General features: G+C 65.7%; 58 protein-coding genes (2 of these 58 cut by a window edge). 36 read left to right on the top strand and 22 right to left on the bottom strand.

Going from position 1 to position 56,101, the window contains the following annotated elements; translation table 11 throughout:
* Positions 1-41: the 3' end of a glyoxylate carboligase gene (gene gcl, locus B9C43_RS27810; protein ID WP_235038876.1), read on the top strand. 1,657 nt of this gene lie to the left of the window's left edge; 41 of the gene's 1,698 nt are visible here — the last part of the coding sequence; its start codon lies off the left edge, out of view; its stop codon occupies positions 39-41.
* Here gcl and B9C43_RS27815 read toward each other — a convergent pair.
* Positions 38-544 carry a methyltransferase family protein gene (locus B9C43_RS27815; RefSeq protein WP_084430375.1) on the bottom strand — a complete coding sequence of 169 codons (507 nt, stop codon included), beginning with the start codon at positions 542-544 and terminating at the stop codon, positions 38-40. The two genes, gcl and B9C43_RS27815, sit on opposite strands and share 4 nt — an antisense overlap.
* A gap of 79 nt (positions 545-623) precedes the next feature.
* Between B9C43_RS27815 and B9C43_RS27820 the strand changes: the two genes are divergently transcribed.
* Positions 624-971: a hypothetical protein gene (locus B9C43_RS27820; protein ID WP_051896619.1), complete on the top strand. Its 348-nt coding sequence runs from the start codon at positions 624-626 to the stop codon at positions 969-971.
* A 167-nt stretch (positions 972-1,138) separates the two neighbouring features.
* On the opposite strand, the gene B9C43_RS27825 is transcribed toward B9C43_RS27820, so the two are convergent.
* On the bottom strand, positions 1,139-1,492 hold the full coding sequence (locus B9C43_RS27825) for a YciI family protein (protein WP_084429969.1): 354 nt from the start codon (positions 1,490-1,492) through the stop codon (positions 1,139-1,141).
* An 81-nt stretch (positions 1,493-1,573) separates the two neighbouring features.
* Positions 1,574-2,458: a DMT family transporter gene (locus tag B9C43_RS27830; protein WP_084429970.1), complete on the bottom strand. Its 885-nt coding sequence runs from the start codon at positions 2,456-2,458 to the stop codon at positions 1,574-1,576.
* Between the two features lie 260 nt (positions 2,459-2,718).
* Here B9C43_RS27830 and B9C43_RS27835 point away from each other — a divergent pair, with 260 nt between their 5' ends.
* The 11 genes from B9C43_RS27835 to B9C43_RS27885 are packed head-to-tail and all read left to right on the top strand — an operon-like array spanning position 2,719 to position 11,089.
* Positions 2,719-3,090 (top strand): NADH-quinone oxidoreductase subunit A, encoded by a 372-nt coding sequence (locus B9C43_RS27835; protein WP_084429971.1) that lies wholly within the window; start codon positions 2,719-2,721, stop codon positions 3,088-3,090.
* Positions 3,081-3,599 (top strand): NADH-quinone oxidoreductase subunit B, encoded by a 519-nt coding sequence (locus B9C43_RS27840; protein ID WP_312024885.1) that lies wholly within the window; start codon positions 3,081-3,083, stop codon positions 3,597-3,599. The genes B9C43_RS27835 and B9C43_RS27840 overlap by 10 nt, the downstream gene beginning before the upstream one ends.
* Positions 3,596-4,075 carry an NADH-quinone oxidoreductase subunit C gene (locus B9C43_RS27845; RefSeq protein ID WP_084429972.1) on the top strand — a complete coding sequence of 160 codons (480 nt, stop codon included), beginning with the start codon at positions 3,596-3,598 and terminating at the stop codon, positions 4,073-4,075. The genes B9C43_RS27840 and B9C43_RS27845 overlap by 4 nt, the downstream gene beginning before the upstream one ends.
* A complete protein-coding gene (locus B9C43_RS27850) occupies positions 4,072-5,031 on the top strand; it encodes a complex I subunit 1/NuoH family protein (RefSeq protein WP_084429973.1) in 960 nt (319 codons plus the stop codon). The genes B9C43_RS27845 and B9C43_RS27850 overlap by 4 nt, the downstream gene beginning before the upstream one ends.
* Positions 5,028-5,486, top strand: coding sequence for a NuoI/complex I 23 kDa subunit family protein (locus B9C43_RS27855; protein ID WP_200825717.1), 459 nt, complete (start codon positions 5,028-5,030; stop codon positions 5,484-5,486). The genes B9C43_RS27850 and B9C43_RS27855 overlap by 4 nt, the downstream gene beginning before the upstream one ends.
* Positions 5,483-6,007, top strand: a complete 525-nt coding sequence (locus tag B9C43_RS27860; RefSeq protein WP_033387721.1) for an NADH-quinone oxidoreductase subunit J family protein — start codon at positions 5,483-5,485, stop codon at positions 6,005-6,007. Before B9C43_RS27855 ends, B9C43_RS27860 begins: the two co-directional genes overlap by 4 nt.
* On the top strand, positions 6,007-6,321 hold the full coding sequence (gene nuoK / locus B9C43_RS27865) for an NADH-quinone oxidoreductase subunit NuoK (protein WP_033387720.1): 315 nt from the start codon (positions 6,007-6,009) through the stop codon (positions 6,319-6,321). The genes B9C43_RS27860 and nuoK overlap by 1 nt, the downstream gene beginning before the upstream one ends.
* Positions 6,318-8,000: an NADH-quinone oxidoreductase subunit 5 family protein gene (locus B9C43_RS27870; RefSeq protein ID WP_084429974.1), complete on the top strand. Its 1,683-nt coding sequence runs from the start codon at positions 6,318-6,320 to the stop codon at positions 7,998-8,000. The genes nuoK and B9C43_RS27870 overlap by 4 nt, the downstream gene beginning before the upstream one ends.
* Positions 7,997-9,463 (top strand): complex I subunit 4 family protein, encoded by a 1,467-nt coding sequence (locus B9C43_RS27875; protein ID WP_084429975.1) that lies wholly within the window; start codon positions 7,997-7,999, stop codon positions 9,461-9,463. Before B9C43_RS27870 ends, B9C43_RS27875 begins: the two co-directional genes overlap by 4 nt.
* Positions 9,463-10,887, top strand: a complete 1,425-nt coding sequence (locus B9C43_RS27880; protein WP_084429976.1) for an NADH-quinone oxidoreductase subunit N — start codon at positions 9,463-9,465, stop codon at positions 10,885-10,887. The genes B9C43_RS27875 and B9C43_RS27880 overlap by 1 nt, the downstream gene beginning before the upstream one ends.
* Before the next feature lies 1 nt (position 10,888).
* Positions 10,889-11,089 (top strand): hypothetical protein, encoded by a 201-nt coding sequence (locus B9C43_RS27885; RefSeq protein WP_033387712.1) that lies wholly within the window; start codon positions 10,889-10,891, stop codon positions 11,087-11,089.
* Here B9C43_RS27885 and B9C43_RS27890 read toward each other — a convergent pair.
* The 7 genes from B9C43_RS27890 to B9C43_RS27920 form a co-directional block, all read right to left on the bottom strand.
* A complete protein-coding gene (locus tag B9C43_RS27890; RefSeq protein ID WP_160096735.1) occupies positions 11,086-12,435 on the bottom strand; it encodes a S8 family peptidase in 1,350 nt (449 codons plus the stop codon). The genes B9C43_RS27885 and B9C43_RS27890 overlap by 4 nt on opposite strands.
* 265 nt (positions 12,436-12,700) lie before the next feature.
* A complete protein-coding gene (locus tag B9C43_RS27895; protein WP_033387709.1) occupies positions 12,701-13,849 on the bottom strand; it encodes an NADH-quinone oxidoreductase subunit D in 1,149 nt (382 codons plus the stop codon).
* Positions 13,846-14,754, bottom strand: coding sequence for an SAM-dependent methyltransferase (locus B9C43_RS27900; RefSeq protein ID WP_200825718.1), 909 nt, complete (start codon positions 14,752-14,754; stop codon positions 13,846-13,848). The genes B9C43_RS27895 and B9C43_RS27900 overlap by 4 nt, the downstream gene beginning before the upstream one ends.
* A gap of 31 nt (positions 14,755-14,785) precedes the next feature.
* On the bottom strand, positions 14,786-16,093 hold the full coding sequence (locus tag B9C43_RS27905; protein ID WP_084429979.1) for an ABC transporter permease: 1,308 nt from the start codon (positions 16,091-16,093) through the stop codon (positions 14,786-14,788).
* Between the two features lie 93 nt (positions 16,094-16,186).
* Positions 16,187-16,894, bottom strand: a complete 708-nt coding sequence (locus B9C43_RS27910) for an ABC transporter ATP-binding protein (protein ID WP_033387706.1) — start codon at positions 16,892-16,894, stop codon at positions 16,187-16,189.
* A complete protein-coding gene (locus tag B9C43_RS27915; RefSeq protein ID WP_033387705.1) occupies positions 16,891-17,439 on the bottom strand; it encodes a PadR family transcriptional regulator in 549 nt (182 codons plus the stop codon). The genes B9C43_RS27910 and B9C43_RS27915 overlap by 4 nt, the downstream gene beginning before the upstream one ends.
* A gap of 19 nt (positions 17,440-17,458) precedes the next feature.
* A complete protein-coding gene (locus B9C43_RS27920) occupies positions 17,459-18,541 on the bottom strand; it encodes a M20 family metallopeptidase (protein ID WP_084429980.1) in 1,083 nt (360 codons plus the stop codon).
* Positions 18,542-18,566: 25 nt separating this feature from the next.
* Between B9C43_RS27920 and B9C43_RS27925 the strand changes: the two genes are divergently transcribed.
* The 5 genes from B9C43_RS27925 (at position 18,567) to B9C43_RS27945 (ending at position 23,374) form a co-directional block, all read left to right on the top strand.
* Positions 18,567-19,343, top strand: a complete 777-nt coding sequence (locus tag B9C43_RS27925; RefSeq protein ID WP_051896615.1) for an SAM-dependent methyltransferase — start codon at positions 18,567-18,569, stop codon at positions 19,341-19,343.
* A gap of 53 nt (positions 19,344-19,396) precedes the next feature.
* Complete coding sequence (locus B9C43_RS27930) at positions 19,397-19,564, top strand: ClpX C4-type zinc finger protein (protein WP_084429981.1); 168 nt, start codon at positions 19,397-19,399, stop codon at positions 19,562-19,564.
* An 86-nt stretch (positions 19,565-19,650) separates the two neighbouring features.
* Positions 19,651-20,229, top strand: coding sequence for a (2Fe-2S)-binding protein (locus B9C43_RS27935; protein ID WP_084430377.1), 579 nt, complete (start codon positions 19,651-19,653; stop codon positions 20,227-20,229).
* A complete protein-coding gene (locus B9C43_RS27940; RefSeq protein ID WP_084429982.1) occupies positions 20,229-21,206 on the top strand; it encodes an FAD binding domain-containing protein in 978 nt (325 codons plus the stop codon). Before B9C43_RS27935 ends, B9C43_RS27940 begins: the two co-directional genes overlap by 1 nt.
* Complete coding sequence (locus B9C43_RS27945) at positions 21,203-23,374, top strand: xanthine dehydrogenase family protein molybdopterin-binding subunit (RefSeq protein WP_084429983.1); 2,172 nt, start codon at positions 21,203-21,205, stop codon at positions 23,372-23,374. Before B9C43_RS27940 ends, B9C43_RS27945 begins: the two co-directional genes overlap by 4 nt.
* 8 nt (positions 23,375-23,382) lie before the next feature.
* On the opposite strand, the gene B9C43_RS27950 is transcribed toward B9C43_RS27945, so the two are convergent.
* The 4 genes from B9C43_RS27950 to B9C43_RS58680 form a co-directional block, all read right to left on the bottom strand.
* Positions 23,383-24,705 carry a nickel/cobalt transporter gene (locus B9C43_RS27950; RefSeq protein WP_084429984.1) on the bottom strand — a complete coding sequence of 441 codons (1,323 nt, stop codon included), beginning with the start codon at positions 24,703-24,705 and terminating at the stop codon, positions 23,383-23,385.
* Complete coding sequence (locus tag B9C43_RS27955; protein ID WP_143446641.1) at positions 24,702-25,865, bottom strand: tetratricopeptide repeat protein; 1,164 nt, start codon at positions 25,863-25,865, stop codon at positions 24,702-24,704. The genes B9C43_RS27950 and B9C43_RS27955 overlap by 4 nt, the downstream gene beginning before the upstream one ends.
* Positions 25,862-27,424, bottom strand: coding sequence for a DUF4331 domain-containing protein (locus B9C43_RS27960; RefSeq protein ID WP_033387677.1), 1,563 nt, complete (start codon positions 27,422-27,424; stop codon positions 25,862-25,864). Before B9C43_RS27960 ends, B9C43_RS27955 begins: the two co-directional genes overlap by 4 nt.
* A gap of 90 nt (positions 27,425-27,514) precedes the next feature.
* Complete coding sequence (locus B9C43_RS58680; protein ID WP_235038877.1) at positions 27,515-28,468, bottom strand: hypothetical protein; 954 nt, start codon at positions 28,466-28,468, stop codon at positions 27,515-27,517.
* Positions 28,469-28,548: 80 nt separating this feature from the next.
* Between B9C43_RS58680 and B9C43_RS27975 the strand changes: the two genes are divergently transcribed.
* The 3 genes from B9C43_RS27975 to B9C43_RS27985 are packed head-to-tail and all read left to right on the top strand — an operon-like array spanning position 28,549 to position 31,752.
* Complete coding sequence (locus B9C43_RS27975) at positions 28,549-29,355, top strand: hypothetical protein (protein WP_235038878.1); 807 nt, start codon at positions 28,549-28,551, stop codon at positions 29,353-29,355.
* Complete coding sequence (locus B9C43_RS27980) at positions 29,352-31,121, top strand: serine/threonine-protein kinase (RefSeq protein ID WP_084429986.1); 1,770 nt, start codon at positions 29,352-29,354, stop codon at positions 31,119-31,121. Before B9C43_RS27975 ends, B9C43_RS27980 begins: the two co-directional genes overlap by 4 nt.
* On the top strand, positions 31,054-31,752 hold the full coding sequence (locus B9C43_RS27985) for a hypothetical protein (RefSeq protein WP_033387676.1): 699 nt from the start codon (positions 31,054-31,056) through the stop codon (positions 31,750-31,752). Before B9C43_RS27980 ends, B9C43_RS27985 begins: the two co-directional genes overlap by 68 nt.
* A 150-nt stretch (positions 31,753-31,902) precedes the next feature.
* Here the strand turns inward: B9C43_RS27985 and B9C43_RS27990 are convergent, their stop codons facing one another.
* Together B9C43_RS27990 and B9C43_RS27995 are read right to left on the bottom strand one after the other, a co-directional pair.
* Positions 31,903-33,129, bottom strand: coding sequence for an enolase C-terminal domain-like protein (locus B9C43_RS27990; protein ID WP_084429988.1), 1,227 nt, complete (start codon positions 33,127-33,129; stop codon positions 31,903-31,905).
* On the bottom strand, positions 33,129-34,235 hold the full coding sequence (locus B9C43_RS27995) for a LacI family DNA-binding transcriptional regulator (protein ID WP_084429989.1): 1,107 nt from the start codon (positions 34,233-34,235) through the stop codon (positions 33,129-33,131). The genes B9C43_RS27990 and B9C43_RS27995 overlap by 1 nt, the downstream gene beginning before the upstream one ends.
* Positions 34,236-34,292: 57 nt before the next feature.
* Here B9C43_RS27995 and B9C43_RS28000 point away from each other — a divergent pair, with 57 nt between their 5' ends.
* From B9C43_RS28000 to B9C43_RS28020, 5 genes are read left to right on the top strand one after another with little or no spacing between them, the layout of a single operon-like run.
* Complete coding sequence (locus B9C43_RS28000; RefSeq protein WP_084429990.1) at positions 34,293-35,678, top strand: ABC transporter substrate-binding protein; 1,386 nt, start codon at positions 34,293-34,295, stop codon at positions 35,676-35,678.
* Positions 35,669-36,583: a carbohydrate ABC transporter permease gene (locus tag B9C43_RS28005; RefSeq protein WP_033387673.1), complete on the top strand. Its 915-nt coding sequence runs from the start codon at positions 35,669-35,671 to the stop codon at positions 36,581-36,583. The genes B9C43_RS28000 and B9C43_RS28005 overlap by 10 nt, the downstream gene beginning before the upstream one ends.
* Entirely contained in the window at positions 36,580-37,392 is an 813-nt protein-coding gene (locus tag B9C43_RS28010) for a carbohydrate ABC transporter permease (protein WP_084429991.1), read from the top strand. Before B9C43_RS28005 ends, B9C43_RS28010 begins: the two co-directional genes overlap by 4 nt.
* Positions 37,389-38,258 carry an NAD-dependent epimerase/dehydratase family protein gene (locus tag B9C43_RS28015; RefSeq protein ID WP_084429992.1) on the top strand — a complete coding sequence of 290 codons (870 nt, stop codon included), beginning with the start codon at positions 37,389-37,391 and terminating at the stop codon, positions 38,256-38,258. The genes B9C43_RS28010 and B9C43_RS28015 overlap by 4 nt, the downstream gene beginning before the upstream one ends.
* On the top strand, positions 38,228-39,307 hold the full coding sequence (locus B9C43_RS28020) for a Gfo/Idh/MocA family protein (protein ID WP_084429993.1): 1,080 nt from the start codon (positions 38,228-38,230) through the stop codon (positions 39,305-39,307). Before B9C43_RS28015 ends, B9C43_RS28020 begins: the two co-directional genes overlap by 31 nt.
* Here the strand turns inward: B9C43_RS28020 and B9C43_RS28025 are convergent.
* A complete protein-coding gene (locus tag B9C43_RS28025) occupies positions 39,258-40,211 on the bottom strand; it encodes a sensor histidine kinase (protein WP_084429994.1) in 954 nt (317 codons plus the stop codon). The two genes, B9C43_RS28020 and B9C43_RS28025, sit on opposite strands and share 50 nt — an antisense overlap.
* A gap of 123 nt (positions 40,212-40,334) precedes the next feature.
* Here B9C43_RS28025 and B9C43_RS28030 point away from each other — a divergent pair, with 123 nt between their 5' ends.
* Entirely contained in the window at positions 40,335-40,934 is a 600-nt protein-coding gene (locus B9C43_RS28030) for a GNAT family N-acetyltransferase (protein WP_033387670.1), read from the top strand.
* Positions 40,935-41,115: 181 nt separating this feature from the next.
* Here B9C43_RS28030 and B9C43_RS28035 read toward each other — a convergent pair whose 3' ends face one another.
* From B9C43_RS28035 to B9C43_RS28045, 3 genes are all read right to left on the bottom strand, one after another.
* A complete protein-coding gene (locus B9C43_RS28035; protein WP_084429995.1) occupies positions 41,116-42,273 on the bottom strand; it encodes an NAD-dependent formate dehydrogenase in 1,158 nt (385 codons plus the stop codon).
* 68 nt (positions 42,274-42,341) lie between these two features.
* The gene (locus B9C43_RS28040; RefSeq protein WP_033387667.1) at positions 42,342-43,253 is read right to left on the bottom strand and encodes a LysR family transcriptional regulator; all 912 of its coding nucleotides are present in this window, start codon (positions 43,251-43,253) and stop codon (positions 42,342-42,344) included.
* Positions 43,254-43,279: 26 nt separating this feature from the next.
* Positions 43,280-44,254, bottom strand: coding sequence for a 2-dehydropantoate 2-reductase (locus tag B9C43_RS28045; RefSeq protein WP_084429996.1), 975 nt, complete (start codon positions 44,252-44,254; stop codon positions 43,280-43,282).
* 109 nt (positions 44,255-44,363) lie between these two features.
* Between B9C43_RS28045 and B9C43_RS28050 the strand changes: the two genes are divergently transcribed.
* The 8 genes from B9C43_RS28050 (at position 44,364) to B9C43_RS28085 (ending at position 54,694) form a co-directional block, all read left to right on the top strand.
* Positions 44,364-46,052 (top strand): SelB domain-containing protein, encoded by a 1,689-nt coding sequence (locus tag B9C43_RS28050; protein WP_033387665.1) that lies wholly within the window; start codon positions 44,364-44,366, stop codon positions 46,050-46,052.
* Positions 46,049-46,318: a DUF6457 domain-containing protein gene (locus tag B9C43_RS28055; RefSeq protein ID WP_084429997.1), complete on the top strand. Its 270-nt coding sequence runs from the start codon at positions 46,049-46,051 to the stop codon at positions 46,316-46,318. Before B9C43_RS28050 ends, B9C43_RS28055 begins: the two co-directional genes overlap by 4 nt.
* A gap of 78 nt (positions 46,319-46,396) precedes the next feature.
* The gene (locus B9C43_RS28060; protein WP_084429998.1) at positions 46,397-48,130 is read left to right on the top strand and encodes a thiamine pyrophosphate-binding protein; all 1,734 of its coding nucleotides are present in this window, start codon (positions 46,397-46,399) and stop codon (positions 48,128-48,130) included.
* A 16-nt stretch (positions 48,131-48,146) separates the two neighbouring features.
* Entirely contained in the window at positions 48,147-49,376 is a 1,230-nt protein-coding gene (gene frc / locus B9C43_RS28065) for a formyl-CoA transferase (RefSeq protein WP_084429999.1), read from the top strand.
* A gap of 4 nt (positions 49,377-49,380) precedes the next feature.
* Positions 49,381-51,513, top strand: a complete 2,133-nt coding sequence (locus B9C43_RS28070) for an acetate--CoA ligase family protein (RefSeq protein WP_084430000.1) — start codon at positions 49,381-49,383, stop codon at positions 51,511-51,513.
* A gap of 147 nt (positions 51,514-51,660) precedes the next feature.
* Positions 51,661-53,151, top strand: coding sequence for an Nramp family divalent metal transporter (locus B9C43_RS28075; RefSeq protein WP_033387661.1), 1,491 nt, complete (start codon positions 51,661-51,663; stop codon positions 53,149-53,151).
* Complete coding sequence (locus B9C43_RS28080; protein ID WP_033387660.1) at positions 53,151-53,711, top strand: hypothetical protein; 561 nt, start codon at positions 53,151-53,153, stop codon at positions 53,709-53,711. The genes B9C43_RS28075 and B9C43_RS28080 overlap by 1 nt, the downstream gene beginning before the upstream one ends.
* The gene (locus B9C43_RS28085) at positions 53,708-54,694 is read left to right on the top strand and encodes a TerC family protein (RefSeq protein WP_084430001.1); all 987 of its coding nucleotides are present in this window, start codon (positions 53,708-53,710) and stop codon (positions 54,692-54,694) included. Before B9C43_RS28080 ends, B9C43_RS28085 begins: the two co-directional genes overlap by 4 nt.
* Positions 54,695-54,732: 38 nt before the next feature.
* On the opposite strand, the gene B9C43_RS28090 is transcribed toward B9C43_RS28085, so the two are convergent.
* On the bottom strand, positions 54,733-54,918 hold the full coding sequence (locus tag B9C43_RS28090) for a hypothetical protein (RefSeq protein WP_084430002.1): 186 nt from the start codon (positions 54,916-54,918) through the stop codon (positions 54,733-54,735).
* 381 nt (positions 54,919-55,299) lie between these two features.
* Here B9C43_RS28090 and B9C43_RS28095 point away from each other — a divergent pair, with 381 nt between their 5' ends.
* Positions 55,300-55,737, top strand: coding sequence for a GbsR/MarR family transcriptional regulator (locus tag B9C43_RS28095; RefSeq protein ID WP_084430003.1), 438 nt, complete (start codon positions 55,300-55,302; stop codon positions 55,735-55,737).
* Here the strand turns inward: B9C43_RS28095 and B9C43_RS28100 are convergent.
* Positions 55,734-56,101, bottom strand: the final stretch of a protein-coding gene (locus B9C43_RS28100) for an MFS transporter (protein WP_327223334.1). It continues 670 nt past the right edge of the window; 368 of the gene's 1,038 nt are visible here — the last part of the coding sequence; the start codon falls outside the window, past its right edge; it ends in the stop codon at positions 55,734-55,736. The genes B9C43_RS28095 and B9C43_RS28100 overlap by 4 nt on opposite strands.

The following is a 56,101-nucleotide window of genomic DNA, read 5'->3' on the forward strand; positions in this document are numbered from 1 at the left end:
TGTCCATCGCGAACGTTCGCGAGTTCGAACCGTTGCCTTAAGCGGACTTGGGTGGCTGCCACGGTCGGATCCGGGGCAGCCACCCGGGCACGGCAGCTTTGTACACTTCGTACTGACTGCCGAAGCTGCGTCGCAGCGCGGGTTCCTCATGCCAACGGACCATCGCGTAGAACGCCGCGCTGACAAGCACCGCGTACACGGGCAGGATCCACTGGCCAAGGATCAACGCCTGGCCGATGATCGTGCTCAGCACCGCGAGGTACATCGGGTTGCGCACGTATCGGTAAAACCCTCCCACCACAAGCTTTTGCGGTGGTGCGACCGGCGCTGGGGTGCCGAACCCCTCGGCGACGAAACGGGCGAACGCCGAGATCAGCACGGCAACGGCGGCGACGAACACCACCCAGCCGATCACGCGCAGCGGCAACCAAATCGGTTCAGCATCCCATCTGGTGAGCAACCACGGGATGAGGCCGGCGACGATGCCCGGTGCGAGAACGAAGAAGCCGGCTGAACCTGCGGCGGCCACGACTCGGTTGCGCACGACGTAATTGTGCGACGCCTGAACGATTCTACGATCGAGTAGATCGCCGGTTTCACCCGGATAGCCTACGATTTCCCCCATGCGCCTGATAGCCGACGCGACAAAGAAGTCCGGGCTCATCTGGATCACCCGGCCGGGCGACACCCGCCCCGTCCCGACATGGCATCACTGGCACAACGATGCGGCATACGTCCTTGTGGATTTGTCCGACGTGGATTCTGTTCCGGTGATCGTCCGCGACAAGGCGACCGGGGCTCGCGCCCTCACATGGGACGCGACCGTGACCCGAGTGCTGCCGGGCACCGATGAGTGGGACACAGTTGTCCCCGAGATCCACGCGGCCCGCTTGAACTCGGCACCGATCGATGCGAACACCCCGCTGTTCCGGCTGGCCCCAGCCGCCGTGTCCACCACTGCAGCACCATGAAATGCGCGTTCCGGCACCCCGAGTTCGCGCTTGCCCTAGCGGGGTCGGGGAATTTCACCGTGCCGGAATGGTGGACACGCGGTGCTGGAAAGGTGGACACGCGTGAAGAAAGCCCGCCGGGTCTCGGGGTCCGGCGGGCTTGGCTTCGTCTTCCGGGCTTCAGGCGATCAGGCGAAGTCCTCTTCCTCGAAGACCTTGCGGACCTCGACCTCGCCCTCCTGGAACGGGATCCGGCGGGCCCACTCGACGGCTTCCTCACGGGACGACACCTGGATGATCCAGTAGCCGGCGACGAGTTCCTTGGCCTCGGCGAACGGGCCGTCGACGACCGTTGTCCTGCCGCCGGGGCCGTAGTGCACGCGGAAGCCCTCTGAGCTGTCCCGCAGGCCGTTCCCGTCGAGCATGACGCCTGCCTTGACGAGCTCCTCGTTGAACTTGCCCATCTCCGCCAGCTCCTCAGGGGAGGGCACGGCGCCGGACTCGGCCTCGGGGCTGGACTTGACGATCATCATGTAGCGCATCTCGTACTCCCTGTCGTTGTCTGTCTGACACTGACGCGTCGATCGACCGGACGCCACATCGACAAGAAGTTCCAAGATTTTTTACACCGAGACGAGTTCCCTGGTCGGAGGCGGTGTCGGGGCCGCGGGGGCGTGCTGGTGCGGGTGCAGGCGGGTCAGCACGACGACACCGGCGATGGTGACCACACATGCGGCGAGCACGCCGACATTGGCCAGCAACGAGGTGGGCAGCTGCTCGTTCAGCACGATCACGCCGATCAGCGATCCGGTGATCGGGTCGGCGACCAGCAGGGTGGCGTAACTCAGGGCGAACCGGCCGGTGCGGTACGCGTTCTGCTGGAACAGCAGGCCGAGCGCGCAAAACACGACGGCAAGGCCGATGACCCAGAAGACTGACGCGGACATGTCGTTGAGGGCTGAGCTGCCGCCGACGCGTGTGAGGGCCGCGAACACGCCGTACGCCACGCCGGAGCCGATGGCGAGGAAAAGGGCGTTGACGGCGCCGGTGCTACGGCGAGCCATGACCGCGGCGCCGAGGATGATGGCCAGGGTCGCGCCGCACAGCACCGCCGCTGAGCCACCGTCGAGGGTTGGCCGCGCGGACTCGTGCGGGAGCAGCAGAAGCAGGCTGACCAGCCCGGCGCTCACCGCGAACGTGCCGAACATCTCCTTGGCGCGCACGCGCCTGCGGTCGATGGCCGCGGCAATCAGTACCGCGATCGGCAGGCCGCTCATCCCGAGCGGCTGCACGATGGTCAGCGGACCGTTCGACAGCGCGATGATGTGCATGATCGCGCCGCACAGTGTGGTCGCTGAGCCGAGCACCCATTTCGGCCTGCGGACCAACTGGCCCAGCAACCGCAGGAATCCGAGGCTCTTGCAGTGCACCGCCGCGTTCTGCTGCAAGGCAGCACCCAGTGCGACGAGCGGGGCTCCGGCTACGGCCGCCACGAGCCAGAACGTCACCTGTCGGTCTCCGAAAGCGTGACGGCGCGTGAGGCCACAACTAGAGATCGGTTCGAGATCGAATCGAAATGCACTTGCGCACCCTAATGGGTGACCCCTAAGGGACATGTGAGGTGGTGCCCCTCAGGGCTATCACCAGTAAAGAGGCCTATGCCAATCCGGCATACCCAGCCTGCGGGCTTCCGGTGGACGAAAGGGCGATCAACCCACCATGATGTGATCTAACACACAGTGCGGCAGGCCCTCGCGGAGGTGACCACGTGCACGGCTATTTCGGAGCATACGGACTGGTCGCGTTGCTCCTGGTAGTCGGCGCTGTGTTCGTGACAGTGGCGTTGACCGCGAACCGCGTCCTGCGGCCCGCCCGGCCCACGCCCCAGAAACTGCTGACGTACGAATGCGGCGTCGACCCGGTCGGTGGTGGCTGGGCGCAGTCGTACGTGCGCTACTACGTCTTCACGTTCCTTTATGTGGTGTTCGCCGTGGACGCCGTCTTCCTGTTCCCGTGGGCCACCGTTTTCGCGGCTCCCGGCTTCGGCGTCGCCACGCTCGTCGAGATGTTCGTCTTCCTCGGCTTCCTGGCCGTCGGAATCCTGTACGCCTGGCGTAAGGGGGTCCTCGCGTGGGCTTGACCGACCTCGGAATGATCAACCAAGTCCCGAAGCCGATGCGGTTCATCCTCAACTGGGGCCGCCGCTACTCCCTCTGGGTGTTCAACTTCGGGCTGGCGTGCTGCGCGATCGAGTTCATCGCGACCTCGATGAGCAGGCACGACTTCATCCGGCTCGGCGTGATCCCGTTCGCGCCGAGCCCGCGGCAGGCCGATCTGATGGTCGTCTCCGGCACGGTCACCGACAAGATGGCCCCGGCGGTCCAGCGGCTCTACGAGCAGATGCCCGAGCCCAAGTACGTGATCTCGTTCGGCGCCTGCTCGAACTGCGGCGGGCCGTATTGGGATTCGTACTGCGTCACCAAAGGCGTCGACCAGCTCATCCCGGTCGACGTCTACGTGCCCGGTTGCCCGCCGCGCCCGGAAGCCCTGCTGCACGGGATCATGAAATTGCAGGCCAAGATCGGCGACGAACAGTGGGCCGAGCGCGGATCGCCCCAATATCCCACCTTCGAGCGGGTGGACGGATGAACCAGGACGTCGCCCCGGACGATTGGATCGCCGCGCTCACCGAAGCGCGGGACTCCCGGCAGTGTGACTTCTTCGACTTCCTCACGGCCGTCGACGAGTTGGACGACGGCATCCGGATCGTCGCGCACGTCTACTCCACGACAACCAGACAGCATCAGCTGATCCGCACCCTGCTGCCACCGGACGCACTGAGGCTGCCGACCGCGACGATCGTCTACAAGGGAGCGAACTGGCACGAGCGGGAAACCTGCGAGATGTTCGGCGTGCACTTCGAAGGGCACCCGAACCTGATCCCCTTGCTGTTGCCGGACGGCTTCGAAGGCAACCCGCTGCGCAAGGACTTCGTGCTGGCCAGCCGCGTTGCCAAACAGTGGCCGGGTGAGGTCGACCCTGGCCAGTCGCTCACCGAGCTGAAGAAGCCCAAACGGCGCCGCAACCTGCCGCCTGGCGTGCCCGAGAACTGGGTGCAGCCATGACATTCCTGGAGATCGTGCTCCGGCTCGCGTTCGTGGTCGCGGCCTTCCTGCTGCTGCCGCTGCTGGTCGGCCAGCTGGAACACAAAGCCATGGCGCACATGCAAGCCAGGCTCGGGCCGATGCACGCGGGCGGTTTTCACGGGTGGGCGCAGCTGATCGCCGACGGCGTGAAGTTCGTCCAAAAAGAACACGTTGTGCCGACACAGGCCGACAGAACAGTGTTCTCACTCGCTCCCGCTGTGGCTTTGCTGCCGTACCTGATTGTCCTGGTCGTCGTGCCGGTCGGGCCCGGGCTGGTCGCGCTCGACCTCGACATCGGGTTGTTCTTCGTGCTCGCCGTGATGAGCGTGAGCGTGCTCGGATCGGTGATGGCCGGGTGGTCGAGCGGCAACAAGTACGCGCTGCTCGGCGGACTGCGCAGCGCGGCCCAGCTGATGGCGTACGAGCTGCCGCTAGTCCTTGCGGCATCGTCGGTCGCGATGGCCGCGGGCACGCTTTCGTTGTCCGGGATCGTCGAGGCGTGGTCACCGTGGTGGCTTGCCTGGCAGGCCCCGGCTTTGCTGATCTTCTTCGTCGCCGGGCTGGCCGAGCTGCACCGGCCGCCGTTCGACATGCCGGTGGCCGACTCGGAGATCGTGCTCGGCCCGTACACCGAATACACCGGTTTGCGGTTCGCGCTGTTCCTGCTCGCCGAGTACGCCGGGATCGTCGTGCTCTGCGCACTGACCACGGTGTTGTTCCTCGGCGGATGGCGTGGACCGTTCGCCGACGAGGAGCTGGGCCCGGTCTGGTTCCTGATCAAGCTGTTCGTCCTGGCCTTCGTGGTGATCTGGCTGCGGGTCAGCAACCCGAGGCTGCGGGCCGACCAGTTGCAGAAGCTGGCGTGGCAGGTGCTCGTCCCGCTGAGCCTCGCCCAGCTCGCCCTGACCGGCGTGGTGAAGGTGGTGGCGATGTGAAAGGGCTCCTGAAAGGCCTCGCGGTCACGCTGCGGACCATGACGCGCCGATCGGTCACGCGGCAGTACCCCGAGGTCAAACCCGAACTGCCGGCGCGCAGCCGGGGCGTGATCGGGCTGATGGCGGAGAACTGCACGTCCTGCATGCTCTGTGCGCGCGAATGCCCGGACTGGTGCATCTACATCGAATCGCACAAGGAGACGTTGCCCGCGCAGGTCGAAGGCGGCCGGGAACGCAGCCGCAACGTGCTCGACCGGTTCGCGATCGACTTCTCACTCTGCATGTACTGCGGGATCTGCATCGAGGTGTGCCCGTTCGACGCGCTGTTCTGGTCGCCGGAGTTCGAGTACGCCGAGCACCGGATCGGGTCGCTGACGCACGAGATGGACCTGCTGGGCAAGTGGATGGAGACGGTGCCGCCGCCTGACGAGATCGAGCCCGGGGAGCGGACATGACCGCGGCGGAGATCGTGTTCGCGCTGCTGGGAATCGTCGCTATGGGGTCCGCGGTCCTGGTGGTGACGACGAAGCAGATCGTCCGGGCGGCGCTGTACCTCGTGGTGAGTTTCGGCGCGATCGCCGCGTGCTTTCTCGTTCTCACAGCGGAACTGGTCGCGTGGGTGCAGGTGTTGATCTACGTCGGCGCGGTCGTGGTGTTGCTGCTGTTCGGGATCATGCTGACTCGTGCGCCGATCGGTCCTTCGTCCGACTTGGACAGCCGGAACAAGCCCGCGGCGATCGTGGTCGCGGTGGCCACAGCCGGGGTGCTGGTCACGGTTCTGGTCAGCGGTTTCGGGGACGCCTACGTCAATGTGGGGGAGCAGACGTCGGGATCGGCGAGCAGCATCGGGGCGGGGATCTTCCGGTACTGGGTGCTGCCGTTCGAGGTGCTGTCCGTGCTTCTGCTCGCCGCGCTGGTCGGTGCGATCGTGTTGTCGCGAACGGACATCGGGCCGCCGAAGGACGGTGACGCCTAATGCACGTCCTGTACCCGGCTGTGTTGTCGGCGCTGCTGTTCTCGATCGGTGTTTACGGCGTGCTGGCGCGGCGTAACGCGATCCTGGTGCTGATGTCGGTCGAGCTGATGCTCAACGCCGTCAACCTCAACCTGGTCGCGTTCGACGTCTGGCTGGCCGACAAGCTGGGTTCGGGACAGATCCTGACGCTGTTCGTGATCGTCATCGCGGCCGCGGAGGTCGGCCTCGGCCTGGCGATCGTGCTGCAGGTCTTCCGTAACCGCGCGACGATCTCGGTCGACTCGTTGACCGAACTGGCCGAGGACAAGCAATGACCGCACCCCTGGCCATAGTGGGCACTGCGCTCGGCGCGGTGGGCGCGATCATCCTGGCTCTGGTTGAGCCTTTCGAGACGCACGCGACCCTGACACCGACCGGGACCATTCCGATCACACTGGGCCTGCGGGTCGACGAGCTGTCGTCGACCGTGGCCGTGATGGTCACCCTGGTCGCGCTGGCCATCCAGGTCTATTCGGTCGGCTACATGAAGCACGACGTGCGATATCCGACGTTCGCGACGCTGGTCGGGCTGTTCACGCTGGCGATGCTCACCGTGGTGCTCTCCGCCGACCTGCTCGTGCTGTACGTCGGCTGGGAGATCATGGGTGTCTGCTCCTACTTCCTGATCGGGCACCACTGGGAGAAACCGACGGCGTCGGCCGCCGCGATCAAGTCGTTCCTGATGACCCGGTTCGGTGACGTCGGGTTCCTGTTCGGGATCTTCGTACTGGGCGCCGCGGCCGGGTCGTTCCGGATCACGGACGTGCTCGCGGCGGTGCCGACCATGTCGTCAGGCACGTTGCTGACCGGGTCGCTGCTGTTGCTGGTCGGCGTCGTGGGCAAGGCGGCTCAGTTCCCGCTGCACAGCTGGCTACCGGACGCGATGGCAGGCCCGGCGCCCGTCAGCGCCCTGATTCACGCGGCAACGATGGTGGCAGCTGGTGCGTACGTGGTCGCGCTGTTGTATCCGGTTTTTCTAGCCGCGCCGCTGGCGCTGGACATCCTCGCGGTGATCGCGGTCATCTCCATGCTCGGTGCGGCGCTGGCCGCGCTGGCCACCGATGACCTCAAGCGGGTGCTGGCGTACTCCACGATCAGCCAGCTCAGCGTGATGTTCGCGGCCTTGGCGGTCGGCGGGCGGACGCAGGCGATCGCGCACCTGTTGTCCCACGCGGCTTTCAAGGCTCTGCTGTTCCTGTGTGCCGGTGCGGTGATCATCGCTGTGGGCAGCAACCTGATGTCGGAAATGGGTGGGCTTCGCCGCCGGATGCCCTTGTCTTTCCTCACCATGACGGTCGGCTTCGCAGCGTTGGCCGGAATTCCGCCGACTGCCGGGTTCTTCAGCAAAGATGCCGTGGTCGCGGCGGCCGAGCACGCGCCGAACTGGTTCGTGTTCGTCGGATTGCTGCTGACAGTCGGGTTGACTGCGGCCTACACGACCCGGGCGTGGCTGCGGACGTTCTTCGGAGCGGACCGTGACGTCCGCGAGGCGTCGAAGATCATGACCATTCCGCTGACACTGCTGGCTTTGGTGGCGCTGCTGCTTGGGTTCGTCGGCCTGTGGTTCCAGGAGCTCCGGCCCGAGGTGGTGAGCGCGGTCCTGTCGTTGGTGCTGGCCGCCGTCGGTGCGCTTGGGGTGTTCATGATCTGGCGGCGTGACCCTGCCAAGGACCCCGCGGACGCGCTCGGCCGGTTGCGCGGCGTGTTCGGCTCCGCTTTCGGCACCGATTCGTTGTACGAGCGAACAGTTGCCCGGGGAGTCATGCGCGTGGCCAACGAGGTCGTGCGAGTGGACGATTCCGTAGTCGGGCGGTCAGTTCGAGGCACCGGGCTTGGGGCACGTGCGCTGGGTGGGCTGATTCGGCGTACGCAGAACGGAAATCCCCAGTTCTACGTCACGGCTGTGCTTGCCGGGGTTGTGGTGATAGCGGTCGGGGTGGTGATTCTGCAATGAATGTGCTGTTGCTCGCTGTCCCACTGGCCGGTTGCCTTGCCGTACTGGGAATGCGCCGTTCGGCCGTGCTCGTCGGTATGCTGGTCACCGGGATCACGTTCGCCATTTCCGTGGCCATCGCGTTCGCGGTCGACTACGCGCGGCCAGGCATGCAGCTGGTGACGGACCTGCCATGGATCCCGCCGCTCGGACTCCGGTTCCACCTCGGCGTCGACGGCGTGTCCGTGCCACTGGTTGTGCTCACGGCGTTGTTGTGCTTCCTGAGCATGGTCTATGTGGCGCGCAAGGATGGCGAGCCGGAACGCGCGCATTCGTTCGTGTCGCTGCTTTTGCTGACCGAAGTCGGCATGCTGGGCACCTTCGTAGCGCTGGATCTGTTGCTGTTCTTCGTGTTCTTCGAAGTCGTGCTCATTCCGATGTACGCGTTGATCGCGGGTTGGGGTGGCGCAGGGCGAGGCCCGGCGGCTCGGCAGTTCATCTTGTACACATTGCTCGGTTCCGGTGTGCTGCTGGTCGGCCTGCTCGTGATCTACGGTCACACGTCCACTTTGAACATGGTCGAGCTGGCGGCCGGTGACGGCGCGGGCATGAGCCGCGCGGTCCAGGTGATCGCGTTCGTTCTGGTCGCGGGCGGCCTCGCGGTGAAGGTGCCGATGTGGCCGCTGCACACGTGGTTGCCGGACGCGCACAGTGAAGCACCGACGGTCGGTTCTGTGCTGCTGGCCGGAGTTCTGCTCAAGATGGGGACGTACGGCCTGATCCGGATCGCGGTACCGGTGTTGCCAGAGGGAGCACTGGCCGTGGCTCCGTTCTTGGGGGCGTTCGGCGTGATCGGGATCGTGTACGCGGCGCTGGCGTGTCTGGCTCAGCGGAACCTCAAGCGGCTGATCGCGTTCTCGAGCGTCGGGCACATGGGGTTCGTGCTGCTCGGGATCTCCACGCTGACACCGGCGGGCATGAACGCGGCGCTGTTCGCCAACATCGCGCACGGCCTGATCACCGGCCTGCTGTTCTTCCTGGTCGGCGGAATGGCGGAACGATTCGGCAGCACGGACATGGACAAGATCGGCGGCGGCACACTGGCCGTGGCACCCCGGCTGAGCGTCCTGTTGATCATCGCGGCGGTGGCCAGCTTCGGGCTGCCCGGCCTGGCGGGATTCTGGGGCGAGATGCTCGCCATGCTGGCCGCGTTCGACCCGGCGCCCGGCCTGAACCGCAGCCTGTACCTGGTCTTCATGGTCGTCGCGGGAATCGGGGCGGTGCTGACCGCGGCCTATTTCCTGGTGATGCTGCGCAAGGTCGCCCAGGGCACGCCGTCGCGGCAGGGGATTCTCGATGTGGGCCGGGCGGAGTGGGCGGCGTGGATGCCGCTGGTGGTGCTGGTGTTCGTGGTCGGGCTCTGGCCGGGCCTGGTGCTCGGGCCGACCGCTGAGGCCGTCGGGTTCTACCTGGGAGGCCTGTGATGGTGCAAAGCGTCGACTACTTGGCGATCGCGCCGCCATTGATCCTGGCTCTGTGCGGCCTCGCGGCACTGTTCCTGCGCTATGCGGCTTTCGTGGGACTGGTCCTGGCCGGTGCGTTCGAGGTCGTGCTGCTGACCGGCGATCCACGTCGGACGTTCTGTGTGGACAGTTCGTGCTCCTTTGTGGTCGATGATTTCACGCTGCTGTTCCAGACCGTGATGCTGATCGCGGGTCTCGTGGTGGTGTTGATGGCCCAGGTGGAGGTCCGGGACACCCGGTTGCCATCCGGCGAGTTCCACTTCCTGATCCTGGCAGCGATGTCCGGTGCGTTGACTCTGGCGGCGGGCCGGGACCTGGTGACGTTGCTGGTGTCACTGGAGGTTGTGTCGCTGCCTCTGTTCGCACTGGTGGCTTTGCGGCGCTACGACGGCCGGTCGTCCGAGGCCGGGGTGAAGATGTTCCTGGTGTCGGTGGTGTCGACCGCGGTGATGCTGTTCGGTATCAGCCTGGTGTACGGAGCCACGGGGTCGCTGTTCCTCGACCGGATCGGGGCGGTTCTGGCCACACCGTCCCCGTTGGAGTCCGTCGCTGCGGTTGGCATCGTGCTTGTGCTGGTCGGGTTCGGGTTCAAGGTGTCCGCGGTGCCGTTCCACTTCTGGGCACCGGACACGTACCAGGGCTCGCCGGTCGCGGTGGCCGCGTTCTTGTCCGTGATCTCCAAAGCCGCGGGGTTCGCCGGCCTGGCGTTGGTCCTGACTATCGCTTTTGGACCGTTCGCTGCCGTGTGGGGCCCGTTGGTCGCTGTGCTCGCGGCGGTGTCGATGACCGTGGGCAACCTTGTCGCGTTGCGCCAGAAGACCGCGATGCGGTTGTTGGCGTGGTCCTCGATCGCCCAGGCCGGGTACATGCTCGCACCGCTGGGCGCGGCCGGTGGCGGTGCGCCCTTGAATGAGCTGGTCGCGGCCACGATCGGCTATGTCGCCATCTACGCGGTGATGAACATCGGCGTGTTCGCGGTGATTTCGGTCGTCGGATGGATCGGCGAGCACGGCGGGGGAGCGCTGGACGATTACCGCGGCCTCGCCAGGACACATCCGCTGACGGCCGTCGCCTTGGCGTTCTTCCTTGCGTGCCTTGCCGGTCTGCCACCGGGCCTCGCCGGTCTGTTCGCCAAGATCGTGGTCTTCCAAGGCACGATCCTCGGCGGCTACGGCTGGCTGGCGGTGATCATGGCCGTGAACACCGTGATCGGCCTCTTCTATTACCTCGCCTGGGCCACCCGGCTGTTCGCGCCTTTGCCGCAGGGCGCCACGTTCGGCCGCATCACCCGCCCGGTCGGCGCCGCCATCGGCGTTGCCGCGGTGGGAACCGTGCTGGTGTCCTTCGCCCCGCAGCTCGTCCTCGGCATTTCCCTCGGAGGCTGACATGCAGGCAACCGTGGCGACGTTTTCGCCCGAAACCCGCAGCGGCACAGTCCTGCTAGACGACGGCCGTCAGCTTTCCTTTGACGCCTCAGCCTTCGACCGCAGCGGTCTGCGAATGCTCCGGCTCGGCCAACGGATAGTCATGCGTGTGGTTGATGGCCGGGTCGAGGCCATCAACCACATCGCACTTCCCCTGGATTAGGCGGCGGCTACGCTCGCACGTGCGTCAAGCAAGCCGATGCCGCATCCGCCGACGCAGCTGCCGGGCATGGCCCGAGCCCGGAGTGCGGCCTGTACCTGTGCAGGTGTCAGTTGAGGCAGGCCTGCGGCGAGCTTCTTGTTCTGCATCAGCGCGACAACGCCCGCGACGTGCGGGGTGGCCATGCTGGTGCCCTGGTAGAAGGCGTACGACTGGGCGCCGGGCACAGTCGCGCCTGTGTTCAGAGTGGACAGAACGCCGTTGGCTGCCGCGGGTGCGGTCTCGCCGCCCGGAGCGGTGATTTCCACCGTCGCACCGAAGTTGGAGTACACGGCGCGGTTGCCCTGTCGGTCGCTCGCGGCCACTGTGATCACGCCCGCGCAGTTGGCCGGGGTGGCGGTGGAGGCGTCGAGGTTGCTGTTACCCGCCGCCACCACGACAGCGGAACCACGGTTGCGGGCGCCGTTGATCGCGGCCTGGAGGGCTGCCGGGCATGCGCCCGAGCCACCGAGGCTCAGGTTCAGCACACGTGCCGGGTTCGGGTTGGCGGGCACGCCAGCCACCGCGCCGCCAGACGCCCACGTGATGCCGTCGATGATGTCGGCGAACGTGCCGCCACAACGACCAAGCACACGCACCGGAACGATCTGCGCGCCCGGGGCGACGCCGGAGACGCCAACGGCGTTGTTCCGGACGGCGGCCACGGTTCCCGACACGTGGGTGCCGTGCCAGCTGCTGTTGCGGGCCGGAGTACCGACGCCACATTCGCCCGCTGCCTGCCAGTCGCCCTGGTCCTGGGCGTTGGCGTCACGGCCGTTGCCGTCACGTGCGGCGGCAGCGTTGGTGATCATGTCGTAGCCGCCGATGTAGCGGGAGTTCAGTTCAGTGTGGTTGGTGCGGCCGGTGTCGATGACCGCGACACGCACACCGGCTCCGGTCAGACCGGTGTCCCACGCGGTGTTCACCCGTGCGCCCGCAGTCGCTTCGAAGTAGTGCCACTGCTGCGGATACATCGGGTCGTTGGGGGTGAGGTCGGCGTACATCCTTCCGTTGACCTCGGCGTACTCGACGTCGCCACGTGCCTTCAGCGAGGCCAGCAACGCGTTGGTGGCTTTGGCATCGAGCGCCTTGTTCGGTGAAACCAGAACAGCGCCAACCGAAACCTCGCCGACGACCCGCAGGTTCGCCGCGGCTAAGGCGTCCGATCTGGCTGCGGCACCGTCACGGAACTTGACGATGATCTCGGTGTCCGACAGCGGGGCCGCGTTCGCCGGCGCCGTGAGTGTCAGCAGGGTCATTGCCGCGCCAAGGCCTGCGACAGCCAGGCGGCGGGTCAATCCACTCGTCATGGTCTCCCATCCCTTGCCAGTGGAGACGTTTCGTTGTCGTCTCCCGGCAAAGAGGACTGACCCGATCTTTGCCAGATACAAATCTGGCAAACGTAAACTTGGCCGCTGCTCACCGAAATGGCAGATCGAGTTGTGCCGTGGCATGGGCTGTTGTGGACAGAACGGATCACGCGAGCGGCGGCCGGTTAGCTCGTCCGGACTAGTGCTGCCGTCCGGCGCCGGGTCGCCCGATCGGACCCTTGACGCGATCCGGTTGGCACGCCTGCTACTTGTCGATGTCGCCGACCACAAAGAACATCGAGCCGAGGATCGCGATCATGTCGGCCAGCAGCGCACCCCGCATCAGCTCCGGAATCGCCTGCACGTTGTTGAACGAGGCCGAGCGCAGCTTCATCCGCCACGGTGTTTTCTCACCACGGGACACCAGGTAATACCCGTTGACGCCCAACGGGTTCTCGGTCCACGCGTACGTATCTCCCGCGGGCGCCTTGAGGATCTTGGGTGTCCGCACGTTGATCGGGCCCGGCGGCAACTGCGACAGCCGGTCCGCGCACGCATCGGCAAGGTCCAACGAGGTGTAGATCTGGTCGGCCAGACACTCGAACCGGGCAAGACAGTCGCCCTCGGTCCGGGTGACAACCGGAACGTCCAATTCGTCATACGCGAGATAAGGCTCGTCCCTGCGCAGATCGAAATCCAGTCCGCTGGCCCGCGCGATCGGCCCGGAAACGCCGTACGCGGCAGCGTCCTGCCGGGACAGCACGCCGATTCCCTTTGTCCTGGCGTGGAAGATCTCGTTGTCCCGGATGAGCCGCTCGATCTCCCGCGCGCCACGGCGGACGTCGGCGATGGCCTGGCGCACCCGGTCGAGCCAACCGAGCGGCAGGTCCTCCTTCAGCCCGCCCACCCGGTTGAACATGTAGTGCATCCGTCCACCGGAGACCTCCTCCATCACCGCCTGGAGGGTCTCGCGCTCGCGGAACGCGTAGAAGATCGGTGTGATGGCACCGAGTTCGATCGGGTACGAACCAACGAACATCAAGTGGTTCAGTACCCGGTTGAGCTCGGCCAGCAGCATCCGCGCCCACACCGCGCGCACGGGCGGCTCGATACCGGTCATCCGTTCGACGGCCAGCACGACGCCGAGTTCGTTGGCGAACGCGGACAACCAGTCGTGCCGGTTGGCCAGCACGATGATCTGCCGGTAGTCACGAACCTCGAACAGCTTCTCGGCGCCGCGGTGCATGTATCCGATGATCGGTTCGACCTCGGAGATCTGCTCACCGTCCAGGGTGAGCCGCAGCCGCAGGACACCGTGGGTCGCCGGGTGCTGTGGCCCGATGTTCAGCACCATGTCCTCGCCGCCGAGGTGCGTGGCGCCCGAGCCGATCGCGACAGTGCGTTCCGTGCTCATAGCCCGATCTTCGCACTCAACGGGTACACAAGCCATCCAAACGAACCGAGTCCGTCGCGGCCGATCAACTCGGCTTCCTCGCCCGCCTGCTGCAGTTCACGCAGATACCGCGGCGGATCGGTCCTGGCGAGCTCGATGGGAGGCCGTTTGCCCAGAATTCCCAAGGCCCGCAACGCATCTCGCTGCGTGGTCAGCACCGTCTCCGGCACCGCGGCGGCACACGAATCGAGCGCCACGTGCGCGGTGATGTCACACGAACCGTCCGGCACAGGGACCACCTGACGGCCACCTCGATAGCCGGTCAGGGAGCCGTGGAACGGCCGGCTGTCGAGGGTGTGCCCGTAGTCCGCGGCCACCACCACGCCTCGGCGGACACGTTTGACCAGGTCGGCCCATGCTTCGTCGCGAGGACGGCCGATTTCGGCGCGCTGACCGACCTCGGTGAGCGGCCACCAGCGCTCCATCCAGGCCAGATCGGCCTCCGCAGGCCGGTCCCCGAGGCGTTCGGTGCCATCGCGGGTCACCTCGACCAGGCGCGGCCCGTCCGGCGCCAGTTCGACCAGGTCGACCGGGATGTTGTCGAGCCACTCGTTGGCGATCACCAAGCCGGTGATCTCCGCGGGGATCTCGGCCACCCAATCGATCCGGCCGGGGAGTTCCGCAGGTCGAGGCGCCTTTTCCACGGCGATCAGCCGGGCGTCGGTGTCCAGGTGGGCGAGCAGGCTGCCGTCACCGGCGCCGACGTCGACGACCTCGGGCGCGTCGGGCATCAGGCTCAGCAAAGCCGCCGCGAACCTCGGTGACGCGTGCACCGAAGTGCGGAAGTGGCGTGCGGGTTGTCCTGCGTGCCGGTAGAAACCGTCCTTGGCGTACAGCGCCAGTTCAGTCGCTGTACGCCAGGACATCCACATGGCCCCTCAGCCTAGGCCCGTGCGGTCAGAGCCGCCGCTCGATCGGCAACCGAGACCGGGTGAACAGGCCCGCGCCGAGCATCGCGATCACCGGTACCGCCAGCACAGCGATGATGACGTTCACCCACGGCACCACGATCGGATAAGGCTCGGGCGTTGGCCACGTACTGGCCAAGCCCTGGTTGTACGCACTGAGCACGGCGACCGCGGCACCGACGCCCAGGATGGCGCCCAGAACGGACCCCAGCCCCGCGATCAGGCCGGACTGGCTCAACGCTAGTTTCCGCCGTACCCCAGGCGAGGCGCCCACTGCGGCGAGCGTGTTGACGTCGGTGCGCCTGTCTGTTGCCGCGAGACCGGTCGCGATCGCCGATGCGCCAATGGTGATCACACCGGCGGCGATGGCGAGCAGGGTCATGGTCGTATTGGGGGCCGAATTCTTCTGGACGTAAGGCTGGATCGTCTGCCCCAACGCGGCACGCAACCGGTCGGCTTCCTCATCCGTCGGCATCCGAGTTGTCGTGGCCAGCACACCCAGCTGTTTGGTCTGCAGACCCAACGAGGTCGCCGTTTGCTGGGTCATCAGAACGAAGGGCACCCGTCCCGGGTTGGGTGTGGTGAACGCGGCCGCCGCGACCTCCTTCTCATGGCTGTCCGGACCGGCGAAGCCGAGCCTGATCCGGCCGTCGGCGACCAAAGTGGGGTCGTCGGCGACGACTTTCCCAGCGCGTAGCGCGGCACTGGCCGCGGGCACGTCACCGGCTGGAATGCCCCAGACCGCTTGGACGGCGTCTGGCTGGACCACGTAGACCTGGTTGCCGCCAGAACGCAGGCCGAAGTAGGTCGCATGTCGTCGCGTATTGACGCAACGCGGATCGGCAAGGGCGGCTCGCTGTTCGTGCTCGGGCACGATGCTGCTGTTCTGTCCGTATGGACACACCTGCTCCGGAGTCTGTTTCGGGTATACGAAGCAGGCGGGACCACAGGTGGGCTCGTCGACTTCATACTCCTTGTTGACCGGCAACATGGACTGCATCGTGGCCACTGCCGTTTCGTCCACAACGCCGTCAGACCCGATGGGCGACAGGAACACATCGCCAGGCGCCATCGATGACAGCGTCTGCTCGTACGCTTTCTCAGATCCGGTGATCACGCCGATGGCCAAAGTACCGATGACCGCTGCCATCACCGCCGAGATCGCCGGAGCGGCAGACGTGCGGTTACGGGCCGTGTCCCGCAGGACGATCCGTGCCGTGACCGGCAGCCACCGACTGGCCGTGGCCACCACACCGACCACTGCGGGCGTGCAGATGATCATTCCGGCCGTGGCCACGACGAGTCCAAAGAGGATGAGCGCAACCTCCGCTGTGGTTGGCTTTGTGGCATGAGCGCGACACTGTGTTGGATGATTCGCTCGCAAGCTCGCTCATGCCAGCAGCCCTTCCGGAGCACTCAACGGTCCGGCCGTATCGACCACGACACCGTCGCGCAGGAAGACCACCCGGTCGGCCCACGCCGCATGCCGCGCGTCGTGGGTCACCACGATCCCGGCGGCTCCCGCATCCACTTTGGACCTCAGCAGCTTGAGCACGGTCTCACCGGTCTGTGAGTCCAACGCGCCGGTCGGCTCGTCGGCCAGGACAAGGCGTCGGTCGCCGATCAGCGCGCGGGCAATGGCGACACGCTGCTGCTGACCGCCGGAAAGCTCGTCAGGGAACCGGTTCGCGTGGTCAGCGAGTTCTACTTCGGACAGTGCGGCGATCGCGAGCTTGCGTGCGTGCCGTGCGCCGGTGCCGTCGAGTTCCAGGGGGAGCGCCACGTTCTCAGCCGCGGTCAGGCCTGCCACCAGGTTCAGATCCTGGAACACGTAACCGACTCGGCGACGGCGGACCGCGGCGAGTTCCCGTTTGCTGCAATCACCCAGTACGACACCGGCGACTGCGACCTCGCCACTGGTCGGGCTGTCCAACCCGCCGGCCAGGTTCAGCAGCGTGGACTTGCCGGATCCGGACGGACCCATCACCGCGACGAGTTCCGCCGCTTTGACTGTCAGCGTCACGCCCCGCAACGCGTGCACAGCGGTGTCACCGTGGCCGTGAGTGCGGTGTACGTCCCGCAGTTCGAGGATGGTCACCGCGCCGTCTCTTCCTGTTCGGCGTGGGCAGGCAGTGGTTTCGGCGTGTGACTGGCCAGCATCGCCTCGCAATGGTCGAGCCAGCGGATCTCCGCCTCGGACTGGAAGATCATCGACTCGAGCACGAGCCGCCATGCCAAATCGGCGTCCGACAAGGACTTCAGCCGTGTGTACTCCTGCAAGGCCCGCATGGTGGCAGTTCGCTGCGCCTGTGTGACGGCCTCGGCGTCAACGCCCGGCGTGGTGACAGCAAGCGCTAGCTTGATCGCCAGCTCGTCGCGCGGCCGGTCCGACCGGCTGATCGGGGTGGCGAACCAGGTCTTGAGGTCCGTACGCCCGGCATCGGTGATCTCGTACGGGCGCTGCCCGCTCTCGTTCTCGTCCAACGCGCGAACAAGCTCGTCGCGCTCGAGCCGGGAGAGCGTGGTGTAGACCTGCCCGATGTTCAGCGCGCCACCTGTGGACTCCTCGAACGCGGCGCGGAGTTGATACCCGTACATCGGGCCGCGCTCCAGCAATGCGAGCAGGCCGTATTTGACTGACATAGATACCGAGTATGCATACTCAGTATGTACGCGACAAGAGGAACTCGCGAAGTGCCTGGTAGTAGGGCCCGATGGTGGTGACGTCGACGTACTCCTGCGGACCGTGCAGGCCGTCGCCGCCGATCCCGAAGATCACCGCGTCGATGCCGTGCTGGTAGTAGAACCGGCCGTCGGCGGCGCCGTGTTTGACCAGGAAGTCCCCGTCGAAGCCCTGGTTGCGCGCGGCTTGCTGGAGTTCGAGGACTTCGGCCCGTGCCCGGTCGGCCTTGTGCGGCGGATCGGCGAAGACGACGGACGCGGTCACCCCAGGCACGCAGAAGCTCTGCAGGTACTCGGTGATCTCCTCGTCGGTCCGGCCGTTGATGGCGGTGTCCTCGGGCGGGAACCGGATGTCCAGCCGTGCCTCCGCGTCGGCCGGAACTTGATTGCGCGCGATGTTGCCGGTCTCGATCCGTGCGACATTGACAGTGGTCTGCCAGGCCTCCGCCGCGGGCACGGGGTACCTCGTGAGCAGGTTGTCGATACTGCGGGTGAGCTTGAGCAGGGCGTTGTCGCCGTTCCACGGGTACGCGCTGTGCCCGGTCTGGCCGATGGCACGCAGGTTCGCGCCAAGAATGCCTTTGGACTCGGTGACCAGACGCAGCCCGCTCTGTTCACCGATGATCACGAAATCACCGGCAACCCCCTGGTCGAGCTGATACTTGGTGCCGTCCCGCCCACCAATCTCCTCGTCGGTGACCAGCTGCAGCGCGATCGGCAATTCGGCCCCGAGCTCGCGGAACACCAAGGCCTCGGTGAGAGCGGCGACCTTCATGTCGTGCGCGCCCCTCGCGTACAGCCGATTTCCCTCCAGCCTCGGCACGAACTGGTCCGCGCGACCAGGGACCACATCGAGGTGACCGTTGAGGATCACCGGAAACCGTCGCCGCTCGGCACCCGCGTACAGCAGGGCGCTCGGTTTGCCGTTGGACTCGAACCGTTCCACGGTGAAGCCCGGTCCCACGAAGTCGAGCACGAACTCCAACGCCCGGTGCAACTCTTCGGGCCGGTCCGCGGTCGACGGAATCGCAAGCAACCGCATGGCGGGCACGAGAAGATCCATCAACCCAGGCTAGTGTCGAGTCGCCATGGACACGAACGGCGCGAGCATTACGCGTGTACACAACGCCATGCTCGGCGGCAGCGAGAACTTCGCGGCCGACCGTGCAGTTCGCGACCGCTTGCTCGCGATCGACCCAGCCTTCCCCGACGCCGCCCGCGACGCGAGGGCGTTTCTCCGTCGAGCCGTTCGGTACGTGACGTGGCAGGCGGGCATCACACAACTGCTGGACTGCGGGCTGCGCCTCCCGATCACCGACAACAGTCACGCCGTGGCACCACCGGAGACCTCTGTTGTCTACGCGTCCGTGGATCCTGTGGTGCTGGGCCGTGCTCGGGAAGGCCTGGCGAGCAACGCACACGTGGCCGACGTCAACATGAGCCACGCGGAACGAGTGCTGACTGACCCGGTTGTCGGCAGGTACCTGGACTTCAGCAAGCCGATGGGCCTGTTGCACGTATTGACTCTGCACCACGTGCCGGACCACGACGACCCTTGGCTGACGATGCGCCGGTACGTCGACGCCCTCGCCCCGGGGTCTTACGTCGTCCTTGCCCACATGCTGGATCCCGGCCCCGGGCACGAACTGGCAAGCACGATCGCCCGTGTGGGTGTGGCCTACCGCGACGGAATAGGCACCGGCTGGCCCCGCAGCGCGGAACGAATCCTCGACCTCATGCCCGGCCTGGTCTTGCTGGGGCCCGGCCTCGTCCCGGTTGGCGACTGGCGCCCGGACTCCCCGCGCGTTGGCCAGCCAGGTCCGATGCAACGCCTGTTCGTGGGCGCTGTCGCGCGCAAGCCGTAGCTTCAACAACTTGCCTGACTGACTCACCCTGGTCGCAGGTCTAGTCTGGGCGCATGACTACGAAGACGAAGCTGGCGTGCAGCTTTTGCGGGCAGTCGCAGGACAAGGTGGCCCAGCTGGTCGCCGGGCCGGGCGTCTACATCTGCAGTGGCTGCGTCGAGTTGGCCAGTCAGGTGATCGCTGAGGCCAAACGGCAGGACGAGGCGGGCGAAGAAGGCTGACTTTCGGCTCCTGCTGGTGCGTTGCTGGCCCGGTTATGCTGCGTGAACCGCCGCCACCGGACTGCCGCAACACCACAGGAGGTTCGATGGACACCAGCGATGGCTGGTCTAGGCGGCATTTCTTCGGGCGCGCCGCCGCTGCGACGGCTGGCGTAGCCCTTGTCGGGCAAACGGCCGTGCCGCAAGCGGCCGCGGACGACGGCTTGGTCGCGGTTTCCTGCTTCATCAACGGGAAGCCCGAGACGCTGCGGATCGATCCCCGTATCACGTTGTTGGACGCGCTGCGGGAACGGTTGAACCTGACCGGCACCAAGAAGGGGTGCGATCGCGGTCAGTGCGGAGCATGCACTGTGCACGTGGACGGTCGGCGTGTTGTGTCCTGTTTGACCCTTGCGGCGACGTTGCGGGGCAAGCGGATCACCACCATCGAAGGGCTGGCACGGGGCGACGAGCTGCATCCGGTGCAGAAGGCCTTCGTCGACTGCGATGGTTTCCAGTGCGGGTTCTGCACTTCCGGCCAGATCATGTCCGCGACCGCGGTCATCAAGGAAGGGCACGCCAAAACCGACGACGAGATCAAGGAAGCCATGTCCGGCAACATCTGCCGGTGCGGTGCTTATCCGAACATCGTCGCCGCCATCAAGCAGGCCAGGGGTGAGGCCTGATGCACGGCTTCTCCTTCGCCGCCCCGGCGACCACCACTGAAGCACTCAGCGAAGCAAGCGACCGGTCGGCGTTCCTGGCAGGCGGGACGACACTGGTCGACCTGATGAAACTGGACGTGATGACTCCGGCCAAGGTCATCGACATCAACGACCTCCCGATGCGCGGGATACAGCGCGGCCGGGACGGGATCACCATCGGTGCCTTGGAACGGATGACCGATGTCGCCCTGAGCCGCGATGTCGCCAACCTGTACCCGGTGGTCTCGCAGGCGTTGTTCGCCAGCGCGTCGGGGCAGCTGCGCAATATGGCCAGCATCGGCGGGAACCTGCTGCAGCGCACCCGATGCGACTACTTCCGTGACGTGACCACACCGTGCAACAAGCGGCTGCCAGGCAGCGGGTGTCCCGCGCAGACTGGGGAGAACCGTGGGCACGCGATCCTCGGGACCAGCGCTGCCTGTGTCGCCACGCATGCGAGTGATCTAGCCGTCGCACTCGTCGCGATGGACGCGAAAGTCCGGCTGCAGAGCAAAGAAGGCGAGCGGCTCGTCGCACTGACCGACTTCTACCGGCTTCCTGGGGACACGCCGTCGGTCGAGAACGTTCTCAAACCAGGCGAATTGATCACCCAGATCCACCTGCCCCGGCTGAGCTGGGCAAGAATGTCCGCATATGTGAAAGTCCGGGACCGCTCGTCGTACGAGTTCGCGCTCGCCTCGGCCGCCGTCGCCCTGGATCTGCGGGGCGACAAGGTGCTCGACGCCCGGATCGCGGTCGGCGGAGTCGGTACGAAACCGTGGCGGCTGCCGCAAGTCGAAGAGGCGCTGAAAGGCAAGACTGCCACCGAGGAGACTTTCACGGCCGCCGCCGCGAAGGCTGCGGAGGGCGCCAGGCCGTTGAGCCACAACGAGTTCAAAGTCGTTCTCGTCCAACGAACGATCGTGCGTGCGCTGATGTCGGTGCGAGGTGTGCGATGAGCGTTGTGGGACAACCCGTTGACCGGGTCGACGGCCCGTTGAAGGTCACCGGCAACGCGCTGTACGTCGCCGACAACAAGGTTGATCGCCTGGCGTACGGATACCTCGTCACGAGCACCATCGCGCTGGGCACGATCACCAGCATGCACACCGAAGAGGCGGTGAAAGCACCCGGCGTGCTCGCGGTGTACAGCCCGGACAACCCGCTGAAGCTGTTCGCGTACACCCAGAACCAGAACGACGAGAACAAACCTCCTTTGCAGGACAAGGAGATCCGTTACCACGGCCAAGTGATCGCCTTGGTGGTGGCGGAGACCTTCGAACAGGCGCGGGACGCTGCCTCGCTGATCAAGACCACCTACGCCGCCAAGCAACCCACCGCCGAGTTCGATCCCGCCAAAGCCACGCCACCGCTGAGCGGGACACCGGAGGTCAACATCCTCGCTCCTGGCGTGCCGTCGATCGACGCGGCACTCGCCGCCAGCGAAGTGACGGTCACGGCGACGTACACGACGCCGGTGAACCACCACATCGCGATGGAGCCACACGCCACCCTGGCCAGCTGGACCGGCGATCACCTGACGATCTACACCGTCAGCCAAGGCGTGCGGCTGGTCACGGCCCGGCTCGCGACGACGCTCGGCGTCGACCAGGCCAAGATCTACGTGCACAACCCGCACGTGGGTGGCGGCTTCGGCAACAAGTGGGGCAACTGGGCGCAGGTGCCGATCACCGCTGCCGCGGCGCGGGCATTAGGGCGTCCAATCAAGACAGTGCTCACCCGGGAACAGACCTTCACCGTGGTCGGGCATCGGCCCGCGTCGTCACAAACGGTGTCGCTGGGCGCGAAACGCGATGGCACGCTCACCGCGATCAAGCACGTCGGCATCTCGTCGCTGTCCCCGGCGAGCAACTTCTACGAGCAGGTCGCGAACACCTCGCTGGCGATGTACGCCAGCCCGAACATCCACGTCTCCCGCAAGATCGTCCGGCTGGACGTCCCACCGACCACGATCATGCGCGCGCCAGGGGAATCCAACGGATCCTTCGCGCTGGAAAGCGCGCTGGACGAACTGGCCGAAAAACTGGGGATGGACCCGCTGGAAATCCGGCGGAAGAACGACTCGCCGGTAGCGCCCAACAACGGCAGGCGGTGGTCGAGCAAGCACCTCGACGAGTGCTACCGAATCGGCGCGGAGAAGTTCGGGTGGTCACGTCGTAACCCGGTGCCGAAGTCGGTCGTCGATGGTGACTGGTACGTCGGCATGGGCGTCGGCACAGCGACCTATTCGGCGGGCAGGGGAGAGGCGTCCATCAAGGTCCGCTTCCAGGCCGACGGCACAGTCAAGGTGTCCGGCACGGCCGCTGACCTCGGCACCGGACAGTCCACTGTGTTCTCGATCATCGCGGCGGACAAGCTCGGCATCCCGGTCACCAAGGTGATCCCCGAGTTGGGCGACTCGACGTCACCGGCGGCGGCCAACGCGGGTGGCTCATCGTCCACTTCGACCAACGGCCCGGCCGTGCAAGTCGCCACCGACGCGGCCATCCAAGCCCTGGTGAAGTTCGCGGCCGAGACGCCTGGATCACCATTCCATGGCAAGGAAACCCGGTATGCGGACGGGTGGTTGGTCACTGAAGGCCGGTCGATGACTTTCGGTGCGCTGCTGACCGAATTGGACGTTCCGGCCGTGGAAGCGACCGCGACTTCGCCCCGGGTCAACGATCCGGTCCACGCCTTCCGGTCCTTCGGGGCGACCTTCGCCGAAGTCCGGGTGAACCGCTGGACCGGCGAGCCGAGAGTGTCCCGGATGCTGTGTGTGGTGGACGCGGGCACGATCATCAACGAGAAGACCGCGCGCAGCCAGATAGTCGGCGGTCTGATCATGGGCATGGGCCACGCCTTGCTGGAAGACACCCGGCTGGAAGCGTCCGGCCGGTTCGCCAACACCAACATGGCGTCCTATCTGGTGCCGGTGAACGCGGACGTGCCGCCGATCGACGTGCACTTCCTGAACTACCCCGACACCAAACTCAGTGCTCTCGGCGCCCGAGGCATCGGCGAGTTCAGCATCGTGGGCGCCGCGGGCGCGATCGCCGGGGCGATCCACAACGCCACCGGCAAACGCATCCGCGAACTGCCCGTCACCCTCGACAAACTGCTCTGACTGCACGTTCATCCGGCAATCGCCCGCACAGTCAGGCCACTGCCGACCACAAGAACCATCGTGGAGGTGAGCACCGGGACGAACCGGGTGTAGCGCTGCATCCGGTTCGACAGCCCGTCCATCCGGTCACGCAGCTTCACCAGGAGCAGCCCGGCGGCGGTCAACGTCCCGGCCATGCCCAAGCCGTACGCGAGAACCAGCAGGACACCGAACCACGTCCGTCCTAACGCGATCGCACCGAGCAGGACGACCAACGCGGACGGGCTGGGCACCAGCCCGCCTGCCACACCCATCCCCACCAGCCCGGCCTTGCTGAAGTGCCCGTGGCCGTGGCCATGCCCGTGCCCGTGCCCGTGGCCGTGGCCCTGGTGCCGCTTAAGAGCGGACCGGAACAGCACCACACCGATGCCGGTGATCAACAATCCGCTCGCGATACCCAGCCACTGCAGGACGGTCTCACCGGCGAGCGCGCTGGAGACGCTGATGAGCAGGCCCAGAACGAGCACGCCCGCGGTGTGGGTCAACGTCACGGTGGCGCCCACCAGAACGGCATCCCGAGGCGTTCCCTTGCGACCGACCAGGTACGCCGCGATTACCGTCTTGCCGTGCCCAGGCAGGGCGGCATGGGACGCCCCGAGCACGAGCGCGAGCAGGACTGCGAGGACACCGAGCCACGGCGTGAGATCCGTGGTACCGACAATGTCGTTGAAGGCGGCAGCGAGCCCGAAGGAACTCTCCGGCGCTGCGATGGACCCGGCTGGAGCCGACCCCGCACCCGGCTCCGCCATGAGCTCCACGCTCCGCATATCCAGCGGTGACGACAGCAGGTCCTCCGGATAGCTGCGCAGTTCGTCGCTGATGCTCTGCGCAGGCACGTCAGAATCGACGCGAACACCGGTCCCGGCCGCGGTGATCTCATGCCAGCCGACCCGATCGGCACGATACGAGTCAGTGAACGCCAGTCGCACCGGCCCGCGGATCTCCGCAGGCGCGGTCAGATCACACGTGAGCCGGGTCGTGGCCAGGTCGGCCTGGCCCTTGGGGAACTCGAGCCGCGCTGAACGGACTGAGAACGCCAGCCGCTGAGAGTCCACAGTGGCTCGTACCGCACCCACGAGATCCTGACACTGACGGTCCGCGTCGCCGAGCTTCTCCTGGAGTGTGGGAATCTCCGCGAAGTCCACAACCGACTTCAGATCGACCCGGTCCGGGTGCAGGTGCAGGCCGTGATAGTGGTTGACGCTGAAATTGCCGAGCGGATGAGCCGACGCCGTTCCGCTCGGCCACAACAGGACCAGGCCGAGGACCACGACCACCAAGCGCTTGATCATCGAATCGCTCCGAGAATGGCGTTCCGGTGTTCGAGTACGGTCGCATCGCGCCAGCCCAACGCGACCGCCTTGTCCGAGTAGGACAGTGCGTCAGCGTGACGTCCGTTGAGATGCAGCGCCCACGCCATCGCGTCGGCGACGAAGACACTCTGCCGCTTCGCCCATTCGGCCTCGGCCAGACGCAAGGCCGTCGCGTTGTCACCACGATCGGCGGCGACCGCCGACGCGACCAGATCATCGCTCGCGCCCTGTGACTCCAGCAACTTCTGCTGCTTGGCGAGGATGTCGTACTGCTGGTCCGCCTCGGCCTTCCGGCCGGTCTGCGCCAGCAGCCGGGCGTAGTCCGGAATGTACTGCGGCGCTCGTGCGGTCAGGTCCCGGTATCCGGCGAGTGCCTTGTCGATCTTGCCCTGTGCGGCAAGAACCTTGGCCCGGCCGTGCAGCAAAGCCGGGTCTTTCGGACTGGTGACCAGACCCCGCTCGTAATGCTCGGACGCTTGCCCGGCTTGACGGACGTTCCAGGCCAGCTCGCCGAGCTGGTACTCGCAGAACGCGACCTCGTCGGCGGATGTCGCTGACTCAAGGCCGCGTTGCATCGCCGACCGTGCTTCAGCTTCCTGGCCGTGCAACTCGAAGTGGTATGCCGCCCGGGTGAAAGCCGTGACGTTGGGCTTCAAGTCCAGCATTCGTTGCACGGCGTCCATCGCGCCTTTGTCGTCGCCGAGCTGAGTCAACGCGTCGGCCAGGACGCCGTAGACCTCGGCTGTCTCGGGCATGACAGCCTGGGCGCGCGTTGCCCAGTCCTTGGCCTCAGTGAAGTCGTGGCGGGCATTGGCGAGCGCACCCATCCCGATCATCGCTTCGCCGTTGCCTTCCGGCACCAGCTTCATGGACCTCTCGAGGGCACCCTGCGCCTTGACGTAGTAGGTCGGGTCGGTGGTGGTACGGGCCAGTTCGACGTAGGAGCTGCCGAGCTGGGCCCAGCCGGAGGCGTCACCGGGCAAGCGGTTGAGCCTGGCCTGCAACGAGTCCACGTTCTGCCGGAGCCGGTTGACGCGGCTGATCGGCTCAACGGCCACAGTGGACTCGTCGGACTGTGTGATGGTGACCGCGGCGGCGATCAGCGCCACCGCCGCGACCAGGATTACCAAGAACCTCATGCCTGGCGCTGCCTGCGCTTGCGCCACATCCACAGGCCGCCACCCGCCAAAGCGAGGGCGCCGAACGCGCCACCGATCATCGGACCGGCAGGCATGTCACCGACGATGTTCGCGCTCGGCGCGACGTCGGCCATCACGGTGTTGGAGTTCACCGCTGTGTTGTGCGGCAGTGCCACGTACGGGAACTTGGCCTCGAACCACTTGTCGTTGGCGTCCACCTTGTCCCCGGCGGCCAGCTCGGGCACGATCTGGCCGGTCTGCGCGGCACCCGCGAGTGCCTGCAGTTCGATGTCGACCACGTCGTCGGCGAGCCTGCGGCCGTTCGGGAACCCTTGCAGGTCACCACCGATCACACCGAGCCGGTTGGGCTTGTCGTTGGGCTGAATGGACGTGTTGAGCCGCAACATCTCCGACGGCACGAACTTCTTCGGGTTCACGTCGGCGTTGTTCAACTGCGAGTTCAGGTCCGCCTTGATCGGGCCGCCTGCCTTGGTGGTGATGCCGGTCAGGAAGATCTCCACCAGGTCGTTGCGCGGCGTCGCCGGTGCCTTCAGCTTGTAGATCGCTTCGAGCAGCTTGGGCACCTCAGGGTTGGTCACCCTGTCCAGCAACGGCTTCACGGTCCCGTCCTTGTCCGGAGTCAGGCCGTTGAACGCGTCCTTCAACGCGACCGACGAGACGACCTCGTTCACCAACGGGTTGCCCAGCCGGGAAACCTGGACGAACGGACCTTCCGGCTTGGCCTGGCCGGGCGACAGCCGCAGCGTCTTGCGCTCGGTGTCGCTCCAGACACCGATCACCGGGTTGCGCTTCGGGTCACCCTTCAACGTCAACGCGGACTTCGGCACCTGGATGGCGATCGTGTTCACGTTGTAGCCACGCAGCGTGTCCTGGCCGACCTCGCTCAGGTTCCCGCCGTATAGCAGGTCGAACACGCGCAGGTCAAGGAAGAACGAGTCCTCGGCCGCGCCGACGTACGTCTGGCCGCCACCGGGGATCTTGGCGATGGCCTGGTCACGCAGCGGCCGGTAGTCAGGGATCGACGCGGGGCCCACATTGGACGGTGCGACCTTTCCCTTGCGGATCAAGGTCTTGTCCTTGCCCTTGTCGTCGATCACTTCGAGCTTGTAGGTCTGCCTGAACAGCAGGTTCTCGTCGTCGAGCGACGTGACCGGGCCGTTGTTGTACAAGAAGGTGCTCTTGCCACGCCGGTCGTCGTTCTCGAAAGTCCAGCGGTAGGTCAGATCCGGCTTGGCGTCACCGTCGTTGTCGATGTTGATGTCGTAGTTCGCGTCGGTGGCCCACGGGTAGAAGTTCGGGCCGCCGTTGGGTTCCTGCAAACCGAACCAGTTGGCCACCAACGTGACCGTGTCGGGACTGTCCGGGCTGACGAACGCGTACACGTCGGTGTTGTCGACTGTGGGATCCGCCGCGATGAGCGGTGCTTCCCGGTGGCTGGAGGCACTCGCGGAACCAGGGATGAACCCGGCGAGCGCGGAGCCGATCAGCAAGGCCCCAGCCATCGCCAGCGGCTTTCGCCGCCCACGTAAGGCATTCATGTGCTTTTCCTCCCCGCCCCGGCAGGCAAAGAGCCGGGCGCACCTTGTCTTCGGTGCGCCCGGCTCAGCGGATTGCGGGGATTTTGAAGATTATCTGAAGCGCAGCACCGCCACGCCGGCCAGGACGAAGAACACCAGGATGATCAGCGAGCTGCTCTGGCCGCCGGACGAGCTGGTCAGCAGCTGGTCGACGGCCGCGGTCAGCACCACACCGCAGTTCGCGGTGATCCAGTGCCTGCCCGCCTCCAGACGGGTGAACTGGACGTCCGCGGTGAAGTTGCCGTCCGCGTCCGCGATCGTGCCGCCGACCTTCTCTCCCTTTGACATCAGTGTTACCGGAGCACCCGGCGCGCATCCCTTGCCGGTCGCGCGCAACGTGTCACCCGGGCTCATCGTCACGCGGTCGAGCTTCAGGTCGCCGTCGGCCGTGGGCTTCGGGTCCGCTGTGGACAGTGGCGGCAGCTCGGTCGACGGAATCGGCGGTGGCGTCGAGGTGACCGGCGGGTTGCTGACCGGTGGCCGGGACGGCGGCGGCGTCACCGGTGGACGGCGGCTGCTCGACGGCGGTGGCGTGACCGGTGGCTCGCCCGGCGGTGTCACCGGCGGGGTGACGGGTGGATTGCTCGGCGGGTTGCTCGGCGGGTTCGACGTCGGTGGCGACGTCACCTGGAACCGCGTTTGGGCAGCCAATTCCAAACTGGGGCAGGTTCCGGTGATCGTGTAGGCGCCGACCGCGGTACCCGCGGGCACCTGGGCGCCGACCGACCCGCTCGCCAGACCGGGGGCGGCATTGGCCACCGTGGTCTCGCCGAACTGGAAGGTGATCCCGGTCTTGCACAACGATCTTCCGCCGTTGCGGGAGAACCCGGACCAGCTGATGGTGATGTTCGAACCGGCCGGACCGCTGGCCGGACTGACCGACACTTGCGGGTTGGGCAACGGCGGCTGACTACTGCTGGTCTGCGCGTCCGCGAACGGTGCGACGACCAAAAGTACGGCGAAGCCGCCCGAAAGGGCAGCGATTGTTCGCGAACCAGTGCGCATGGCTACTACTCCCCTGAATACGTCCGCCACAGGTTGTAGCATCCCCATCCAGTTATCAACACCGACAATCGGGATGCCCAATGAGACGCGTGATTGCGGCAGGGGTTGCGCTCGGCGTGGCAGCTGTCCTTTTCGGTGGGTCGCCAGCGGCGGCCGCCGAGCCACTCAAGATCACGATCGCCTTTGATGGCAAGGACATCACCGGAAACACCGTCACAGTGGAGCCGAGCAAGCCGGTCGAGCTGACGGTGACCGCGACCAACCAGAGCGACGCGGTGGTGAAGGTTCGCAGCGTGCGGCTGTCCGGCGTGGCACTGGCGTTGACCTTCTTCTCCTACGACACAGTGGTTCCGTACGACATCCCGGCACGTCAGACGGTGACCCGGACCTTGGTGCTCGATCTGGCCGAGCTGGAAGGACAGGCCATCGGCCTGCTGCCGGCCACGGTGGAAGTCCTGGACATACAACGGGAAGTGATCGGCAGCTCGAAGACGGTCACCGACGTCCGCGGTTCACTGTGGTCGGTCTATGGCGTGTTCGGACTGGCATTGCTGGTGCTCACCGCGTTCATTTGGACGACAGCGCTGATCGCCCTTGCGCGGCACAAGCTTTCGCCCAACCGGTGGAACCGCGCCTTGCGTTTCCTGCCTGCCGGTATCGGAACCGGCCTGGTGGCGGTGGTTTCGCTGTCGGTGCTGCGGCTTGTTCCGCCGGAGCCCACAGTTGAGATCCCCATCGTTATCGCCGCTGCTGCGATCGGCCTAGTGCTCGGATACCTGACGCCGCACCCACTTCCGCCGCCACCGCCGCCACTGGGCGGCCCGGATGATCCGACGATCGGCATGACCACGCGCCGGATGGACAGCACCACCGAGGCTTACGGATGACAGCGCCGCTGAGCATGGTCAACGCCTTGCCGCAGTACACGATCGGCGGGCAGATCGGCTCCGGTGGAATGGGCGAGGTCTTCTCCGGCGTGCACCGGACGCTCAACCGTCAGGTGGCGATCAAGCAGCTGCCACCTGACATGGCCGGGCGGGTCGGTGCGTTCGTCCAGTTCGACCGCGAGGCAAGGGTTCTGGCGAGTCTGGACCACCCGCACATCGTGCCGGTCTACGACTACGTGCAGAACCTGCTCGTGATGGAGAAGCTGGACGGCGGCACGGTGTTCGACCGGTTCCACGCCGGGAAGATCGACCAGGAGCAGGCCTGCGCCATCACGTTGGCGATGCTGTCGGGCCTGCACGCCGCGCATGTCGCGGGTGTGTTGCATTTGGACGTCAAACCGAAGAACCTGCTTTTCAACACCGCGGGCGTGGTGAAGGTCGCGGACTTCGGCATCGCGCAGGTGATCAGCGAAGGTGCCACGCTCGTCACGCACGGCGGCCAGATCCTTGGCACGCCCGCGTATATCGCCCCAGAACAGGCGATGGGCAACGCTTTGACGCCTGCCGCGGATGTCTACGCGGCAGGCACGGTGTTATACGAACTACTCAGCGGCGATCTGCCGTTCGACCGGGATCGTGGTGCGCTGGCGTTGATTCGCCAGCACATGTTCGCCGATCCCAAGCAGATCGAACGCGTACCCGAACCGCTGGCAACGGTCGTGATGCGCAGTATCGCACGGGAACTTCCCGCCAGGTACAAGGAAGCCGAGGCGTTCGCGACCGACTTGGCGTCGGCGGCGACGAGCGCCTACGGCCAGGGCTGGCTGGAACGATCCGGTATCCCGGTGCTGCACCTCGCACCACGGGTCGTCGCCGCCTTGGCGACCGGCGCGGCACCACGGGAAGAGCTGACAGTCGTCACGCCGAAGATCGGCAGCGACACAGCTGATCCGACCATTGTGGACCCGGACTCGCCTGCGCTGAAACGCCCGCGCGTGCCCGGCTGGATCGCGGCCGCGGCTCTGCTCGGCGTGGTCGTCGTGTCGTTGCTGACGCCCACAACGCTGTCACACGACAGCACGTCGAACATGTCGGTTCGCGGTGCGCCCAGCACCGGCCCAGCGACCGTGGATCTCACCAAACCCGTCTCGGTCACTGGCGATGACGTGGTCGACGGGTCGTTGACGATGAGCATGTCCGGCGGGGGCATCCCGCTCGGCTCAGGCACGAGCCAGGTCGAACCGGATCGTGACCGGAAATTCACCACCGAGATCACGATGCCGCCGATCGCCCGCTGGATCGTCGGCGGCACCATCACCGGTGAGCTCCGGTGGACACCGAAAGGCGGCGGACCGGAAGCCGTCCAGACGTTCACGCTCAAGTCCGAACAACACCCGCTTGTCAGCCTGATGGGCACAGGCAGCCTGTTGCTCGCACTGTTCGCCGCCGCCTACCTCGAGTCCATGTCGCGAACGCTGCGCCGCGGCTATCGGCGTCCGTCCGCGAAGTACAGCGCAGGCGTACTCGGTGCGTTGATCGGTCTGTCGATCTGGACGTTCACCTCGGTGATGCTGGGCCACGAACTGAACATGGTCTTCGGCATCATGTCGGTCCTGCTGGCCGGCGCCGGCGCCGTGTGCCTGATCATCGCGACCGAGCGTGCCACTCTCATCGCGCGCCATCGGGCACTATGGCGAGATGGACGGCAGGGCGTACTTGGAGAAGTTGATCAGCGACCGACTGCGGGCAGCCCGGGAACAGCCTGAAGCCGTTCGCGGCGCTTCGATCAACCTGCAGGAGATCAACGGCATCGCGACCGGCCTGACCGCCGCGGGCGTCCTGACCCCGCAGGACGGGGATCGTCTGCTGACCGACCTGCGCAAGACGATGGAACGGGCCGGGTGGATCACTGTGGTCCGCCACCACACCTCGGAAACGAGCCATTTCGGGCCTACGGCGTTCGCCCGGCGTTCCTCCGACGCGCCACCTGTCGTCCGCGGCCCGGCGGCTGTTCAGCCGACGGACCCACACGACCTGCTCAGGGTGGTTTCGTTGGTCGGCAGAAGTGTCAAACACGGTGACATCAGCCGGACCTTCATCAGCCTCGAGGTATGGAGCGGCGCCCTGATCCTGCGTTCGGCGCTGCCGCAGGACAGCGACTGGCAGTCGGAAAGCATCCGGCAGTTCTTCGACGGACGCATCCGTTGGCGCGCCTGGGATGACCACGGCACGCAGTACCGCAGCACAAGCATGTCCGGCGGAAGCTCGTCGGCCGTCAGTGGCCTGCTGTTTGAGAACCGGGCGTTCTTCCCAAGTCCGCCCGAAGGGGCAGACCTTCTGACAGTCATCGCCGAACACCCGGACCACCAAGCGGTCGTCGAACTGCCGCTGCACTAGCCCAACAAGCCGTGTCCACCATTCCGGCACCCTGAAACACACGTTCCGGCACCACCAAATTCTTGGCTCAGCCCATCTCATGGTGCCGGAATGGTCATCACATGGTGCACGAAAGTGCATTTCGTCGTGTCGCAAAGGTGGACACGCGGGTCATGGGCGGTGCACCTGGCCGTCAGCTCCGCGTAGCAGTGCCCATCGGTCGTGGTCGCCTGGCTCAGGTGGCGGGTATTGCTTGGCTGCGGCCTCGTCGAAGTCCACGCCCAATCCGGGATCGAGCGATGGGCGTAGGACGCCGTGGTCGGGAACGGGAGTGCCGGGGAAGACTTCGAGGGTGGCTTCGCGGAGCGTGGCGGCCTCTTGGACACCGAACGACGGTGACGAGATGTCGATGGCCAGGTTTGCGGCGTGGCCAATGGGACTCACGTCGCCTGGGCCGTGTGGAGCGATCCGGATGCCGGTGAGTTCGCATGCGGCGACGAGTTTGCGGACCGGTGTCAGGCCGCCGAGGGTGGGGATGCGGATTCTGGCGAAGTCGATTGCCCGGGCGTGGATCAGTGGCAGGAACTGGGTTACGTCGTGGAACAGTTCACCCATCGCCAACGGGACCGGCGAAGCCCGGAAGTCCGCGAAATACCCGGCATCCTCCGGTGCCAGCAGGTCTTCGAGGAAGAACAAGTCCAGCTCCTCGACCGCGGCCAGCAAACTGCGCGCCTGCGCCGGAGTCAGCCGCTCGTGCACGTCGTGCAGCAGTTCGAGGCCGTCCGGTATCCCCGACCGGACGGCACTCAGCACTGCGGGGACGAAACCGAGATATGCCAAGGAATCCCATCGTCCGTCCCGCGATCGGGACAACGCACCGGCGCCGTATGTGTCCGTGCCCGGGACGGCAACCTGGACGCGGATATGCCGGAAACCGCGTTCAGTCGCGGCGATCACACCGTCGACGATCTCCTCGACCTCACGACCGTCCACATGGGTGTACGCGGAGGCATACTCACGGACTCGGCCACCCAGCAACGAGAACAGCGGCAGCCCGGCGGTTTTCGCCTTGATATCCCACAAAGCCACGTCGATTCCGGCGAGGGCGTTGCCTTCGATCGACCCGCCGCGCCAGTAGCCCGAGTTAAGCAACAACCGGTGGATGTCCTCGATGTCCGAGGGGTCACGGCCGATCACCATCGGGCCGAGGTAATCGTCGATCACCGATCGTACGGCCAGAGTCCGCTGTGGATCGCTCGCGCAGCCCAGGCCATAGAGGCCGGGCTCGGAGGTCTCCACTCGCACGATCAGGTACGGCGACCCTTGCGGCGCGGTCAGAAACGTTCGAACCGCGGTGATCCGCACACCGGTGCTCGGCCACGGTGCCGAGGCGAGCATCAGCGGCCTTCCCAAGGCGCGCCGACGACTCGGAGATGGCCTGGCGCGGATTTCCGGTTCTTCACCGTCACCGGCAGCACGATCATCTCGGGGTCGGCCGGTCCTTCGGTGACCCGGGAGTGCAGCAGGCGCATCGCGCGGCGGCCCAGTTCCCGCGACGGGAGCTCGACCGCGGCCACCGTCAACGGCAGTACGTCGAACGGGCCCGCGTCGTCCATTCCGGCCAGATCGACGTCACCGGGAATGTCCAATCCCAACGCCGCCAGGTCGTGTGCGGCTGTGGCAAGAGCGTAACCGTTGGAGCACAGGAAGACTGTCGGCGGCTGCGGTCCATTGAGGAGCTCACGCAACATTGCTCGGCGTTGCTCGACAGGCTGGCTCCGGTAACGGCGCAACACCGTGAGATCGGGACGGGCAGGGATGTTGTGCTCCCGCAAGGCTTGCAGATGACCGGCCAGCCGGTCTCGGACACTGGTCGCATCGGTCTCGTCCCACAGGGTCGCGATCACGCGATGGCCGATGCCGATCAGCTCGACCGTGAGATCATGGCCCGCGCCGAAGTTGTCGACCAGCACCGCGTCGGTCGCCAGGTCCGGCCGGTACCGGTCGACCATGACCAGCGGCACCCGGTGGCTGCGGACCTCTTCGTAGACGCCTTCGATCCTGCTGCCTTCGGCGGGGTAGATGATGATCCCGCTTGCGTTGTGCGCCAACGCCTGGCGTAACGCGTGCTCCTCACGCGCTGTATCGCCCTCGCAGTGCGTGAGGTACAGCCGGTAGCCGAATTCGGCGCAGCCTGCCTCGACCCCGGCGAGCAACTGCGACACGTGCGGGCCGTGGTACTGCAGGATGCACGCGACCGTCTGATCACCAGGAGCCGGTTTCCGTTCCGCGACAAAGGTTCCCTGGCCACGCCTGCGCACGACGTGGCCTTCGGCGGCGAGCTCGTTCAGCGCGCGCACGGCCGTGGCGTGGCTGACCCCGAAACGTTCGCAGATCTCCCGCTGGGTCACGAACGGCTTGCCGGGGGAGTACTCGCCTGCCGCGATGGCAGCCAGAAGCTCCCGCTTCACCTGCTGGTAGAGCGGCGGTTGGGCTCCAGTCACCCGAGCACTTTAACATGCTAATGGTCCTTGACATGCTAAATCTGGCGACCTTACGGTGTGCCACAGATCAGGCACTGGGAGGACATCGTGGTCCGGCTTCTGGCTGCTTTAACCGCATCAGCTCTGTTCGTCAGTGGGTGCAGTGGTTCGTCGTCCGGCGGCGGCTCGGGCGACGTGACGCTGGAGATGTGGACCTTCAAGCAGACCCACGTCAAACCGCTCGAGGCCGCGGCCGCCACGTTCAAGCAGCAGACCGGGATCACGGTGAAGGTCACCGCCTACACCCCGGACGACACCTTCAAGAGCAAGGTCATGAGCGCCGCGTCCACCAAAAATCTGGCGGACGTGATGGAGGTGCACGCGGCAGGCGAGGATTTCGTGCTTGGCGGCGCCGGAATCCTCGCCGACTTGAAGGACACCGTTAACGAAGGCTGGAAAGCTCGCTTCCTCAAGGGAACCGCGGACGCCGGCCTGGTCAGCGACCTGCGTTACCAGCGCTCGTTGCAGCCGAAAGCGGCCGACGCGGGCATCAAGCAGGGGCAGTTGTTCAGCGTCCCGTTCACCACCGGTGCCTTCGGCATCGTCTACGCCAACAAGGCCAAGCTGGCAGCGGCCGGACTCGACCCGGCCAAACCACCCGCCACGTGGGCGGATTTCATCTCGTGGCTGAAGACCGCGCAGGAGAAGGACCCGCAGTCGGGCGGGTTGACGTTGGGGCTGAAGTCCTCCAGCACCGGCTTCAACTGGACACTGCAGCCGCTGGCGTACGCGTACCTGGGCAAGGAACGCTACCAAGCGTTGTTCGGCAAGGACTCGGGCAAGGCCTTCGGCAGTCCGGACGGGCAGCAGGTGCTGGCCTTGTACGACCAGCTCACCCCGTATTGGACGCCGGGCACCCAGACACTGGGCATCGATGACGCTGACCGAGCGTTTGCTCAGGGCAAGTCGACCTTCAACATCGGCGGCACGTTCACCCTCGCCGCCATCCAACAAGAAGGCATGAAGGCCGGCGACGTGCTCGCGTTCAGCCTGCCCGCCGCCGCGGACGGGGCGGTGAAGAACCTGAAGCTCGCGCCGCTGGCACTGACCGGGCTGTCGATGTCGGCGCAGACCAAGAACCCGGACGCGGTCGTCAAATGGATGGACTTCCTGACCACAGTGGACCAGGCAGGCGCGTTCGCCAAGGCATCGCTCGACCTTCCCGGCGTCGACCTCGGCGACAAGGCGGGCGAGTTGCTGGGACCGGACTTGGCGGCACTGCAGCAGAGCTTCGGCGATCCAGGCCCGCAGACCTACGACGCGTTCGACGTCGCCTTCCAGAGTCCCACGTACGACCAGGCGATCGCCGGTGACGCGCTGGTGAAGATGTCACCGTTGAAGCAGGAGACACCCGAGTCGACCAACCGCCAGCTCGGCACGATCATCGCCGACTCGTGGAAGTAAAGCGCCGCCGCAGGACTCGCGAAGCGCTCACGGGATACGCGTTCATCCTGCCCGCGGTGATCTTCTTCGCCGTGCTGGGCGTGTACACCCTGGGCTACAGCCTGCTGCTGAGCTTCGCGAGGTGGAACGGGTTCAGTCCACACTGGACATGGGTGGGCATCGACAACTACCTGGACGTGCTGTTCCGCGACCCGAACGTCGCGCCGTACGTCCTGGACGCGGCGGTGCACACGCTGCTGGTGATGATCGTGGTGCCGATTCTGGCGGTGGTGGCCGGCTTGCCGGTCGCGCTCGCGTTGAACCGCATCACGTTCCTGCGCACCACATTGCGGACGGTGTTCTTCCTGCCGTACGTCACCACCGGTATCGCGGTGTTCTACGCGTGGACGTATGTCCTGCAGCCACAAGGTTCGCTGAACTTCATCCTCGAATCACTGGGGCTGGGCACGTTGGCTCAACCCCAAGGATTCCTGGGCAACCCGGCGACCGCGCTGCCGACTTTGATCGCGGTGATGGCGTGGTCGTCGATCCCGATCGCGATCCTGCTCTACCTCACCGGGCTGCAGGCGATCGACCCCGCGGTGCTCGATGCGGCCAAAGTGGACGGCGCAACCGGGTTGCGCACCACGACGTCGGTGATCTGGCCGCTGCTTCGGCCGATCACCGCGGCAGTGGTCCTGCTGAACCTCAGAGACGCCTTGCAGGGCTTCCAGATGTTCCTGCTGATGACCAACGGCGGGCCGGGCGGGCACACCAACGTACTCGGGCTGGAGATCTACAAGCAGGCGTTCTTCAAGGAACTAAGGCCCACTCTGGGCATCGCCAGCGCGATCGGCTGGCTGCTGTTCGTCGCCGCGATTCTGCTGGCGTTCGTGAACGTCCGGATGCTGCGGAGCCGCACATGAAGGCCCGTGTCATCGCCTATGTCGTCCTCGGCGGCTACGCCCTGATCAGCCTGTACCCGTTCGCCTGGATGGTGTCGGGTGCGTTCAAGGACCGCCAGGAAGTGCTGGACGGCGGCACCCTGATCCCGGACCGGCCCACGCTCGACACGTTCGCCACGACCTGGGGCGAACTGGACTTCCTGCAGTACTTCGGCAACAGCCTGCTGGTCACCGGCGCGACCGTGATCGGTGTGTTGGTCGTCTACTCCCTGGCGTCGTACGCCTTCGCGGTGCTGAAGTTCCCGGGCAGCAAGGTGATCTACGCTGGGTTCGTCTCGCTGCTGTTCGTACCGGGTATCACGGTGTTGCTGCCGGTGGTGATCCTGCAGCAGGAACTGGAAATCCTCGGCACGCGACTGGGCCTCGTGCTGCCGTTCATCAACGGCACGGCACCATTGGCGATCCTGTTGCTCACCAACGCCTTCCGATCGGTCCCCAGCGAGCTGCGGGAGTCGGCGCGGTGCGACGGAGCCAGCGAGCTGCGCACGTTCCTGTCGATCTACCTGCCGGTGTGCCGCCCGGCGCTGGTCACGATCGCCCTGCTGACCGCGGTGCCGACGTGGAACGAGTTCGTGCTGACCAGGGTGTCGCTCAACGACCCCGCGGTGTTCACCTTGCCGCTCGGGGTGCAGAGCCTGATGTCGACCACGTCACCGCAGTACAACGTGATCATGGCGGCGTCGGTGATCATCGTGCTGCCGGTGATCGTGCTGTTCGTGTTGCTGCAGCGGTATTTCGTCAACGGACTCGTAGGGGCGGTCAAAGGGTGAAGGTGCTGGTCACCGGGGCTGGTGGGGCGCTGGGCGGCTTGGTGGCCGAGCGGCTTTCCGCAGCGGGGCACAGTGTTCGGGCGCACGACAGGACGACGATCACAGCGCCGGTCAGCGACGTGATCACGGGAAATCTGGCCGACCTGGCACACGTCCAAGGCGTGGTGGCCGGTGTGGACGCGGTGGTGCACTGCGCGGCCATTCCGTCCCCTGTGGACCATCCGGACGACGAGGTCTTCCGCAACAACGTCCAGACCACGTACAACGTGCTCGACACGGCAGGCCGGGCCGGGGTCGGCAGGATCGTGTACGTCTCCAGCGCGTCAGCGCTCGGACTGGCGTGGTCGCAACTGGGTGTCTCGCCGGTCCAGGTGCCGGTGACCGAGGACCATCCCTTTGTCGGTGACGATGTCTACGGCCTGTCCAAGCAAGTCGGTGAAACGATTGCGGCCGCCGCGAGCAGGCGTTGGCGGACAACGGTGGTGAGCCTGCGCTTCCCGTTCATCGGCACGGGTGCGCGATTGGAGCACCATTTGAAGCGCATCCATGACGATCCAGGCGTCGACCGCGGCGGGCTGTGGGCGTGGCTGGACATGCGTGACGCAGTCAGGGCTGTCGAAGCCGCGTTGTCTGTTCCCCTTGAGGGACACCATTTGCTCAACGTTGTCGCGCCCGATACGACCGCTTTGGTTTCCACGGCCGAACTACTGGGCACCTACCACCCGACGGCCGTGATCACGCGGCCGTTTGGCGAATTCGAGTCGGTGTACTCCGGTCGATTGTGCCGTACGGTATTGGGGTTCGAACCGATCTACGGATGGCGAGGGGTGGTTCGATGCGGATCGGAGTCGTCGGACTGGGTGTGATCAGCAAGGTCTACCTGGACACCCTGCGGGACTTGGCAGACACACGAGTCACCGCCGTCGCCGATCTGATGCCGGAACGCGCCGAGGCAGTCGCGGCCGGGTATCCCGGCGTCCGGGCGACGTCCGTGGCGGAGATCTACACGGCCCCGGACGTGGACCTGGTCCTGAACCTCACGATCCCGTCCGCGCACGCAGAGGTGGCCCGCAGCGCCATCGAAGCAGGTAAACACGTCTACGGCGAAAAGCCGCTCGCCATCACGACTGTCGAAGCACGGGAGATCCTTTCGCTGGCCGACCGGACAGGTGTGCAGGTCGGCTGCGCGCCGGACACCGTGCTGGGCACCGGTGTGCAGACCGCGCGAGCGACTCTGGACAGCGGAGGAATCGGTGCTCCTTTCGCCGCAACGGCTTTCATGACCACACCGGGCCACGAGCGGTGGCACCCGGATCCGGAGTTCTACTACCGGCACGGCGGTGGGCCGTTGATGGACATGGGCCCGTACTACCTGAGCGCACTGGTGACACTGCTCGGCCCGGTCCGCAGGGTGGTCGGGATGGCGTCGACACCGGTGGCGACCCGGACCATCGGCAGTGGCCCCAGGGCCGGAACGGTCTTCCCGGTCGAGGTGGCGACGCACGTCACCGGCGTGCTGGAACACAGCACGGGCGCGTTGTCCACCATGATGATGAGCTTCGGGGTGTGGGCAGGTCAGCTGCCACGGATCGAGATCTACGGCACGGAAGGCGCGTTGTCCGTACCGGATCCCAACGGGTTCGAGGGAATCGTGTCGGTGTTCCACCCGTCTGATCCACAGTGGACTGTCATCCAGCCGTCCGCGGGTTATCTCAACGCGGACCGCGGCTACGGTGTCGCGGACATGGTCACCGCGATCGAGCACGGAACACCGTTACGGGCCAGCGGTGAACTGGCGCACCACGTCTTGGACATCATGGAGTCGTTGCTGGCCGCGTCGGAGTCCGGCAAGTCCATGGACGTGCTCAGCGTGTGTGATCGCCCAGCACCGGTTCCGCTCGGCGGGGAAGCCTGAAATAGACCCGGATGGTCGTACCTGCCGGGGCGGTGTGCATCCTGACGAGGTCGGCCAAGTGGTTGACCAGCAGCAGCCCCCGGCCGCCGAGTTGCTTGACCGGTGCGGGGATCCGGCCGGCGAGCGGGTTGCGGATGTACCCGGCGTCGCTGATCTGGCACACCAGGGTGTCCGGCTCGGTCCACAGGTACACCGTTCCGATGCCGCCCCCGTGCCGTGCGCTGTTGGCAGCCAGTTCGTCGACCGTCAGAACGAGGTCGGTGGTCCGGTCAGGGGCGAGGCCGGAGTGGGCGGCGAACTTCGTGACGAACCTGCGCAGCTCGCCGAGGCTGGACGCGTCGACCATCCGGCATTCGGCGTTGTGCGGCGCGACTAACGGCTGGTTGTACGTGGCCACAACGGCATCAGGGGCGAACGACGTGCTGGCGCGCGTGCCGTCCGAGTCGATCACTGTCGGGTGGGTGCGAAACGCGTCGGCGAGCACAGTGGGGGAGAGGCCGTCGGTGTCGTACGGGCAGAGAATCGTGGCCCGGCGACCGGCGAATGCCCGGTTGATCAACGCCTCGTGCTGAACACACGCCGGGTACTCGACCACCGAACGGTCCGGCCAGATCGGTTCGCCGATGACCCGGACCCGGCCGTTGTGCTCGTCGGCGAACGCCCGCAGCACACCAGGGATGATGCGACCGGGGTTACGGCCTGCCTTGGTCATGTCCAGCATCGTCACGTTCGCGGCGGAAGCACCGAGCGAAGTGCGGATCAGATCCAGTTGCGGTCCTGGTACAGCGACAGCCACCGGCTCGCTTTTCGCCAGTCCTTCGGCGATGAACGGCACAGTGCCCGCGATGTACTCATCGGCGCCGCGGTAGAACAGCGCCGGATGCACAAATGGATCTACTGTCATCACGCCCCTTTATCCGTGACGAGTCTACGATCCCACGCCCGTGTGAGGGCCGCATGACGCGGTCAGGGCATATCCGGAAGGTCACTGGGCATGTGCGTTGCGTACGCGAAGTAAGTTGTCCTTGTGATCACCGTGAGGCCTGGCAGGCTGGATGACGTCGACGCGCTGTACCGGATCTGTCTGCAGACGGGGGACGCGGGCGAGGACGCCACCGCGTTGTACGAAGACCCGCAGCTGCTCGGCCACGTCTTTGTCGGCCCGTACGCGGTGCTGGAGCCGTCCTTGGCGTTCGTCGCCGAAGATGAGGAAGGCGTGAGCGGGTTCGTGCTCGGTGCGCTGGACACCAAGGCCTTCGAGGAAGAACTGGAACGGGACTGGTGGCCGGAACTGCGGACGCAGTACCCGGACCCGGCCGGGGACTCGCTGACCCAGGACCAGCAGCTGATGCGGCACATCCACCACCCGGACACGACACCCGGGAAATACCTCGAGGACTACCCGTCACACCTGCACATCAACCTGTTGCCCCGGACACAGGGCCAAGGCGTGGGCGGCCAGCTGATGAACACGCTCATCGACGCGCTGCGGGCGAAGGGGTCGCGTGGCGTGCACCTGCGGGTGTGGGCCAGGAACACCCGGGCGATCGGCTTCTACCGGCACGTCGGCTTCACCGAGATCGACAGGACCGGCGACGGGTACACGTTCGGCATGGATCTGCGCTGACAGGCGAAAGGGCCTGCCGGAGATGGCGGCAAGCCCTTTCCATACGGTGAACGCAGTGTGGTCGCCTTAGGTGCCCGTGGCCGGGCTGACCGTCGGCGCGACCGAAACTGTCATACCCCTCCGGTAACGTGAAGATCAGGGGCTCCCCCTGGGGAATTGTCGATGCGATGAGGGCTGCCCGCTACTTCGTCGAGTACGAGTGGGCCCCTGTCCCGGCCAGCTTGCCGCCGTCCACGATCAGGTACTCGTCCCGGATCGGCGTCCCGCCGAACCAGGACTCCAGGATCTCCCGCGTCCCAGCCGCGTACCGAGCCTGAGCCGACAGCGAAGACCCCGAGATGTGCGGCGTCATCCCGTGGTGCGGCATGCTCCGCCACGGGTGGTCAGCAGGCGCGGGCTGCGGGTACCACACATCGCCGGCATATCCCGCCAACTGCCCGCTCTCCAACGCCCGCACGATCGCGTCCCGGTCGGCGATCTTGCCCCGGGCCGTGTTGATCAGGTACGCCCCGCGCTTCATCGTGCTGAGCAGCTTGTCCCCGAAGAGCCCCTCGGTCTCCGGGTGCAGCGGCGCGTTGATCGTCACCACGTCCAGGTGCGGCACCATCTCCTGGGTGCTCGCGTGGAACGTCAGGCCCAGCTCTTCCTCGACCTCGCGCGGCAGCCGGTGCCGGTCGGTGTAGTGCAGCTTGACGTCGAAGGGCGCGAGCCGCCGCAGCACGGCGAGGCCGATCCGGCCTGCGGCAACGGTTCCGACCTGCATTCCCTCCAGGTCGTACGACCGGGATACGGCGTCGGCGATGTTCCAGCCGCCGTCCACGACGATCTGGTACGACGGGATGTAGTTGCGGACCAGCCCCAGGATCATCATCACCACGTGCTCGGCGACGCTGATCGAGTTGCAGTACGTCACCTCGGCCACCGTGATCCCCGCGTCGATCGCGGCCTTGAGATCGACGTGGTCCGAGCCGATGCCCGCGGTCACCGCGAGCTTCAGGTTGCGGGCCTTGGCGATCCGTTCCGGCGTCAGGTAGGCAGGCCAGAACGGCTGCGAGATCACGACGTCCGCGTCGACGAGCTCCCGCTCGAACACCGAGCCGGGGCCGTCTTTGTCGGACGTGACGACCAAGGTGTGCCCTTGGGACTCCAAAAAGGACCGGAGGCCGAGTTCGCCGCTCACGCTGCCGAGCAGGTGTCCCGGTGTGAAGTCGACGCCCTTCGGCGTCGGCAGGGTCTGCCCGTCCGGGTACCGCTCGATCTTGGGCAGGTCGTCGCGGGCGTAGGTGGCGGGGTAGCCGTCGACCGGGTCGTCATAGAGAACGCAGAGGATTTTCGCCATGGCCCCAGGGTTCTCCCGACCGGAACGCCAGGTCAAAGCGAAGTTCTCTATCCTGCGAGAGGCTAGAACTATCGCAGGTGCGCGGCCAGCGCCGCCCGGACGTCCACGCTCGCGCTGACGTCGACCAGTGCCCGGGCCACAAGTGGTTCAGGATCGCGGTCGGCGATCACCAGGCCGATCCGGGGCGCGGGTCTGACTCGTTCCAGTGGAACCACGCGCATCCCTTGCGGCACACCGAACATGTTCAGCCACGCGTGGGAGATCACGCTGCACCAGTTGCGGGTGGCGACATGCGCGTACAAGGCCGACACGGTGTCGGTTTCGACCGAAGGTACGGCCATGGCGCCGACGGAAGCGAACATCTCGTCGAGAATGCGGCGATTGCGCATCTGCGCGGAAAGCAGGCACAGCGGCTGTTTGGCCGCGTCGGCCCAGCCGACCACCTGCTGCTCGGCCAGCTCGTGCGAGTCCGGCACGAGCAGCAGGTATTTCTCTTCGTACAAGGGAAATGTGCGGACCCGGCCGAGCGGCTCACCGTCCAAATAGGTCATCCCGACGTCCAGTTCGAACTCGGTGAGCCGGTGGACGATGTCCTGAGAGGACAACGACTCGATTGCTACCCTGGCACGCGGGTAGCGCGCGCAGAACGGCGTGGTGAGCAGCGGGGCCACGGTCAGGGTGGTCGGGATCGCCCCGATTCGGAGCGTCCCGGCCAGCCCGTTGGACATTGTGGACAGATCTTGTCGCAACTCCTCGCACTCGGCGAGGATCCGGTGCGCCCAGAGGAGCACCCGTTCGCCTTCCGGCGTAAGCCCGTCGTACCTGTTACCCCTGCGGACGATCGGCACATCCAGCTCGCGTTCGAGCTTGCGGATCGCCGCGGACAGCGACGGTTGCGAAACGTGACACGCCTGCGCTGCGCGCGAGAAATGCCCCTCGCGAGCCAAGGCCACGAGATACTCAAGCTGGCGCAGCAACACGGCCCGAAGGCTACCCAAAAAAGGGATTAAGCGGCGGTCAACTGCTCGTTCAACAGGTCAGCCACGGCGCCGATCGTACGCAACGTGGGTACCTTGACGCCGGTCAGATCGGCCAGCTCCACTACCGCCTTGATGATCACGTCCAACTCGAGGGGCTTGCCCTTCTCCAGATCCTGGAGAGTGGACGTCTTGTGCTCACCCGCCTTCTCGGCGCCGGCGAGCCTGCGCTCGACCGACATCTTCGGGTGGCACCCGAGGCTGGCGGCAACCTCGAGGGTTTCGGTCATCATCCTGACAACCAGTTCGCGGGTCTCGTCGTGACGGCAGATCGATGCCATCGTGGCCCGCGACAGGGCGCTGATCGGGTTGAACGCGATGTTGCCCATCAGCTTGATCCAGATGTCGTTGCGCAGATCGGCCTCGACCGGGCACTTCAGCCCGCCCGCGATCATCGCGTCGGAGAACTCCTTGCAGCGCACGGACATCGAGCCGTCCGGCTCGCCGATCGAGAACCGGGTGCCTTCCAGGTGACGGATCACCCCAGGCTGCTCGATCTCGGTCGCCGCGTAGACCACGCAGCCGACGGCCCGGTGGACCGGTAGTGCCTTGCTCACCGCGCCACCGGGATCCACGCTCTCGATCCGGTGACCCTCGTAAGGACCGGGCAGCCCGTGGAAGTACCAGTACGGGATGCCGTTCTGTGCGGTTATCAGTGTTGTGGTTTCGTGCAGCAACGGCTTGACCATGGGCCCTGCCGCTGCGTACTGGTTGGCTTTGAGGCCGAGGAAGACGTGATCGACTGGCCCGACCTCTTCTGGGTTGTCGGTAGCGTACGGATGGACCTCGAAGTCTCCTCGCGGAGACAGTACCTTGAGACCCGACGCCTTGATCGCCTGCAGATGAGCTCCACGGGCGATCAGATGAACCTCGACTCCAGCACGATGGAGTCCGGCTCCGACATACGCGCCGATTGCACCGGCGCCAAGAACAGCAACTCTCACGGGCGGCTCCGTTCTTGCGTCGATAGTGTATTCAGTATACCGTATGAACACCTTCGGTCAACGGTGTCGAGGAGGCATGCCAAATGCCTGGTGCGGGGCGATATGTGCGATGTGGGTAATCGCGACGGCCGGCCATGCCGACCACGGAAAGTCGACACTGGTGGAGCGGCTCACCGGGATGACGCCGACGCTTGGCTCGGCGTGGACGAAATTGCCGTCCGGGCGCATGGTCGAATTGGTCGATTTGCCTGCGGCCGCCACTTTGACAGGCATTTGCCCGGTCTCCGCGGTGCTCCTTGTGGTGGCCGCCGACTCCGGCTGGATGCCGCAGTCGAGTGAGCATTTGGCGGCGCTGCACGCGTTGGGAATTCGTCAAGGTTTGCTGGTCGTCACCCGAAGCGATCTCGCCGATCCGCTGCCGACGCTGCGGCGGGCCCGCGCTGAGCTGGCCGGTACCAGTCTTGCCGAGGCCGAACCGGTCGTGGTCAGCGGTTTGACCGGGGAGGGCATCGCCGAGCTGAGGCACGCGCTTGATCGGCTGGCCGACCGGATGCCGTTGCCGGACCCGGCCGCGGCAGTGCGGCTCTGGGTCGACGAGACGGCGGGAACAGTCGTCACCGGGACGCTTCCGGTTGGCACTTTGCACACCGGTGATGAATTGGTGGTCGCACCGACCGGACGCCGTGTCCGAATTGAGTCCTTGGAGTCGCTCGGACAGCCGATGACAGCGGTCACCGGGGCAGGCCGGGTGGCCATGAAAGTCGACGGAATCAATCCCCGCCGGATGCGCAGGGGACAGGCTTTGGTCGCGCTCAACAGCTGGAGATTCGTGTCCGTAATCGACGTCCGGCTGAAGATGCTGGACAAATCGGGGATGCCGGCGCGGGAACTGGTGCTGCACATCGGTTCGGCCGGAATACCCGCCCATGTCCGTCATCTCGGTCCGTCCGTCGCCCGGCTGACACTGCGCTCACCACTGCCGCTGCGCATCGGTGACTCCGGCCTGTTGCACGATCCGCAGCGGCACCTCGTCGTCGCGGGTGTCACCGTGCTCGACATCCTGCCGCCGGACCTGCGGCTGGGTGGTGCCATGGTGGAACGTGCCGTCGAACTGTCCAAACGAGACATCACCACCGACGGGATGCAGGAGCTGCGCAGGCGCGGAATGGTGCGGCGCAGCGACCTCGTCGCGATGGGTTGTACGGTGCCGCGCGCACCATCGGTGGGGGAGTGGCTGTTTGATCCGGACCGTTTCCAGAAGCTGCGCCAGTCGCTGCTCGAGGCCGTGCGTGAGTACGCCGCACGCCATCCGGAAGACCCGGCGATGCCGAAACCCGTTGCCGCGCAAGTGCTTGGTTTGCCGGACCGGCGGCTGGTCGAACCACTGGCGAGGGCGTCGCGTGGCCTGGGTGTGCGCATGTTGGGTGGGCGGCTTGTTCTTGGCCCACGCGACGCGCTGGAGAAGCTGATCGACGACCTGGCGATGGAACCCTTCGCGGCGCCGGAACAACCGCGCCTCAACGAGCTGGGACTGACGGCCAAACGCCTGAATGCCGCGGTGGCAAGGGGAATGCTGATCCGCCTGGCCGACGGGGTGTACCTCCGGCCGGACGCGATCGACCTGGCGAAGGCCGTACTGACCGAGCTGCCGGAGACGTTCACGGTGGCGCAGGTGCGCACGGCGTTGCGGACGAGCAGGCGTGTGGCCGTACCCCTGTTGGAACTGCTGGACGCGCGGGGGGTGACCGAACGACTCGACGCAAGTCAACGACGACTGCGGAAGGGGCGAAGGTCGTGAAGTTTTCACTTTCACACAAGAACACCGTCCTCGACGAGTGGACGGATCTGGCCGTGGCCGAGCTCGGCCTCGGACCGGACGAACTGGACAGACATGCGCTCCTGGACTTGGCGCGCTGTGTCGCCAGAGATGTGGGCGGCCCGGCCGCGCCACTGACTTGTTATCTGCTTGGAGTTGCCGTCGGGCGAGGAATGTCCTTGTCTGAGGCGATATCCCGAGTGTCCACAGTGGTAGAGAGATGGCGCGGCGTGGACTGGCGCGATTGAAGTCTGGACAAAGGGACATTAAGAGGTCCACTATGAAGTACATACGGTATGCAGTATGCGACCCGAGGAGATGACCAGATGGCACAAACGGCCCAGGCGGTGCCCGAGAACGCAGGTGTCGAGGCATCCAACGGTGCCGCGGAGCCCGAGATGATCTCTGGTGGTCACCTCGTGGCAAAGGCACTCAAGGCCGAAGGTATCGATGTGATCTTCACGCTCTGTGGTGGTCACATCATCGATATCTACGACGGCTGTGTTGACGAGGGCATCGAAGTGGTCGACGTCCGCCACGAACAGGTGGCGGCACACGCGGCCGACGGATATGCCCGCATCACTGGAAGGCCTGGCTGCGCGGTCGTCACCGCGGGACCCGGAACCACCGACGCGGTGACCGGTGTAGCGAACGCGTTGCGTGCGGAGAGCCCGATGCTGCTGATCGGCGGCCAGGGCGCGCTGAGCCAGCACAAGATGGGCTCGCTGCAGGACCTCCCGCACGTCGACATGATGACCCCGATCACCAAGTTCGCCGCGGGCGTCCCGCACACTGAGCGGATCGCCGACCTCGTGTCGATGGCGTTCCGTGAGTCGATGGCCGGCGCGCCCGGACCGTCGTTCCTGGAGATCCCGCGCGACATCCTGGACGCGAAGGTGCCGCTGGAGAAGGCCCGCATTCCCGAGGCAGGCCGCTACCGCGCCTCGACCCGGTCGATCGGCGACCCCGCCGACATCGAGCGGCTCGCGGACCTGATCGTGCACTCCGAGAAGCCTTGCGTGCTGCTCGGCAGCCAGGTCTGGACCACAAGGGGCAGCGACGAGGCGATCGACTTCGTGCGCACGCTGAACATCCCGGCTTTCATGAACGGCTCCGGCCGCGGCACGCTGCCTCCTGGCGACCCGCACCACTTGCAGCTGGCGCGCCGCTACGCGTTCCAGAACTCGGACCTGATCATCATCGTCGGCACCCCGTTCGACTTCCGGATGGGTTACGGCAAGCGGCTTTCCCCGAGCGCTACGGTCGTGCAGATCGACCTGGACTACCGCACGGTCGGCAAGAACCGTGACATCGACCTGGGCATCGTCGGCGACGCCGGCGCCGTGCTCGCCGCTGTCACCCAGGCTGCCTCCGGCCGCACCAGCACCGGTGCCGCCAACCGCAAGGCGTGGCTGGAGGAGCTGCGTGGCGTCGAGGACGCCGCTTACCAGAAGCGCTTGCCGCGTCAGCACTCCGACTCCACCCCGATCGACCCGTACCGCCTGGTGCACGAGATCAACGAGTTCCTCACCGAGGACTCCATCTACATCGGCGACGGCGGCGACATCGTCACCTTCTCCGGCCAGGTCGTGCAGCCGAAGTCGCCGGGGCACTGGATGGACCCGGGTCCACTCGGGACGCTCGGTGTCGGCATTCCCTTTGTCCTCGCGGCGAAGTACGCCCGCCCGGACAAGGAAGTCGTCGCCCTGTTCGGTGACGGTGCCTTCTCGCTGACCGGCTGGGACTTCGAGACGCTGGTCCGCTACAACCTGCCGTTCGTCGGCATCGTCGGCAACAACTCGTCGATGAACCAGATCCGCTACGGCCAGATCGCCAAGTACGGCGCTGACCGCGGCCGCGTCGGCAACACCCTCGGCGACGTCAAGTACGACGAGTTCGCCAAGATGCTCGGCGGCTACGGCGAGGAAGTGCGTGACCCCAAGGACATCGGCCCGGCACTGCGCCGCGCCCGCGAGTCCGGCCTGCCCTCGCTGATCAACGTCTGGGTGGACCCCGAGGTCTACGCGCCAGGCACGATGAACCAGACCATGTACAAGTAGCAGGGAGGGCACTGTCATGGGCAAGGCACTCGACGGCGTTCGCGTCCTCGACTTCACTCACGTCCAGTCAGGGCCCTCCGCCACCCAGATCCTGGCGTGGCTGGGCGCTGATGTGGTCAAAGTGGAGGCTCCGACCGGCGACATCACCCGCAAGCAGCTGCGGGACCTGCCGGACGCGGACAGCCTCTACTTCACGATGCTCAACTGCAACAAGCGCAGCATCACCCTGAACATGAAGAGCGAGCGGGGCAAGGAACTCTTCACCCAGATGATCGGCAAGTTCGACATCATGGTTGAGAACTTCGGCCCCGGTGCGGTGGACCGGATGGGGTTCCCGTGGGAGAAGCTCCAGGAGCTCAACCCGCGCCTGATCTACGCGTCCATCAAGGGTTTCGGCGAGGGCCCCTACACGCACTACAAGGCGTACGAAGTCGTGGCTCAGGCCATGGGCGGCTCGATGAGCACAACCGGCTTCGAGGACGGCCCGCCGCTTGCCACGGGAGCGCAGATCGGTGACTCCGGTACCGGTATGCACGCCGTGGCAGGCATTCTTGCCGCGCTGTACCAGCGCGAGCAGACGGGACGCGGCCAGCGCGTGACGGTCGCGATGCAGCACGCGGTGCTCAACCTGGCCCGCGTCAAGCTCCGCGACCAGCAGCGGCTGGCCCACGGCCCGCTCAAGGAGTACCCGAACAAGGAGTTCGGCGACACGGTTCCGCGCTCTGGCAACGCTTCCGGCGGTGGCCAGCCGGGATGGGCCGTGCGGTGCGCGCCGGGTGGGCCGAACGACTACGTCTACGTGATCGTCCAGCCCGTCGGCTGGGAGCCGATCACGCAGCTGATCGGCCGGACCGACCTGACCGAGGACCCCGAGTGGGCCACCCCGGAGGCCCGGCTGAACAAGCTGGACAAGATGTTCCAGATGATCGAGGAATGGTCGATCAACCACAGCAAGTACGACGTGCTCGCGATGCTGAACAAGCACAACATCCCATGTGGACCGATCCTGTCCACGAAGGAGATCATCGAAGACGAGTCGTTGCGCGCCAACGAGATGGTCGTCGATGTCCCGCACCCGCAGCGCGGCACGTTCACCACGGTCGGCATGCCGATCAAGCTTTCGGACTCGCCTGCGGAGGTCGAGCGCTCACCGCTGCTCGGCGAACACAACAAGGATATCTACGTCCAGGAACTGGGCGTCGCCGAGGAAGAGCTGACCGAGCTCTCCGCGAACGGAGTGATCTGATCCCATGAGTTACGACGCCGAGACGGTCCGGGAGATCCTGGACAAGGTGCGGGCTGAGGGCCGCGATTCGCTGACCGCCCCTGAGGGCAAGCGCGTCTGCGACGCCTATGGCATCCCGACACCCGGCGAAGGACTGGCCGCGACCGCCGACGAGGCGGTCGCGCTGGCCGAGAAGATCGGCTTCCCGGTCGTGCTGAAGATCGTGTCGCCGGACATCCTGCACAAGACCGAGGCAGGCGGCGTGCTCGTCGGAGTGTCCGATTCGGACGCCGCACGGGCCGGCTTCGAGAAGATCATCGCCAACGCGAAGAACTACAAGGCCGACGCGCAGATCGACGGCGTTCAGGTGCAGCAGATGGTCGGTGGTGGCCAAGAGGTCATCATCGGTGCCACGACCGACCCGACGTTCGGCAAGGTTGTCGCTTTCGGACTCGGCGGTGTGCTCGTCGAGGTGCTGAAGGACGTCACCTTCCGGCTCGCGCCGGTGTCACAGGACGAAGCTGTGTCCATGCTGGACGGCATCGCCGCCGCCGAGGTCCTCAAGGGAGCTCGTGGCGCCGACCCGGTCGACGCGGACACGCTCGCCGACGTGCTGCGCCGAGTGTCCGAACTGGTCACTGACTTCCCGGAGATCAGCGAGTTCGACCTCAACCCGGTGTTCGCCTCCAAGGACGGCGCGGTGGCCGCGGACGTGCGGATCATCCTGCAGACCGGCCCGGTCCCGCAGAAGCGCCAGATCCCGCAGGAGGAGATCCTGCGGGTGATGACCAAGATGATGAACCCGACCGCCGTTGCCGTGATCGGTGCCTCCGACCAGGAGGGCAAGATCGGCAACTCGGTGATGAAGAACCTGATCAACGGCGGCTACCAGGGCGGGATCCACCCGATCAACCCGAAGGCCGACGAGATCATGGGCCGCAAGGCATACAAGTCGGTCAAGGACATCCCCGGTGACGTCGACGTCGCGGTCTTCGCCATCCCGGCGAAGTTCGTGCCCGCGGCGCTGGAAGAGTGCGGCGACAAGGAAATCCCGGCCGCGGTGCTCATTCCGTCCGGCTTCGCCGAGACCGGGAACCACGAGCTGCAGGACGAGATCGTCGAGATCGCCGCGCGGCGAAACATCCGGATGCTCGGCCCGAACATCTACGGCTACTACTACACACCGCAGAACCTCTGTGCGACGTTCTGCACGCCGTACGACGTGAAGGGTGGCGTCGCGCTGACGTCGCAGAGTGGCGGTATCGGCATGGCGATCCTCGGTTTCGCCAGGTCCACCAAGATGGGTGTGTCGGCGATCGTCGGGCTGGGCAACAAGTCCGACATCGACGAGGACGACCTGCTGACGTACTTCGAGCAGGACGACAACACCAACGTCATGGCGATGCACCTGGAAGACCTCAAGGACGGCAGGGCGTTCGTCGACGCGGCGAAGCGGATGACCAAGAAGAAGCCGGTCATCGTGCTCAAAGCGGGACGTACCGACATGGGTGCGCGTGCGGCCAGCTCGCACACGGGTGCCTTGGCGGGCAACGACAAGGTGTACGACGACATCCTCAAGCAGGCAGGCGTGATCAGGGCGCCCGGCCTGAACGAGATGCTGGAGTACGCCCGTGGCGTGCCGCTTCTGCCGACGCCGCAAGGCGAAAACGTCGTGATCATTACTGGCGCCGGTGGGTCCGGTGTGCTGCTTTCGGACGCCGTTGTCGCAGAAGGACTGTCCTTGATGGACATTCCGCCGGACCTCGACGAGGCGTTCCGCAAGTTCATCCCGCCGTTCGGTGCGGCGGGCAACCCGATCGACATCACCGGTGGTGAACCGCCGTCAACGTACGAGGCCACCATCCGCCTGGGACTTGAGGACCCCAGGATCCACTCGCTGATCCTCGGCTACTGGCACACCATTGTCACACCCCCTATGGTGTTCGCCGAGTTGACCGCGCGAGTCGTCGAGGAGGCCAGGGCGAAGGGCATCGACAAGCCGGTGGTGGCATCACTCGCCGGTGACGTCGAGGTGGAACGCGCTTGCGAATACCTGTACGACAGGCGCATTGTGGCGTACCCGTACACCACCGAGAAGCCGGTGGCGGTGCTGGGTGCGAAGTACCGGTGGGCCAGGGCGGCAGGACTGCTCGGCTGACAACCGCGTAGAAAGAGCTCCTCGCGGCGGGTACTTCCAGCGCTCGACACGAAGTACCCGCCTCGAGGTAGAAAAGGGGCAAGTAGTAGCACAGGGGTTGTCCGACCGGGAAGTACATCGAAATTCCTCAAAGGAGAGGGGTCTGAGATGGAGACCTCGAAAACCCCGGCAGCCGGGCCGAATGCAGTCGCCGGCGAGGAGAGAGTGTGGCGGGCCGGTCGGCTCGATCCCATGCCCATCCGTACCCTGCCAGAAGCACCACCGTCGGTTCACTTGCTTGGACCGACCGTCTTCCTGGTCGCCCTTGGCGTCGGTATGGGCGAGTCCTACATGTGGCCGAGGCTGGTGCTGGTCTTCGGCCCGGAGATCAGGTGGTTGTTCCTGATCGGTGTGACCCTGCAGGCCGTGGTGATGCTGGAGATGGCGCGCTATGCGATGGCCACCGGCGAGAGCATCTTCACTGGTGCGGCCCGCGTGTTCAAACCGATCATGTGGTTCTTCTTCATCACGGCCATATTGGTCTATATCTGGCCAGGTCACCTGTCAGCGGGCGCCGCGGCGTTCGAACAGATAACAGGCATACCTTGGGTTGTGACCGCCTGCGTTGCCATGGTCCTGGTGGGCGTGTTGTTCAGCCTCGCCAGGGTCATCTACAACCTGCTGGAGAACGTCCTCGCGCTCCTCATCGGGCTGTTGGTCGTCGGCACAGCCGTGATCGCGTCCATGGTGGGCAGCTGGGGCGACCTCACGTCCACCATCACCGGCATGTTCAACTTCGGGTACTTCCCATCCGGCGCGATGAACGCCGAATGGTTCCCGATCGTGGTCGGTGCCATCGCGTTCGCGGGTCCGTCGGGTATGCAGCAGATGTGGTACACGCTGCACCTGCGCGACAGCGGTGCCGGTATGGGTTCGCACATCCCGAAGCTGCGAGGGCTGCGGCACGCGGGTGAACAAGAAGAAATGCCGAACCGCGGTTTCATGTTCGACACGGACAACCCGGACGAGATGCGCAAGTGGAAAGGGTGGCGGCGCTGGGTCACCTTCGATGCCCTGTTGTTGTTCTGGGGCGTCACCATGCTTGTCACTGTCTCGTTCACCGTGCTCGCGCAATCCGCGGCCAGGGCCAACCCGGACGTCAAGACCCTCATCGAGGGTGGCGACCGTTCGGCGGCACTGCAGGCGATGTCCGACGCGTTCGCCGCGGCCGGTGGTTCGGTACTAGGCACGGCCTTCTTCGGCTTCATCGCACTGATCGGTATGAACGCGACCCTGGGTCTGTTCGACTCGTTCTCGCGTGGCCAGGCGGACATGACGTATTTCTTCGTCAAGGGCGCCAAGCGGTTCAAGATGTCACACCTCTACGCGTTCTTCCTGTGGGGCGTGATCATCTTCGGCATCCTGATCCTGAACTTCGGGCCTGCCGACGGACCTGAGGCCGTGCTGGACATCCTGGCGTTCCTCTCCACGTTCGCCATGGGTGCCTACTGCGTCGTGTTGTTGCTGGTGAACAACAAGATGCTGCCGAAACCCATCCGGCCCAAGTGGTACCAGAACGCCATCATCGGCTTCGGTGCGGTGTTCTATCTGGGCATGCTGTTCTACAGCTTGATTGCCTTCGGGGTGGTTGTGGACTGATGACAGTGCCGAATGAACGAGAGGCAGCACGAGTACGCGAGATGGCAGAACTGGGTCGTCCCGGTTTCGCCGTCGGCTTCCTGGCCGGCAGCTTCGCCGGACTGATGGCACTGGTCGTCGGTCAGCCGTTGAGCTGGGCGTTGGTGAGTGTCCTGGCGCTCGGGTTGCCGCTCGGGCTACTCGGCGCCGTCTACAGTGTCCTGATCGCATACGGCAAGGTCAGGCTCGGCACGTTCGCGCCTGTCTGCCTGTTCTGGCTGATCGGTTTCCCCCTGTCGCGTCTGCTGCAGGAGGGGCTGACTCACCTGGTGCTGACCGGAGAACTCGGCGGCCCGCCCGATGTCCTTGGTTTCCTTGCGTACCAAGGAATTCTCAGCGCGGGATTCGCGTTCGGGTTTCTCTGGCTGCACGAACGCCTTGCACCACGCTGGTGGTACAAGATGTCCGACCATAACCCCGCTGCGCTGCGGGTCTATGAACGCTACGCCTCACATGCGCGTGTCATGTGGGAGGCGCGAGAGGCCCGTAAACGCAGGCGGGAGGCGAGCAAGTCCCGATGAACATCCCCACATGGGTTTGGCTGGTCACAGTGGCCGGTCTGTCCGCCATGATCCTGTTCGACTTCTATCTGGTGTCGCGCAATCCGCGGAAACCCTCCATGCGGGAATGCACCTTGTGGGTGTCCGCGTACGTGGGACTCGCCGTCCTCTTCGGACTCGGCGTGACCCTGTTCGCGGGTGGACAGAGTGGTGGTGAGTTCTTCGCAGGCTGGATCACCGAGTATTCGCTTTCGGTGGACAACCTGTTCGTCTTCATCATCATCATGGGCGCCTTCGCTGTACCCAAGCAGTTCCAGCAGAAGGTGCTGTCGATCGGGATCGTCCTGGCACTGCTGATGAGGGGCCTCTTCATCGCAGTGGGAGCCCAGGCCGTTTCCCGATTCGACTGGCTGTTCTACATCTTTGGTGCCTTCCTCATCTACACGGCCTGGAAGCTCATCCGCCACCAGGACGACGACGAGGAAGAATTCAAAGAGAACGCGGTTCTCCGTGTAGCCAAGAAATTCCTGCCAGCCACGGACTCCTATGACGGGGCCAGGATGACCACCCGGGTGGACGGGCGCAAGATGGTCACCCCGATGTTGATCGTGATGATCGCCATCGGTACGACCGACTTGCTCTTCGCCCTTGATTCCATCCCGGCCATCTTCGGCCTCACCAAGGAGCCCTACCTGGTGTTCACCGCGAACGCGTTCGCCCTGATGGGCCTGCGGCAGCTGTACTTCCTGATCGGCGGCTTGCTGGACAAGCTCGTCTACCTCAGCAAGGGGCTGTCGATAGTTCTCGCCTTCATTGGCGTGAAGCTCGTGTTCGAGGCTCTGCACCACGACGGTGTGAGCTGGGCTCCGGAGATTCCCATCCTTGTTTCGCTCGGCATCATTCTCGGCACACTGGCAGTGACGACGGTGGCGAGCTTGCTCAAGGTTCGGCGGCAACCGAAGGAATCGGCGCCCGAGTCAGTGACCGTTTCGGCGGCTGACTGACTAGCGGTTACCAGAGGTGGACGTCAGGGCAGTGACTATCAAACTGCCTTGGCGTCTGCCTTCTTGGTGTCGCTGTCACGCAGGTAGGTCTCGACCTCATCGGAGAGACCCCGCTCGGCGCGCGCCATGGCCGCCGTGAGTCCCACACCGATCTTGCCGCCGTCCGCCGAAGCGCCCAACGGACCGCGGGCGAGAATCTCGAAGATCTCCCGGATCCTGCTCATCTGACCTTCACTCCTCCTTGTCGTGTCGATCATTCTGGTCGACTGCCTACAGCATACAATCCGTACAAGCGTCCTGGTCGGTGTGAACAGTCACATCACTCAAGGTGACGAATTGTCACACTTGGCATTGCTTGCGTGCTTGATCTCTGCTAGTCGGATATGTCCGGATTGCAAGCGTTTGTCCTGCGGTAACAGTGGAGTACCCAGCGCGCCGCGTGACAATCGGATGGTGCCGCAGGCCACGGTCCTGATCGGGTCGCGTTGGTCACAGCGAACAACGGGTGCATAGCGCTTGCACAGGGTTTAAGCCGTGGTTGAACGCCGTTTTGCCGCCGTCCCAACGGGTCTACCGTGCAATGGGACGTCTAGTTGGGGGTTGGCATGGCGGCCAATGATGAGCTCGTAGCCTGGGTCGAGCGAGTAACCGAGTTCCTGGTGGAAGAGTGGGGCATGCCGCCCATTACCGGCCGCATCGTCGGTTGGCTGATGGTCTGTGACCCCGCGGAGCAGTCGGCGGGGGAGATCGCCGACGCCATCAGGGCATCCCGGGCGTCTCTGACGTCGAACATGCGGTTTCTGACCAGCGTGGGACTGGTCCGCCGAACTCGCAGGCTCGGTGACCGGACGGCGTACTACCGCATCGAAGACGACGCCTGGCACAAGGTGATCCAGCGCAAACTCGACAGCCTCGGCGCGTTCGGCGAGATCGCCGACGAAGGCCTCAAACTGGTCGGCGACAGCGAACGCATCCACGCCGCCCACAAGTCGATGCTGTGGCTCAAGAGCCTCGCCGAACTCCGCCCCCGGACCGACGCCTAGCCCTTGCGGGCGGCGGCAACGGCGGCGGGTACGACGGCGAGTGCCAGGATGCCGCCGCTGATGGCCAGAAACGGGTAGCTCGCGGCGGTGACCACAAGACCTGAAGCCATGCCCCCGGCAGCGCCTGCGATGGCGATGGAGACGTCGACCGTGCCTTGGACCTTCGCGCGGGTGGCCAGCGGGGCGGCGTCGGTGATGATCGCGGTGCCTGCGACAAGGCCGAAATTCCAGCCGAGGCCCAGCAGGCCGAGCGCCACCGTGTACTGCGCGATCGAGTCGATGGGTGCTGTGGCGGCAACGACTCCGGAGAGCAGCAGGATCAGTCCGGAAGCCGCGGCGATCGTGCGGGGACCGTGGCGGTCGA

This window comes from Kibdelosporangium aridum, assembly GCF_900176515.1.
Lineage (GTDB): Bacteria > Actinomycetota > Actinomycetes > Mycobacteriales > Pseudonocardiaceae > Kibdelosporangium > Kibdelosporangium aridum.

Excerpts from the sequence above, each read along its gene's own strand:
- B9C43_RS27820 (WP_051896619.1), top strand. The coding sequence starts at position 624 with ATGCGCCTGATAGCCGACGCGACAAAGAAGTCCGGGCTCATCTGGATC.
- B9C43_RS27825 (WP_084429969.1), bottom strand. The coding sequence starts at position 1,492 with ATGCGCTACATGATGATCGTCAAGTCCAGCCCCGAGGCCGAGTCCGGC.
- B9C43_RS27845 (WP_084429972.1), top strand. The coding sequence starts at position 3,596 with ATGAACCAGGACGTCGCCCCGGACGATTGGATCGCCGCGCTCACCGAA.
- B9C43_RS27850 (WP_084429973.1), top strand. The coding sequence starts at position 4,072 with ATGACATTCCTGGAGATCGTGCTCCGGCTCGCGTTCGTGGTCGCGGCC.
- B9C43_RS27860 (WP_033387721.1), top strand. The coding sequence starts at position 5,483 with ATGACCGCGGCGGAGATCGTGTTCGCGCTGCTGGGAATCGTCGCTATG.
- nuoK (WP_033387720.1), top strand. The coding sequence starts at position 6,007 with ATGCACGTCCTGTACCCGGCTGTGTTGTCGGCGCTGCTGTTCTCGATC.
- B9C43_RS27870 (WP_084429974.1), top strand. The coding sequence starts at position 6,318 with ATGACCGCACCCCTGGCCATAGTGGGCACTGCGCTCGGCGCGGTGGGC.
- B9C43_RS27875 (WP_084429975.1), top strand. The coding sequence starts at position 7,997 with ATGAATGTGCTGTTGCTCGCTGTCCCACTGGCCGGTTGCCTTGCCGTA.
- B9C43_RS27880 (WP_084429976.1), top strand. The coding sequence starts at position 9,463 with ATGGTGCAAAGCGTCGACTACTTGGCGATCGCGCCGCCATTGATCCTG.
- B9C43_RS27885 (WP_033387712.1), top strand. The coding sequence starts at position 10,889 with ATGCAGGCAACCGTGGCGACGTTTTCGCCCGAAACCCGCAGCGGCACA.
- B9C43_RS27890 (WP_160096735.1), bottom strand. The coding sequence starts at position 12,435 with ATGACGAGTGGATTGACCCGCCGCCTGGCTGTCGCAGGCCTTGGCGCG.
- B9C43_RS27895 (WP_033387709.1), bottom strand. The coding sequence starts at position 13,849 with ATGAGCACGGAACGCACTGTCGCGATCGGCTCGGGCGCCACGCACCTC.
- B9C43_RS27900 (WP_200825718.1), bottom strand. The coding sequence starts at position 14,754 with ATGTCCTGGCGTACAGCGACTGAACTGGCGCTGTACGCCAAGGACGGT.
- B9C43_RS27915 (WP_033387705.1), bottom strand. The coding sequence starts at position 17,439 with ATGTCAGTCAAATACGGCCTGCTCGCATTGCTGGAGCGCGGCCCGATG.
- B9C43_RS27920 (WP_084429980.1), bottom strand. The coding sequence starts at position 18,541 with ATGGATCTTCTCGTGCCCGCCATGCGGTTGCTTGCGATTCCGTCGACC.
- B9C43_RS27925 (WP_051896615.1), top strand. The coding sequence starts at position 18,567 with ATGGACACGAACGGCGCGAGCATTACGCGTGTACACAACGCCATGCTC.
- B9C43_RS27930 (WP_084429981.1), top strand. The coding sequence starts at position 19,397 with ATGACTACGAAGACGAAGCTGGCGTGCAGCTTTTGCGGGCAGTCGCAG.
- B9C43_RS27935 (WP_084430377.1), top strand. The coding sequence starts at position 19,651 with ATGGACACCAGCGATGGCTGGTCTAGGCGGCATTTCTTCGGGCGCGCC.
- B9C43_RS27940 (WP_084429982.1), top strand. The coding sequence starts at position 20,229 with ATGCACGGCTTCTCCTTCGCCGCCCCGGCGACCACCACTGAAGCACTC.
- B9C43_RS27945 (WP_084429983.1), top strand. The coding sequence starts at position 21,203 with ATGAGCGTTGTGGGACAACCCGTTGACCGGGTCGACGGCCCGTTGAAG.
- B9C43_RS27950 (WP_084429984.1), bottom strand. The coding sequence starts at position 24,705 with ATGATCAAGCGCTTGGTGGTCGTGGTCCTCGGCCTGGTCCTGTTGTGG.
- B9C43_RS27955 (WP_143446641.1), bottom strand. The coding sequence starts at position 25,865 with ATGAGGTTCTTGGTAATCCTGGTCGCGGCGGTGGCGCTGATCGCCGCC.
- B9C43_RS27960 (WP_033387677.1), bottom strand. The coding sequence starts at position 27,424 with ATGAATGCCTTACGTGGGCGGCGAAAGCCGCTGGCGATGGCTGGGGCC.
- B9C43_RS58680 (WP_235038877.1), bottom strand. The coding sequence starts at position 28,468 with ATGCGCACTGGTTCGCGAACAATCGCTGCCCTTTCGGGCGGCTTCGCC.
- B9C43_RS27975 (WP_235038878.1), top strand. The coding sequence starts at position 28,549 with ATGAGACGCGTGATTGCGGCAGGGGTTGCGCTCGGCGTGGCAGCTGTC.
- B9C43_RS27980 (WP_084429986.1), top strand. The coding sequence starts at position 29,352 with ATGACAGCGCCGCTGAGCATGGTCAACGCCTTGCCGCAGTACACGATC.
- B9C43_RS27985 (WP_033387676.1), top strand. The coding sequence starts at position 31,054 with ATGGACGGCAGGGCGTACTTGGAGAAGTTGATCAGCGACCGACTGCGG.
- B9C43_RS27990 (WP_084429988.1), bottom strand. The coding sequence starts at position 33,129 with ATGCTCGCCTCGGCACCGTGGCCGAGCACCGGTGTGCGGATCACCGCG.
- B9C43_RS28010 (WP_084429991.1), top strand. The coding sequence starts at position 36,580 with ATGAAGGCCCGTGTCATCGCCTATGTCGTCCTCGGCGGCTACGCCCTG.
- B9C43_RS28020 (WP_084429993.1), top strand. The coding sequence starts at position 38,228 with ATGCGGATCGGAGTCGTCGGACTGGGTGTGATCAGCAAGGTCTACCTG.
- B9C43_RS28025 (WP_084429994.1), bottom strand. The coding sequence starts at position 40,211 with ATGACAGTAGATCCATTTGTGCATCCGGCGCTGTTCTACCGCGGCGCC.
- B9C43_RS28035 (WP_084429995.1), bottom strand. The coding sequence starts at position 42,273 with ATGGCGAAAATCCTCTGCGTTCTCTATGACGACCCGGTCGACGGCTAC.
- B9C43_RS28050 (WP_033387665.1), top strand. The coding sequence starts at position 44,364 with ATGTGGGTAATCGCGACGGCCGGCCATGCCGACCACGGAAAGTCGACA.
- B9C43_RS28060 (WP_084429998.1), top strand. The coding sequence starts at position 46,397 with ATGGCACAAACGGCCCAGGCGGTGCCCGAGAACGCAGGTGTCGAGGCA.
- frc (WP_084429999.1), top strand. The coding sequence starts at position 48,147 with ATGGGCAAGGCACTCGACGGCGTTCGCGTCCTCGACTTCACTCACGTC.
- B9C43_RS28070 (WP_084430000.1), top strand. The coding sequence starts at position 49,381 with ATGAGTTACGACGCCGAGACGGTCCGGGAGATCCTGGACAAGGTGCGG.
- B9C43_RS28075 (WP_033387661.1), top strand. The coding sequence starts at position 51,661 with ATGGAGACCTCGAAAACCCCGGCAGCCGGGCCGAATGCAGTCGCCGGC.
- B9C43_RS28080 (WP_033387660.1), top strand. The coding sequence starts at position 53,151 with ATGACAGTGCCGAATGAACGAGAGGCAGCACGAGTACGCGAGATGGCA.
- B9C43_RS28085 (WP_084430001.1), top strand. The coding sequence starts at position 53,708 with ATGAACATCCCCACATGGGTTTGGCTGGTCACAGTGGCCGGTCTGTCC.
- B9C43_RS28090 (WP_084430002.1), bottom strand. The coding sequence starts at position 54,918 with ATGAGCAGGATCCGGGAGATCTTCGAGATTCTCGCCCGCGGTCCGTTG.
- B9C43_RS28095 (WP_084430003.1), top strand. The coding sequence starts at position 55,300 with ATGGCGGCCAATGATGAGCTCGTAGCCTGGGTCGAGCGAGTAACCGAG.